The 57,671-nt window shown below is 30.8% G+C and carries 46 protein-coding genes and 5 pseudogenes (2 of these 51 running past the window's edge); 48 read left to right on the forward strand and 3 right to left on the reverse strand.

Going from position 1 to position 57,671, the window contains the following annotated elements; translation table 11 throughout:
* The 8 genes and pseudogenes from mobQ (PEPCATONIAE_RS05890) to PEPCATONIAE_RS05925 all read left to right on the forward strand — a co-directional run.
* Positions 1–485: the final stretch of a MobQ family relaxase gene (mobQ, locus tag PEPCATONIAE_RS05890; RefSeq protein WP_037612770.1), read on the forward strand. Its footprint begins 1,150 nt before the window's first position; the window shows 485 of its 1,635 coding nt (coding positions 1,151–1,635); its start codon lies off the left edge, out of view; it ends in the stop codon at positions 483–485.
* A 313-nt stretch (positions 486–798) separates the two neighbouring features.
* The gene (locus PEPCATONIAE_RS05895) at positions 799–1,824 is read left to right on the forward strand and encodes a PDDEXK nuclease domain-containing protein (protein ID WP_025271819.1); all 1,026 of its coding nucleotides are present in this window, start codon (positions 799–801) and stop codon (positions 1,822–1,824) included.
* 84 nt (positions 1,825–1,908) lie between these two features.
* On the forward strand, positions 1,909–2,673 hold the full coding sequence (locus PEPCATONIAE_RS05900) for a replisome organizer (protein WP_138160181.1): 765 nt from the start codon (positions 1,909–1,911) through the stop codon (positions 2,671–2,673).
* Positions 2,674–2,801: 128 nt separating this feature from the next.
* The gene (locus PEPCATONIAE_RS05905; RefSeq protein ID WP_116479660.1) at positions 2,802–3,653 is read left to right on the forward strand and encodes an ATP-binding protein; all 852 of its coding nucleotides are present in this window, start codon (positions 2,802–2,804) and stop codon (positions 3,651–3,653) included.
* 61 nt (positions 3,654–3,714) lie between these two features.
* Entirely contained in the window at positions 3,715–3,918 is a 204-nt protein-coding gene (locus tag PEPCATONIAE_RS05910) for a hypothetical protein (protein ID WP_025271816.1), read from the forward strand.
* 3 nt (positions 3,919–3,921) lie between these two features.
* Positions 3,922–5,568, forward strand: a complete 1,647-nt coding sequence (locus PEPCATONIAE_RS05915) for a recombinase family protein (protein WP_138160183.1) — start codon at positions 3,922–3,924, stop codon at positions 5,566–5,568.
* 6 nt (positions 5,569–5,574) lie between these two features.
* Positions 5,575–5,655 (forward strand): Maff2 family mobile element protein, encoded by an 81-nt coding sequence (locus tag PEPCATONIAE_RS05920; protein ID WP_115354505.1) that lies wholly within the window; start codon positions 5,575–5,577, stop codon positions 5,653–5,655.
* 10 nt (positions 5,656–5,665) lie between these two features.
* A pseudogene (locus PEPCATONIAE_RS05925) lies at positions 5,666–5,944 on the forward strand (VirB6/TrbL-like conjugal transfer protein, CD1112 family); the annotation flags it as partial.
* 115 nt (positions 5,945–6,059) lie between these two features.
* On the opposite strand, the gene PEPCATONIAE_RS05930 reads toward PEPCATONIAE_RS05925, so the two are convergent.
* Positions 6,060–6,869: a helix-turn-helix domain-containing protein gene (locus tag PEPCATONIAE_RS05930; protein WP_058259930.1), complete on the reverse strand. Its 810-nt coding sequence runs from the start codon at positions 6,867–6,869 to the stop codon at positions 6,060–6,062.
* A 398-nt stretch (positions 6,870–7,267) separates the two neighbouring features.
* Between PEPCATONIAE_RS05930 and PEPCATONIAE_RS05935 the strand changes: the two genes are divergently transcribed.
* The 23 genes and pseudogenes from PEPCATONIAE_RS05935 to PEPCATONIAE_RS06045 all read left to right on the forward strand — a co-directional run bounded on the left by PEPCATONIAE_RS05935 (position 7,268) and on the right by PEPCATONIAE_RS06045 (position 38,014).
* On the forward strand, positions 7,268–7,504 hold the full coding sequence (locus tag PEPCATONIAE_RS05935) for a helix-turn-helix transcriptional regulator (protein ID WP_082244154.1): 237 nt from the start codon (positions 7,268–7,270) through the stop codon (positions 7,502–7,504).
* Between the two features lie 158 nt (positions 7,505–7,662).
* On the forward strand, positions 7,663–8,091 hold the full coding sequence (locus PEPCATONIAE_RS05940) for a hypothetical protein (RefSeq protein ID WP_058259931.1): 429 nt from the start codon (positions 7,663–7,665) through the stop codon (positions 8,089–8,091).
* A 69-nt stretch (positions 8,092–8,160) separates the two neighbouring features.
* Positions 8,161–10,041, forward strand: a complete 1,881-nt coding sequence (locus PEPCATONIAE_RS05945; RefSeq protein WP_058259932.1) for a hypothetical protein — start codon at positions 8,161–8,163, stop codon at positions 10,039–10,041.
* Positions 10,042–10,060: 19 nt separating this feature from the next.
* Entirely contained in the window at positions 10,061–10,681 is a 621-nt protein-coding gene (locus PEPCATONIAE_RS05950) for an ATP-binding cassette domain-containing protein (protein ID WP_058259933.1), read from the forward strand.
* Positions 10,682–10,809: 128 nt separating this feature from the next.
* Positions 10,810–11,214, forward strand: a complete 405-nt coding sequence (locus tag PEPCATONIAE_RS05955; protein WP_058259934.1) for a hypothetical protein — start codon at positions 10,810–10,812, stop codon at positions 11,212–11,214.
* A gap of 416 nt (positions 11,215–11,630) precedes the next feature.
* Positions 11,631–13,331, forward strand: coding sequence for a MobQ family relaxase (mobQ, locus tag PEPCATONIAE_RS05960; RefSeq protein WP_138160187.1), 1,701 nt, complete (start codon positions 11,631–11,633; stop codon positions 13,329–13,331).
* Between the two features lie 153 nt (positions 13,332–13,484).
* The gene (locus PEPCATONIAE_RS05965) at positions 13,485–14,558 is read left to right on the forward strand and encodes a PDDEXK nuclease domain-containing protein (protein WP_058259936.1); all 1,074 of its coding nucleotides are present in this window, start codon (positions 13,485–13,487) and stop codon (positions 14,556–14,558) included.
* Between the two features lie 456 nt (positions 14,559–15,014).
* Positions 15,015–15,737, forward strand: a complete 723-nt coding sequence (locus tag PEPCATONIAE_RS05970) for a hypothetical protein (RefSeq protein ID WP_058260673.1) — start codon at positions 15,015–15,017, stop codon at positions 15,735–15,737.
* A gap of 132 nt (positions 15,738–15,869) precedes the next feature.
* The gene (locus tag PEPCATONIAE_RS05975; protein WP_082244073.1) at positions 15,870–16,724 is read left to right on the forward strand and encodes an ATP-binding protein; all 855 of its coding nucleotides are present in this window, start codon (positions 15,870–15,872) and stop codon (positions 16,722–16,724) included.
* Positions 16,725–16,783: 59 nt separating this feature from the next.
* On the forward strand, positions 16,784–16,957 hold the full coding sequence (locus PEPCATONIAE_RS05980) for a hypothetical protein (RefSeq protein ID WP_155995276.1): 174 nt from the start codon (positions 16,784–16,786) through the stop codon (positions 16,955–16,957).
* A gap of 14 nt (positions 16,958–16,971) precedes the next feature.
* Positions 16,972–18,978, forward strand: coding sequence for a recombinase family protein (locus PEPCATONIAE_RS05985; protein WP_180339358.1), 2,007 nt, complete (start codon positions 16,972–16,974; stop codon positions 18,976–18,978).
* Positions 18,979–19,072: 94 nt separating this feature from the next.
* Positions 19,073–19,660 (forward strand): annotated as a pseudogene (locus PEPCATONIAE_RS05990) (VirB6/TrbL-like conjugal transfer protein, CD1112 family); the annotation flags it as partial.
* Between the two features lie 9 nt (positions 19,661–19,669).
* Positions 19,670–19,960, forward strand: a complete 291-nt coding sequence (locus tag PEPCATONIAE_RS05995; protein WP_138160189.1) for a hypothetical protein — start codon at positions 19,670–19,672, stop codon at positions 19,958–19,960.
* A 1-nt stretch (position 19,961) separates the two neighbouring features.
* The gene (locus PEPCATONIAE_RS06000; RefSeq protein ID WP_138160191.1) at positions 19,962–20,372 is read left to right on the forward strand and encodes a PrgI family protein; all 411 of its coding nucleotides are present in this window, start codon (positions 19,962–19,964) and stop codon (positions 20,370–20,372) included.
* Positions 20,263–22,686: a VirB4-like conjugal transfer ATPase, CD1110 family gene (locus PEPCATONIAE_RS06005; RefSeq protein WP_138160193.1), complete on the forward strand. Its 2,424-nt coding sequence runs from the start codon at positions 20,263–20,265 to the stop codon at positions 22,684–22,686. The genes PEPCATONIAE_RS06000 and PEPCATONIAE_RS06005 overlap by 110 nt, the downstream gene beginning before the upstream one ends.
* Positions 22,687–22,693: 7 nt before the next feature.
* Positions 22,694–25,273: a CD1108 family mobile element protein gene (locus tag PEPCATONIAE_RS06010; RefSeq protein WP_138160195.1), complete on the forward strand. Its 2,580-nt coding sequence runs from the start codon at positions 22,694–22,696 to the stop codon at positions 25,271–25,273.
* Positions 25,274–25,287: 14 nt separating this feature from the next.
* The gene (locus tag PEPCATONIAE_RS06015) at positions 25,288–25,527 is read left to right on the forward strand and encodes a hypothetical protein (protein WP_138160197.1); all 240 of its coding nucleotides are present in this window, start codon (positions 25,288–25,290) and stop codon (positions 25,525–25,527) included.
* Positions 25,514–27,865: a leucine-rich repeat protein gene (locus PEPCATONIAE_RS06020; RefSeq protein ID WP_138160199.1), complete on the forward strand. Its 2,352-nt coding sequence runs from the start codon at positions 25,514–25,516 to the stop codon at positions 27,863–27,865. Before PEPCATONIAE_RS06015 ends, PEPCATONIAE_RS06020 begins: the two co-directional genes overlap by 14 nt.
* Before the next feature lie 14 nt (positions 27,866–27,879).
* Positions 27,880–28,746: a CD1107 family mobile element protein gene (locus tag PEPCATONIAE_RS06025; protein ID WP_138160201.1), complete on the forward strand. Its 867-nt coding sequence runs from the start codon at positions 27,880–27,882 to the stop codon at positions 28,744–28,746.
* Positions 28,747–28,809: 63 nt separating this feature from the next.
* The gene (locus tag PEPCATONIAE_RS06030; protein WP_138160203.1) at positions 28,810–30,531 is read left to right on the forward strand and encodes a DNA topoisomerase 3; all 1,722 of its coding nucleotides are present in this window, start codon (positions 28,810–28,812) and stop codon (positions 30,529–30,531) included.
* Positions 30,524–31,489, forward strand: a complete 966-nt coding sequence (locus PEPCATONIAE_RS06035) for a DNA cytosine methyltransferase (protein ID WP_138160204.1) — start codon at positions 30,524–30,526, stop codon at positions 31,487–31,489. Before PEPCATONIAE_RS06030 ends, PEPCATONIAE_RS06035 begins: the two co-directional genes overlap by 8 nt.
* 2,257 nt (positions 31,490–33,746) lie before the next feature.
* Positions 33,747–37,658: pseudogene (locus tag PEPCATONIAE_RS08780) on the forward strand (Eco57I restriction-modification methylase domain-containing protein); the annotation flags it as partial.
* Positions 37,659–37,804: 146 nt separating this feature from the next.
* Positions 37,805–38,014, forward strand: coding sequence for a helix-turn-helix domain-containing protein (locus PEPCATONIAE_RS06045; RefSeq protein ID WP_023370134.1), 210 nt, complete (start codon positions 37,805–37,807; stop codon positions 38,012–38,014).
* 36 nt (positions 38,015–38,050) lie between these two features.
* Here PEPCATONIAE_RS06045 and PEPCATONIAE_RS06050 read toward each other — a convergent pair whose 3' ends face one another.
* Entirely contained in the window at positions 38,051–38,857 is an 807-nt protein-coding gene (locus PEPCATONIAE_RS06050; RefSeq protein WP_138160206.1) for a helix-turn-helix domain-containing protein, read from the reverse strand.
* A gap of 402 nt (positions 38,858–39,259) precedes the next feature.
* Between PEPCATONIAE_RS06050 and PEPCATONIAE_RS06055 the strand changes: the two genes are divergently transcribed.
* The 17 genes and pseudogenes from PEPCATONIAE_RS06055 to PEPCATONIAE_RS06135 all read left to right on the forward strand — a co-directional run bounded on the left by PEPCATONIAE_RS06055 (position 39,260) and on the right by PEPCATONIAE_RS06135 (position 56,884).
* Entirely contained in the window at positions 39,260–39,490 is a 231-nt protein-coding gene (locus PEPCATONIAE_RS06055; RefSeq protein WP_138160208.1) for a helix-turn-helix transcriptional regulator, read from the forward strand.
* Positions 39,491–39,536: 46 nt separating this feature from the next.
* Positions 39,537–41,534, forward strand: a complete 1,998-nt coding sequence (locus PEPCATONIAE_RS06060; protein WP_138160210.1) for a DUF6619 domain-containing protein — start codon at positions 39,537–39,539, stop codon at positions 41,532–41,534.
* 14 nt (positions 41,535–41,548) lie between these two features.
* Complete coding sequence (locus tag PEPCATONIAE_RS06065; RefSeq protein ID WP_138160212.1) at positions 41,549–42,160, forward strand: ATP-binding cassette domain-containing protein; 612 nt, start codon at positions 41,549–41,551, stop codon at positions 42,158–42,160.
* 90 nt (positions 42,161–42,250) lie between these two features.
* Positions 42,251–42,661 carry a hypothetical protein gene (locus tag PEPCATONIAE_RS06070; RefSeq protein WP_138160214.1) on the forward strand — a complete coding sequence of 137 codons (411 nt, stop codon included), beginning with the start codon at positions 42,251–42,253 and terminating at the stop codon, positions 42,659–42,661.
* 415 nt (positions 42,662–43,076) lie between these two features.
* A pseudogene (gene mobQ, locus PEPCATONIAE_RS08785) lies at positions 43,077–43,899 on the forward strand (MobQ family relaxase); the annotation flags it as partial.
* Between the two features lie 1,021 nt (positions 43,900–44,920).
* Complete coding sequence (locus PEPCATONIAE_RS06080; RefSeq protein ID WP_138160218.1) at positions 44,921–45,919, forward strand: ORF6N domain-containing protein; 999 nt, start codon at positions 44,921–44,923, stop codon at positions 45,917–45,919.
* An 88-nt stretch (positions 45,920–46,007) separates the two neighbouring features.
* A complete protein-coding gene (locus PEPCATONIAE_RS06085; protein ID WP_138160220.1) occupies positions 46,008–46,730 on the forward strand; it encodes a replisome organizer in 723 nt (240 codons plus the stop codon).
* A gap of 120 nt (positions 46,731–46,850) precedes the next feature.
* Entirely contained in the window at positions 46,851–47,696 is an 846-nt protein-coding gene (locus PEPCATONIAE_RS06090; protein WP_138160222.1) for an ATP-binding protein, read from the forward strand.
* 60 nt (positions 47,697–47,756) lie between these two features.
* A complete protein-coding gene (locus PEPCATONIAE_RS06095; protein ID WP_138160224.1) occupies positions 47,757–47,918 on the forward strand; it encodes a recombinase RecR in 162 nt (53 codons plus the stop codon).
* Between the two features lie 78 nt (positions 47,919–47,996).
* Positions 47,997–49,616: a recombinase family protein gene (locus PEPCATONIAE_RS06100; RefSeq protein ID WP_138160226.1), complete on the forward strand. Its 1,620-nt coding sequence runs from the start codon at positions 47,997–47,999 to the stop codon at positions 49,614–49,616.
* A gap of 17 nt (positions 49,617–49,633) precedes the next feature.
* A pseudogene (locus tag PEPCATONIAE_RS06105) lies at positions 49,634–51,109 on the forward strand (helicase-related protein); the annotation flags it as partial.
* A gap of 43 nt (positions 51,110–51,152) precedes the next feature.
* On the forward strand, positions 51,153–51,809 hold the full coding sequence (locus PEPCATONIAE_RS06110) for a hypothetical protein (protein ID WP_023059442.1): 657 nt from the start codon (positions 51,153–51,155) through the stop codon (positions 51,807–51,809).
* A gap of 145 nt (positions 51,810–51,954) precedes the next feature.
* Complete coding sequence (locus PEPCATONIAE_RS06115) at positions 51,955–52,155, forward strand: helix-turn-helix domain-containing protein (RefSeq protein ID WP_035112633.1); 201 nt, start codon at positions 51,955–51,957, stop codon at positions 52,153–52,155.
* Between the two features lie 158 nt (positions 52,156–52,313).
* On the forward strand, positions 52,314–54,125 hold the full coding sequence (locus PEPCATONIAE_RS06120; protein ID WP_035112632.1) for a KAP family P-loop NTPase fold protein: 1,812 nt from the start codon (positions 52,314–52,316) through the stop codon (positions 54,123–54,125).
* A gap of 15 nt (positions 54,126–54,140) precedes the next feature.
* Positions 54,141–54,884, forward strand: a complete 744-nt coding sequence (locus tag PEPCATONIAE_RS06125) for a hypothetical protein (RefSeq protein WP_035112631.1) — start codon at positions 54,141–54,143, stop codon at positions 54,882–54,884.
* Position 54,885: 1 nt separating this feature from the next.
* Complete coding sequence (gene qatC, locus PEPCATONIAE_RS06130) at positions 54,886–56,178, forward strand: Qat anti-phage system QueC-like protein QatC (protein WP_035112630.1); 1,293 nt, start codon at positions 54,886–54,888, stop codon at positions 56,176–56,178.
* Positions 56,165–56,884 (forward strand): TatD family hydrolase, encoded by a 720-nt coding sequence (locus PEPCATONIAE_RS06135; protein ID WP_035112629.1) that lies wholly within the window; start codon positions 56,165–56,167, stop codon positions 56,882–56,884. The genes qatC and PEPCATONIAE_RS06135 overlap by 14 nt, the downstream gene beginning before the upstream one ends.
* A 7-nt stretch (positions 56,885–56,891) precedes the next feature.
* Here PEPCATONIAE_RS06135 and PEPCATONIAE_RS06140 read toward each other — a convergent pair whose 3' ends face one another.
* Positions 56,892–57,671 carry the 3' portion of a relaxase/mobilization nuclease domain-containing protein gene (locus PEPCATONIAE_RS06140; RefSeq protein WP_138160230.1) on the reverse strand. It continues 552 nt past the right edge of the window, so 780 of the gene's 1,332 nt are visible here — the last part of the coding sequence; its start codon lies off the right edge, out of view — the gene reads right to left on this strand; its stop codon occupies positions 56,892–56,894.

The raw sequence follows: 57,671 nt of genomic DNA on the forward strand, positions 1-57,671 counted from the left end.
CACAAAGAATTAAAGACTTAAATCAATGTGTAAGTTGCATAGACTCTATAAAAGAAAACAAAAAAGTCTATCAGGAATATAAGAGCAAAACCATATTCAAAGACAGCTTTTATAATTCTCATAAAAAGGAAATAGATAAGTACCAAAGAGCAAGAAAGACTATAGAAAAATTTACTGGGACTTCAGCCATAAAATTAAATGATTGGCAAAAAGAAATTACAAAACTTGAAAAAGAAATAGAAGTCTTAAACAAAGATAAAATCAAAATTCAAGATGAATTTAAGCAGATAGACCATATCAAATATGCAGTAAAGATTGTCAATGATGAGTATGGCATAGATTTATCCATAGAGATAGACAAAGCAATTAAGAGAGGAGAAAAGCCAAGTGTAATTGCACAATTGAAAAAATTCCAAGAACAACAAGAAAAAAGAGATCAGTATAGACAAAAGGCAAAAGAAAAATATACGGAACAAGAAAGATGAAATCATAAAATAGGACAACCTTTAGTAGGGAGTGAGCAAATCATTTAGTACTACAAACTGACGCACTATTTCGTTGCATAAGGCTGCGTACCCATTTTGTGAACGCAGATATAAAGATGAGTCCCTGTTTCGGGGACACATATAACTAGTGTCGTGTTTCACGATGGCAGCTATATAAGGACTTCATATTTCAGGGTGTATTAACTATAAAGAGTGTCATAAATTACTACTTCCTTTAGCTGTATAATATTGAACACACTCAATATTTATGGTACAATTAGCAATATAGTATGATGAGTTAAGGAGTAAACTTATGAATAATTTAGTTGAAAATCTTCATGCAGATGTTTATGCAAATATAAAAAAACTAATGGATAATGCACGAACTGATGTAGCGAAGCAAGTTAATAATATATTAGTAAAAACTTATTGGGAAATAGGGAGAATTATTGTAGAAGATGAGCAAGGTCATTCAGATAGAGCTGAGTATGGGAAAACTCTACTGAAAGATTTGTCTAAAATGCTGACTAAAGAATTTGGGCGTGGATTTTCGGTTTCTAATCTACAGTTTATGAGGAGATTTTATCAAGAATATGAAATTCAACAGACACTGTCTGTTAAATTGAGTTGGTCGCATTATTGTGAGTTGTTGTCTATTGACGATATGAATAAGCGTAGTTTTTATGAGAAAGAAACGGTCAATGCAAATTGGTCTGTAAGGGAATTAAAAAGACAAATAAATACATCACTATTTGAGAGATTATTGCTATCAAGTGGAGATGAAAATAAAGAAAAAGTATTAGATTTAGCTCTAAAGGGAAACGAAATAGCTACGCCAAGTGATGTAATAAAAGATCCGTATGTATTTGAGTTTTTAGGACTACCTGAAGAAAAGCCAATGATGGAAAGTGATTTAGAAAAAGCACTTGTAACTCATATAGAAAAATTCTTATTGGAACTTGGTAAAGGCTTTATGTATGTTGGCTCACAACAAAGGGTAACACTTGGAAATACCCATTATTATGTTGATATGGTATTTTACAACAAGATACTCAGAAGCTATGTTTTGATTGAATTAAAAACAGGAAAGCTAATGCCAGAAGCAGTAGGACAGCTTAATATGTATCTTAACTACTATAAAGCAGAAGTTAATGACGAAATGGATAATGAACCTATTGGAATTATCCTTTGTGCGAACAAGGATAGCATACAGGCAGAATATGCACTTGGTAGCTTATCTAACCAGATATTTGCTTCTAAGTATACGCTATACATTCCAGACAGAGAACAATTAGAAGAACAGGTAGAAAGAGTAGTAAAAAAGTACAAGAAAAAATAATAGTAAAAATTACAGAAATATTTTAGAGAAGTAAAAGCAAAGGTGCCGATACTTCTCTTTTTATTTGAAGAAAGGTAGGAATAAATGGCAGATAAAAGAATGTTTTCATTGAAGATAGTGGATAGCGATTTATTTTTAGATATGCCACTAAGTAGCCAATGCCTATATTTTCATTTATCAATGAGGGCAGATGATGACGGCTTTGTGGATAATCCAAAGAAGATAATAAAGATCATAGGAGCAAATGACGATGATTTAAAAATCTTAATTACAAAAGGCTTTGTAATTGTCTTTGAAAGAGGAATTATAGTCATTACCCATTGGAAGATAAATAACTATATCCGAAATGATAGACGAAAAGAAACTTTGTATATCAAAGAAAAAGAATTCTTATCAGAAACAGAGAATGGAGCGTATATAAAGCTTGAAAATCTTGGTATGCCAAATGACAACCACTTGTCAACTAAAAGTCAACCAACTGACAACCAAGTGTCCGTCAATTGTCCGCATAGTATAGATAAGGGTAGATTAGATAAGATTAGTATAGATAAGGGGAGAGGAGAACAAGAAAACCAATCAGCCCCCTTTTCTTTTTACGGAGAATATCAAAATGTTCGATTAACTGACGAAGAATACCATAAGCTAAAGGATAAGCTTCAAGGTCATACCGATACCATGATTGAAAAGCTATCAAGGTATCTTAAAAGTAAAGGAACAGATTATAAAGACCACTATGTAACCATTCTTAATTGGTATGAACAGGATAAAGAAAAACTAACACAGAAAAACACTCAAAATGGAAGTTCTAAAACCTACTCAACCAACTATGAAGATAGCGATAGCCTATAAACATCATATAACAAGGTGGAAAGGTGTTTTTAGAGCATTAAAGCTAAAATAGGTATCAGAATACACCAAAGATAAAAAAACCTTAAAACGCATTTCACTAATTAACAGGGAAAAGGAGAATTAAAGTTATGAATAACAAAGAAAATCAAAATATGGTAACTACAAAAATACGAGGTACAGATTTTACCTACAACAAAGATACTCAGCATGAAAAGGACGGACATATCTATTGCAAGGCTTGTAATGAAATAATAGATGGCAAAGTAATTCAGATGTTGGATAAGCCTATGATTATCAGAACAACTTGTAAATGTGATAGAGATAGACAGGAACGAGAAAAACAAAGAGAAAAGCAAATAGAACAGGATAGGTTAAGACAAAACTGCTTTATATCCAAAAATCAAAAAGCATATACCTTTGAAAATGCTGATGAAGATACCGATAAAGAAATCATCAAAAAAGCTAAAAACTATGTAAAGCATTTTGAAGAAATGAGAAAGGACAATGTAGGCTTGCTTTTATATGGAAATGTAGGAAGTGGTAAGACCTATATAGCTTGTGCTATTTCCAATGCCATAATCACAGAGTATTCTTATACAGTTAAGATGAGAAATTTCGCACAGATACTAAATGACTTACAAAAAGGTGGCTTTAACCTTGATAGAAACGAATATATTGAGCAAATAACAAATCCAACCTTACTAATTCTTGATGATTTTGGGATAGAGAGAAATACAGAATATGCCTTAGAGCAAATCTACAATGTGATAAATGCAAGATACCTAAAGGCAAGACCGACCATTATAACTACAAACCTTAATTTTAAGGATATAGAGAAAGAACAGGAAGATATAATGCTTGGGAGGATTTATTCAAGGATAATAGAGATGTGTTTACCCCTTAGAGTTATAGGAGTGGACAGAAGAAAAATACAAAGTAAAGAAAAGCTGAAGAAAGCACAAAACTTAATAGATGAGTAGAGGCGATTAGAAAAGTAAAAAATTCTAATCGCTTTTTTAATTGCAAGGAAAGGAGCAATCGATGAAAAAAGAAAAGACAAAATATATTGTAAAACGAAACTATACAACACAAAGAACAGGAGCAGAAGCGTTTATCAAGCTGATTAAAAAAGACAACAACATTGAATATACACAATATAATATTGATAAAGATAAGAAAGTGTGCTATACTAAAGACAGTTTTAGAGAGGGTTGTGTCATTCCTAAAAATCCAAAGGAGGAATAGGAAATGATACAAACAAATTCAAATCACTTTTTATATCGGACTGCAATTTATTGCAGACTGTCTAAAGATGATGAGCAGAAAGGAGAGAGTGCTAGCATACAAAACCAAAGGGATATGCTTGAACATTATGTCAAGGCAAGAGGTTGGAATATAGCTGATGTATATGTCGATGACGGATACACAGGCTTAAATACGAACCGCCCCTCATTTCAAAGACTGATAAAAGATGTTGAGGAAAGAAAAATTGATATAGTCATTACTAAAGACTTATCAAGACTTGGAAGAAACTATCTTCAGACAGGATATTATACCGAGAATTTCTTTCCAAAAAACGGAGTGAGATATATCGCAGTCAATGACGGAGTGGATACCTTACAGGACAATAATGAGATAGTACCCTTTAAGAATGTACTAAATGAGTTTTATTCAAGAGATGTTTCAAAGAAGATGAAATCGGCATATCTTACAAGAGCAAGACAAGGTAAATTTACAGGCTGCCTTGCACCATTCGGATATATGAAAAATCCTGATGATACTTACTCTCTTATGGTAGATGAAGAAACTTCGTGGATAGTGGAAAAGATTTATGACCTTGCTATCAGTGGATATGGAGTACAGGCAATAAGGCGAATACTCTTTGATGAAAAAATTCCTACACCTACTTGGTGGAACAGGAAAAAGGGACTTAGAAATGTTTTTACCAAATTAGAAAAAACCGTAAAAGACGGCGAGTATTGGTGGGATTGTACAACAATCAAGGAGATAATTGAAAATCCTGTTTATCTTGGACACACGGCAAGTCAGAAAGCAAACTATCAATTCAAAATCGGTTGGCTATCAGACAAACCAAAAGATGATTGGATAGTTGTAGAAAATACCCACGAACCTATCGTTTCAGAAGATACCTACAAAATGGCAAATGAAAAGATAGAAAGTAGGAAGCGACCTTTTAAGACAGGAGAAGAAAGTATCTTCGCAGGACTTGTCAAATGCCCTGATTGTGGGAAAGCCTTAAATCTTGGAAGAAACAACTCAAAGAAAAAAGAGAAAATACTCACTTGTAACACTTATCGCAGATACGGAAAAAACTTGTGTACTCAGCATAGGATATACTTTGATACTCTTTATGAAATCGTACTTGCAGATATTAGAAAGAATGCAGACTTCGCTTTAAAAGATGAAAAGGAAGTCTTAAAGGCTCTTGAAAAATCAAGAGATACAGAAAATGAAGAAGAACAAATCTATATCGCAAAGAAGATTGAAGAAGATAGTAAAAGAGTGGCAGAGCTTGGTAACAAGATTGAGAAACTCTATGATGATTGGATAAATAAGAAAATCAGCGAGAGCAATTTCCAAAGAATACTTGAAAAATCTCAAGATGAGCAAGAGCTTTTAACAAAGCGAATTGAGGAAATGGAAAGAAAAGTTGTTACAAGTAGAGTAGATGAAAATGGTGTCTATAAATGGATAGAACTCATCAAGAAACACAAGAATATTAAGAAGCTGGACAAAGAAACCTTAAATGAACTCATCTCAAAAATCTATGTTCACGAAAAGGAAGTAGTGGACGGAGAAATCACCCAAATAATAGAAATACATTACAATTTCATAGGAAATACAGACAGCTTACAGGTCAGCTACAATCTCTAATTAGCCATAAAGCAGCTTATGGCTGGTGGGGGAATTGTACTAATCGGTATTAAATTAATTCCACTACTTGCAAATGCTTTAAATTAGGAGAAAGTCTATGTTTGGTATCTTTGACAAGCTAACTGAATTTTTTAAGGATATGCTACTCGGAGGTATCAAAGCAAATCTTGAGTCCATGTTCTTAGATATAAATGACAAGGTAGGAGTTATTGCAACTGATGTTGGGAAGACACCAATGGGTTGGAATGGAGAAGTATATAACTTCATAAAAAACATTAATGATAATGTGATTGTTCCAATAGCAGGTCTTATCATAACAGCAGTTTTATGTATTGAGCTCATAAATATGGTTATGCAAAAGAATAATATGCACGATGTTGTATTCTATAAGAGAAGTTATTCCAATATAGAATAACCTCAAATATAAAATACAAATTATCAAGCCTATTTACGATTGTTACAACCAAATAAATGAATTAGAAATATTGGAACTACTTTTTTCTTTTCCTAAAGTTAATACCTGAGTTTTTAATGATAGGAGATTTCTTGAATAGTCTCCTTAAAAATTCCTTTTCATCTTCAGATAACCTTTTATACTTTAGTTGAAAGGAATTACAGAAAATTTCAATGAACTTGTCTATATTGTTCCCTGAAGAAACCATGATTTGACGAATTTTTTGCAATGATAAAGTATCATCATCTTCAGGAATACTATCAATATCCTGTTCATGTTTTTTACGAATATCTTTTAGAATAGTATCCCATGTTTTATGAGTAATATGACAAAAGAAATCTTCTTCACCCACTTGAGCAGCCGATAGAGTCCTTAAAGTATGGTCACTATCAATATTGGGATGTTGACTAATGATTTCAGCCCTGACAGTTTCAAGAGAAGAATTTAAGTCATTAAATCGCTTAGTAGCAACACCATCAACAAAAATTTCCGTATTAGCCATAAGCTCCCTAAACTTATCATGTGTAGCAATTTCACAAAGTAAACGATTATTTATAGAACTACTTAGCAATAAATCAATCATATTATCACTCAAGTGTAGATTAGTTAAATCTGTATTTGGGTGATTTTTATTTTCCGTAAGGCAAAGCAAATAGTCGGTAGAAACATTATAAAACTGTGCAAGTGTAACTAAATTACCATGATTGATTTCTTTATAGTCATCATTTTCATAGTTACCTAAAGCAGATTTTGAAATACCTGTTAGCTTAGCTAATTCCTCTAAATTCAAATTATGAGCAACTCTTAAATCTTTTAAGCGTTCCTGTAAGGTTATTTTACACTTCATGACAGATAACCTCCTTAATACAAAATATTCTTAATAAATATTATATCATACTAAGTCCACAATCGTGGAAAAATGGGAGCGAAAACGGATATTCCAAGATTTAGGACATACGGGAAGAATAGCAAAAATACAATATCATACAGACATAAAGAAAATTGTTCTTTTACAATTGAATGAGCGGTCTGTAAGGATATGTATCTATGGGGAAGTAGGCGATGACTTTATATGTAGTAGAAAAGAGCCCGTCAAGTAGAACGAAACGTCGCTGTGAGATTCAGGGGCAGGAACTATATCAGGTGTAACCGACAAAAATTAGAATCAGATAACAAAAACTATTGACAAATAAAAATAATTATGGTGTCATTGTCTTAACCAAAAAGAAAGGTTTAAAAACAAGAGTGAAAAATAGGATTAAGGAGTTGAGAAAACCATTGGGTTTATCTCAACATAGATTAGGAAAAAGGTCAGGAGTAACAAGAATAACAATAAATAGGATAGAAACAGAAAATACAGTGCCTACATTAAAGGTGGCAAATGATATTGCAAATACTTTGGGTGTGTGTATATATCAAGTATTTGATTTAGATGGCACAGGACGTTATAAATGTTTAAATTGTAATTGTGATAATAATTAGCAAATTTCATTGCTAATTTATGTTATATCTTAAAATAAAGGGAGGTTTAAGTATGAGTAATTATATGAATCCTCAAAGGTATAGAAACGGAGATTGATTAGTTTTTGAGTTGATTTGGTAATTTGAAAAAAGTTGTATTTAAAATTAGGAGGATTATTATGAAACTTAAAAATAAAATTATCAGCAGTTTATTATTATCGAGTGTTTTAATTACTCCAATTGCGGCGTATGCAGCTAGTGAGAGTCTTGATGGTGGAAGTGGTTCTTGGTATGGTGGAATAGATAATCATGTTTTATATTCCAAAGTATGGGATCATAAAGCGGATGGAAGAAGATATCATGCAACTGTTTGGGTAAAGGATGATAATGGAGACAGAGATGAAGTGACAGGAACAACTAATGGTATTGATGCAGATGGTGAAGTAATAGTTACCAAAAGTGCATCTTATGATCACTTTTTTACTCCTAATAAGGCTGGTTATAAGGATTACGCTGTTATAACAAATCGTAGTATGGATTATAATGAAATGAGTACTGCACCTACTCCTGTTGAACTTGAAGTTGATTTGTGGGATGAGTTACAATAGTATTGAATTGTAATAACATGGGGAGTGAGAATTCTCACTCCCTTATTTTTATTATTGATGGTGATTAGTATGAAAAAATTATTTACATTGACCGGTGTTTTTGCAGGAATATACTTAGTATTTTTATTTATACTTTTTTCAAGTTCTCTGATTTTCCCTAATACTCAGGGACAGTTGTATGACTGTACGTTAGAAAAAACAATTACTGCAAAAGAATTAAGTGACATATCGAACAAATATAAAATTACAACATTTACAACTGAATATAAAAACACTAGTTTTTTTGAAAAAGACATAACCTTTAATTTTTTTAATAATTCAGATGTCAACAATATTAGATATGGATTGCAAAAAAAAATAATTAGAGCTAATAAAATCCTGTACGAAGAAAATTCAAATGAGGAACTAAAAATACAAAGATTTTGGGCTATAAATAATAATGAAGCTAATTTTAAATTATTTTCTGAAGATTTAAAAGAATATGTTTTACAAAAAGAGGAATTTGAAAGTCATAGAATGAATTTCTCGATTGTTTTTGCGGAAAAAAATATAGAGTTTTTTATATGTGTAATAATGTTTTTGATTTTTTGCGTAAGCATATATTATATATTGCGAAGCAAAGAAATTGCCATATTGAAATTAAATGGATATAATATTTTTGTTATCTCCATGAAGATTTTAGCAAAAGCAGTGCAACAGATTACGATAGGGTATACCATAATAGGATTGGCTTTTATTGTTTATTTAAATTTGCTTGACGGTACTCTGATTGGTGATTTTTTAAGACTTTATATGTATATATTTATATGCTTATTTGTGGCAATGTTAGTTATATGCATAATCGGTGCGGTCTTTATTAAAATATTAAAAATAATACCTGCCTTAAAAAACAATAAAAACAATAAAATTCTTATTATTTTAGTAGTGGCGTTTAAGGTGGCTATAACGGGTATATTTATATTTTCTGCTACTCACTTATGTAATGACTATTTAGACTATAAATTAACCACTGAGGGTTATGAAAGTATAGAAAGTAAAAATTTCAATTATATAAAAACATCAAAAACACCAGACGGAAATCTAATGGAAAATATATTGATTGCTATGGAAAAGAGCAACTTAGAAGATATTTATGATTATTCTAATCCAAGCTATAGTTTAAATGGACATGAGGTATTTAATAACATTAAAAAAAGAGAAGAGATGATTACGAATCCACCTGTGATTAGAATGTCTCATAATATGCTAAAATATGTAAAGATATATTCAGAGGATAATTCTGTTATTGATGTAAACTCTTTTGATAATAGAAAAACAATCATATTACTACCTAATAACTTGAGAAATAGAGCAAACGAAATACTAAAAAAATACGATGATATATCAAATTCAAAAGTTATATATATAAAAGACAAACAAGAACATTTTAATTTTTTAAGACCTAACGAAAAAGTTTATAATGCTATTTATTTATTGAAACCTATAGAAAGAAGTATTTATTTTAATAATGGTAGAGTTGTTTTTGGTAAAGAATCAACAGTTAAAATGGAAAAATATTTACTGAAAATAGGTGCAGATAAAGGAACGGTACAACTTATTAACTTGGAGTCTGAACACAAAAAAATGTTAGATTATATGCAGTTAAAGTTGATAGATAATATTCAGTTGTTTTTTATAAATACATTATCGTTTTTCTTAGCAATTATTGCAGTTGGTATTGTTTACTGCGAGTTTAGAAAAAAAGAGATTGCGATAATGAAAGTATCATCACAAAAACCGCTTAGGGTAATTTCTGTATTATGTAGTGTAAATGTAGCAATTACAACGGTAATAAGTTTGATTTTGAATCCGTTATTATGCACTGTTTGTGGATTGGAAATTGTAATATATATTCTAATCGTTTATTTATATTATTCGAGAAAAGCTGTAAGCGTTTTGAAAGGTGAATAATTTTCACAAGGAGGATTTTATGATTGAGCTTAAAAAAGTATCCAAATCATATGGAGATAAAGTATTATTTAATAATTTTAATTGCAATGTTAAAAAAGGAGAGTTTGTAGGTATTAAAGGTTGCTCAGGTAGTGGTAAATCAACTCTTTTAAATATAATAGGCTTGTTAGAAAACTGTGATAGTGGAGATATTATAATAGATGGTGATAAAGTAGATTATAAAGATAAAAAAAAGGTAAAAAAATTATTAAAAACACATATGGGTTATCTATTTCAAAATTTTGCGTTAATAGATGACTTTACAGTTTTGGAGAATTTATCAATAGGAATTAGTGGTAATAAGAACGAAAAAATCAATAAGATAAAAAAAGTTCTTGGGGATCTAAATTTAGATGTTGATTTAAATAAGAAAATATTCAAACTTTCTGGAGGTGAGCAACAGAGAATTGCAATAGCAAGACTTATATTACAAAATAAGTCTATAATATTAGCGGATGAACCAACTGCATCGGTTGATCCACAGAACAGGGATATAATTTTAGATATATTAAAAAAATTAAATAAAGAAGGAAAAACGATTATTTTAGTTTCACATGATGACTATGTGATAGAACATACAGATAGAGTTATATTCTTATAAATTATATTATAAAAGGACTATGGTAAAATACTTTAGTCCTTTTATAATATTTTAGATTTAGTAACTCGGATTGGAGAGTAAAACTTCCAACCTGAGTTGATTGAAAAATAGAAACGGAGAAAATAAATATGAAAGAATTAGAAAATGTAATGATTAAATTAGAAAAAGTTACAAAGAAAAAAGAGCAGATGGACAATCAAATTAAGCTATTGAAACAGAAAGAAAAGAAGCTTAAAAGAAGTGCAGAAACAAAAAGAAAAGTAAGGAAAGGTGGAGTGTTTGAAGCCTTTGAAAGAGAAATTACAGGTATGCAGGAAGAAACAAATAATGATTTGATCTATGACTTTTTAGACTATATCCTATCAGATAATAGGAATAGAGAAAAACTAAAGGAACTTACAGAAATTTATCTTAGAGACAGAGAAATTCCTGTAGAAGAAATTGAAAATCTTGATGATGAAAATGATAGCTTAGATAATCTAAAAGACGAAAACTTAGATGAAGATTTGGAAGCTGGCTTTTTAGAAAGTTAAGATTAAAAAATAAAGAATAGATAGGTGGCTTTTATGAAAACTAAATGTAAAAATTGATGTAGCAAAGTGGAGAGATTTTTAACACTTTGCTTTTTTATTGATTTTTAATCAAGAAAAAACAAAGTTCACAGGGGTTAAGGGGGAGTAGCCCACTTGAACAAATAAAAATGCTTTAGCGTTTTTGTTTCCTTAGCGGAGCGAATAGCTTTCTACAAGAACGCAAATCACCGAATGTAGTCGGTGTATCTTTGCGCCCTTTGAAAAAGGGAGTAAAGATACTTACTACCATAAAGATTATAAAATATTGAAATTTAATATAGGATAAAGATAAGCAGATAGAAAAATTACTAAAGAAAATCTATCTGCTTTTCTTATGTTGAAGAATAAAAAATAAAAAATGAAAGGAGCGAAAAATAATGGAGATAAAAAGTCTGCATACTCGTGTAGACATAGTATCAAGATCAAAGGGAGCAAGTGTAATAGCAAAAGCAGCATATAATGCAAGGGATAAATTAAAAGATGAATACTATGGAAAAACCCATGACTATTCAAAAAAAGAAGATCTTGTATTTTCAAAAATATTTCTACCAGAACATATACCAAAAGAATTTTCCAACAGAGAGTACCTGTGGAATAGTGTTGAAAAAATAGAGAAAAATAAAAACTCTCAACTTGCAAGAAATCTACTCTTTACAATTCCAAGAGAATTAAATGAACAGGAGAGAATAAAACTTATCAGTGAATTTATTGAAGAAAACTTTACCTCTAAAGGTATGATAGCAGATTGTAATATTCATAATCCTATGGCAAGCGATAATGAAGAACAGCCACACGCCCATATCCTACTTACCCTTAGAGAAATTGACGAACAAGGAAAATGGAAACCTAAAAGCAGAAAAGAATATATCCTTGATGAAAATGGAGAAAAGATAAAGCTAAAAAGCGGTAACTACAAAGCAAGAAAAGTAAACTTAAATGATTGGAATGAACCTGACAAAGCAAAAGAATGGAGAGAAAACTTTTCAAAGAAAGCAAATGAGTATTTAGAAAAAAATAATATAGATAAAAGAATTGATCCACGCACTTTTGAAGAACAAGGTAGAGAAGAACTGCCACAAGTTCATTTAGGGACAGCAAGCTATCAAATGGAGAAAAAAGGTATACAGACAGAAAGAGGAAATCATAACAGAAAAATCATAGCCTTAAATAAAGAGTTCAAAAAATTAAAAGAAGAAATTGCAGAAATAAGCAGTTGGATTTTAAGTTTGATAAATATGGTAAAAGGACTGTTGAAAGGATTTTCTAAAGAAAAACAAGAAGAATATAACCTAACTCCAGACCTTTTTGATGTTTATTCCTATCTTGAAACCTACTATAAAATTCAAAAGGAACTTTCTAAAAATCTAAGTTATGACAGTAGAATGAGAAAAGAACATTTTGACTCTAAAAAATATGTTAATGCCCTATCCTATATGAGCAGCAATAACCTAAAGACAATCATAGATATACAGTGTAAAAAAGATGAAGTATTGACAAAGCTAAAAGAAAATAAGGAAAGCATAGCCGACTGTAATAAGCAAATTAAGAACATAGAAACTATAATCAAACAGGCTAAAATAATGAGAGAACATAAAACTGTCTATGATAGATACAAAGGAGCTGGTAATTCTATCTTCAGTAAAATAGCAGGAACAAGTAAAGAAGAATATTACAATTCCCATAAAGAAGAAATTGATAAATATATTAGAGCAAAATCTATTCTAAAAAAATTAAGTGGAAGTGAAAAGATAGAAACAAAGAAATGGGAGAAAGAAAAAAGAGAGTTGCAGACAGATATAAATCATCTCACTTTTAACCAAAAATTTATAAAAGAGGAAATTACTCAAATAAACCATATCAAATATGTAGTAGGAGAAGTAAATAAAGACTTTGGAATAGTTATAAATATTGAGATAGAAATAGCCTATAAAAAAGCTATTGCAAGAGGAGAAAAACCAAGTGTAAAAATGGCATTAGAAGAATTTCAAAGGCAGATTAAAAAAGAGGATAGGCAAAAAGCATGGGCAAAGAAGTATTACAAGAATAAAGACCATATTCATAAGGAAACTGAAAGATAGAAAAGAGCCTTTATTTTTGGTATAATTATGTCAATTAAAATAAAACTTTGATGATAAAATGAGCTTATTTGCTATAAGCTGTTTATGATAAAAAATTAAAACTCGTACCGCTGGTGCGAGAATTGAGATAAAAAAGCGATTGGAGTTGTAAGAATGGATAAAAAAGATTTAGCTATCATAGGAGATAGTGAATATAAAAAATTACTTTTAGATTTAAAGGAAAAAGTTAGACGCAGTCAATTAAAAGCAGCAGTAAAAGTTAATTATGAGTTACTCGATTTGTATTGGAACTTGGGGAAAGAAATTGTTGAAAAACAAAAGCAATATTCTTGGGGTGATAGTTTTCTAAAATTATTGAGTAGTGATTTAAGAAAAGAATTTCCAGACATGAGAGGATTTTCAGCCGTAAACTTAAAACACATAAGATATTGGTATAACTTTTATAATGATTACCTAATTGGGTTACGAGCTGTAACCCAATTATCGGATATTGAAAGAAGGATAAAAAGTATTCCTTGGGGACATAATCAAAGGATTATGTATAAGTGTAAAGATGTCAAAGAGGCTTTGTTTTATATAGATAAGACTATTGAAAATGGGTGGAGCAGGACGGTTTTGGAACATCAGATTGATGGAGATTTATATAAAAGGGTTGGGAATGCAGTTACTAATTTTGACAATAGATTACCGGCTGTCCAATCTGAATTAGCTAAGCAAACAATAAAAGATCCATACAACTTTGATTTTCTAACAATAAGGGATAAATATGATGAAAGAGAGTTGGAAGAGGCATTAGTAAATCAAATAACTTCTTTTCTTTTGGAACTTGGTACAGGATTTTCTTACATGGGTAGGCAAGTTCATATCAAGGTTGGAGAAAGTGATTTTTATATAGATTTACTTTTCTATCATGTTAAACTACACTCCTATGTTGTAGTAGAATTAAAGACAGAGAAATTTAAGCCGGAATTTGTAGGACAACTCAATTTTTATGTAACAGCTGTAAATAAGAATATGAAATCAAATAGTGATAATCAAACCATAGGAATACTAATTTGCAGAGATAAAGATAATGTAGTCGCTGAATATTCGCTTGAAAATATCTCACAGCCAATAGGAATAAGTAAGTATGAAATTAGCAAACTACTTGAGCAGGAATATAAAAGCAGCTTACCATCTATTGAAGAAATAGAAGAGTCTATAAAAGAATTAGATTCAGAAAAATAAAAAATGAAAATGGCAAATAGTTATTAAATAAATAGCCATATACACTTACAAAGGGCGGTAGAAGTAAAATCTATCGTCTTTTTTATTTGAAGGAAGGACGAAAATATAAGTAAAAACAAAAGATTATTACAGGAATAAGGAAAGATGAAATCCTAAAATAGGACAACATAAAAAACAAAAGCTGATGGAACAAATCGTTCGGTCAGATAAATAAGCTGACGCACTGTTTCAGAGCATAAGGCTGCGTACCCATTTTGAGAACGCAGATAGAAAGATGAGTCCTCGTTTTAGGGACGCATATAGCCTGTGTCATGTTTCATGATGGCAGTTTTATAAGGATGCCCTGTTTTGGGGCGTGCTAACTATAAAGGGTGTCGTAAATCACGACTTCCTTAAAAACTAAGAGGGGGTAACGATTTGTTACACCCTTTTTTAGAAGAAAAGAGAGGAGAAAAAATGGCAGATAAAAGAATGTTTTCACTAAAGATAGTGGATAGTGACTTATTTTTGGATATGCCACTAAGTAGTCAGTGCCTATATTTTCATCTATCAATGAGGGCAGATGATGACGGATTTGTGGATAATCCTAAGAAGATAATAAAAATTATAGGAGCAAATGAAGATGACTTAAAAATCCTAATTACAAAGGGATTTGTAATTGTCTTTGAGAGAGGAATTATAGTCATTACTCATTGGAAGATAAATAACTACATCAGAAATGACAGACGAAAAGAAACTATGTATATTACGGAAAAACAAAGTTTAACACAAACAGAAAACGGAGCATATATAAGGCTTGAAAATCTTGGTATACCAAATGAAAACCAAGTGTCAACCGTTTGTCCGCATAGTATAGGTAAGGGTAGATTAGATAAGGTTAGTATAGATAAGGGGAGCATAGAACAGGCTAGCCCCTTTTCTCTTTACGGAGAATATAAAAATATTCGATTAACTGATGAGGAATACCAAAAGCTAAAGGATAGGCTAAAAGGACATACCGATACGATGATTGAAAAATTATCAAGATATATCAAAGGTTCAGGAAAAGACTACAAAGACCACTATGTAACAATCCTTAATTGGTATGAACAGGACAAAGAGAAACTAACACAGAAAAATATTCAAAATAAAAGTTCTAAAACCTATTCAACCAACTATGAGGACAGCGACAGCCTATAAATATCATATAACAAGGTGGAAAGGTGTTTTTAGAGTATTAAAGCTGAAAGAGGTATCAGAGTATACCCAATATAAAAAATAAGCCTTAAAACGCATTCCACCACTTAAATAAGAACAAGGAGGATGAAAGCTATGAATAACAAAGATACTCAAAATATGATAACTACAAAAATACAAGGTACAGATTTTACCTACAACAAAGAAACTCACTATGAAAAAGACGGACATATCTATTGTAAGACTTGTAATGAAAGAATAGACGGAAAGCCTATTCCAATGTTAGATAAAAAGCTAATGATAATTAGAAATGCTTGTAAATGTGATAGAGATAGAGCAGAGCAAGAAAAATTAAGAGAAAAGCAGATTGAACAGGATAGACTTAGAAAAAACTGCTTTATATCCAAAAATCAAATAGCCTATACCTTTGAAAATGCTGATGAAGATACCGACAAAGAAATCATCAAAAAAACTAAAAACTATGTAAAGCATTTTGAAGAAATGAGAAAGGACAATGTAGGTTTACTCTTATATGGAAATGTAGGAAGTGGTAAGACCTATCTTGCTTGTTCAATAGCAAATGCCATAATCACAGAGTATTCCTATACTGTTAAAATGATAAACTTTGCACAGATACTAAATGATTTACAAAAAGGTGGCTTTAACCTTGATAGAAATGAATATATAGAGCAAATAACAAATCCTACTCTACTAATCCTTGATGATTTTGGAATAGAAAGGAATACAGAATACGCCTTAGAGCAAATCTACAATGTGATAAATGCAAGATACCTAAAGGCAAGACTGACCATTATAACTACAAACCTAAATTTCAAAGACATAGAGAAAGAACAGGAAGATATAATGCTTGGCAGGATTTATTCAAGGATAATAGAAATGTGCTTACCTCTTAGGGTAATAGGACTTGATAGGAGAAAAATACAAAGTAAAGAAAAGCTGAAGAAAGCACAAAACTTAATAGACGAGTAAAGGCGATTGAAAAAGTAGAAATTCTAATCGCTTTTTTTATTTTACAGGAAGGAGAATTTATGAATACCATACAAACAGAAAACACAGACAATAAAAAAACTAAAGTAATTCAAAAAGAAATTGGAAATACAAAATACACTGTAAATATCTTTTGTAAGAAAAATGGAAAAGAGCTGAAAGATAAGATGAAATCAATCATTAAGCAGGAAGTTATAAAAAATAGCGACAATTAATGGTGGAAAAAATTATGAAAAAGGAGTATAATACAAATATCGTAGGTAGGCTTGATAGACAGGAGGAAAATATGTCTATTCAAGCTAACAGAAAAACAGCTCTTTATTGTCGTTTATCAAGAGATGATGAACTTCAAGGAGAAAGCAATTCCATTACAAATCAAAAGAAGATTTTAAGCCAGTTTGCCAAGCAGAGTGGCTTTTTTCAGTGTGAATTTTTCATTGATGACGGCTACTCAGGAACAAATTTTGACAGACCTGAATTTCAAAATATGATAACAAGGGTTGCAAATGGAGAAATAGGAACAGTAATTGTAAAAGACTTGTCCAGATTTGGAAGAAATCATCTTCATGTAGGGATCTATACAACAGAATTTTTTCCGAAGTATAATGTAAGATTTATTGCCATAAATGATAATGTAGATACCTTTACTACCGATATGGAAACAGATATAAGTATTCCAATCAAAAATATTATTAATGAAATCTATGCAGTAGATACCAGTAGAAAAATTAAGGCAGTATATAGGGCAAAGGGACTTGAGGGAAAGCATACAGGAAGCCATGCCATATATGGATATAAAAAAGACCCTGATAACAAGGATAAGTGGATTATTGATGAAGAAGCTGCAAAAGTTGTAAAGAGGATTTACTCTTTAGTTGTAAGTGGACTTGGACCCTATCAGATAGCAGATTTATTATACAAAGAGAAAGTCTATTCTCCATCGTACTATATGGCTATGAATGGCTATGGGAATCGTATCAATAAGGAATTTGACACACCATATCGTTGGTGGGGAACAAGTATTTCGTGTATTGTAAGACGTGAAGAATACTTAGGTCATACTGTAAACTTTAAGACCATCAAGCCAAGCTTTAAGGATAAGAGAAGGTACACCAATAAAAAAGAAAATTGGGCTATTTTTGAAAATACTCATGAAGCGATTATTGACAAAGAAACATGGGAAATTGCCAATTCCCTTTTGAAAACGACAAGAAGGCAGTCGAGAGAGGGAACGGTAAATCCACTAACAGGCAAGCTGTTTTGTGGAGATTGTGGAGAAAAACTATATAATTCAAGAGGGATAAATAGAAAGGGTACAGGACATTACAAAGAAGATGTCAGGTATGATAATTATATATGCTCAACCTATCAGAAACATAGAAATGAATGCTCTGCACATTACATTCGTACAGAAGTTGTTAGAGAGCTTATTTTAGAAGCATTAAAAGATATTAGTAAATACATTGAGGATAATGAGGAAGAATTTAAAAATATCGTTATATCTGCAAGACTTGAAGAAAGAGAGAAAAGTCAAAAGGAAAATATAAAGAAATTAAACGCTGATAAGAATAGATTAGCTGTAATAGATAGGTTATTTGTAAAATTGTATGAGGATAATGCAAGTGGCAGAATAAACGATGAAACCTTTAATAAGATAGCTATCCAGTATACTGATGAACAAAAGATCTTAAATAGTGAAATATTTGAGCTTGAGGAAGTAACAGGAAAGCTACAATCTGTTAGTGATAATACAGAGCAGTTTATTAAGACCATTAAGAACTTTACTGATTTTTCCATACTCACAACCTCAATGATAAATCAATTGATAGATAAAATTGTGATATATCAAAAGGAGAAACTTAAAAGATATAAGTTTACTCAAAGGATAGATATTTACTTTAACTTTATCGGTAAGTTTGAAATAGAAAAGGATGATGAAATAAAGGAAGATACCTATATAGAGGAAAAAGAAGATAAAAAGTATATTCACAAAGACAGCAGATTTTCACCGATAACAGAATATCTGAAAGGGCAAGACAGAGAAATAGAGCTTGATTTTTCAAAGGTGGAAGAACTTATAGGCAGAAAACTTTGCAAATCAGCAAGAACCTATCCAAGCTATTGGTATGCAAGTGAAGATAGACCTATGGGAAATTCTATTTATAATGCAGGATATGATATTGTAAAGTTAGATGTAAAAAAAGAAACAATAAGGCTTATAAACTACGACAAGTAAAATATAGATGAGATTAGAGGTAACTACTAAAAATGGTGGTTACCTCTTTTTTTATTTGTAAATATTTGAAAAACTTTGTTGACAAATATCAACCGATACAGATACTTTTGAGTTTTTCAAATACATTATAAAGATGTTTATAGCAGTCTACCTTGCAAGCCATGCCTTTGAATTTTCAATGGCAGTCTTTGATGTGGCACAAAATCTTGTAAACAAAGCGGCAGGGGTAATCACTACTTCTGCCACTGTTTCAGGAGATCAGATAGTTGCAATGGTTGATGCATTAAAAGAAAAAGAAATAGGTGAGCTTTTAATGATACTAGTTGAAACGAGCCTTGTAAGGATTGCAATTCAAGGAATATCACTAGTTATAACATTAATAGTATATGGGCGTATGTTTGAAATATATGTCTACTCATCAGTATCATCCATACCATTTGCGACTATGGGAAATAAAGAATGGGGTCAGATTGGAACAAATTATATCAAGGGACTTTTTGCCTTGGGACTACAAGGTTTGTTTTTGATGGTATGTTTAGGTATCTACACCGTTTTAATAAGAACGGTACAGATTACAGATATTCACGCAAGCTTGTTTAGTATATTAGGATATGCTCTACTACTTGGACTTATGATGTTTAAGAGTGGAACAGTTGCAAAAAGTATTATGAATACGCACTAGGAGGAATAAATGTTAAAAAAGAAAAATTGTGCTTTATTAGGACTTGGAATTTTATTGGGAGGAACTTATGAAATTTTAAAAGAGAAAAAAAGAAATGAAGAGATTAGAAACTTAAAGAGGAGAATAAATATACTCGGAAGATGTCACAATGAATTTGTTATGTATCAAGGAGCATACAATGACAGAAATGAAGAAAAACAAGAAGAATTAGAAGAAAGAATTAGCTACCTAGAAGAAGAAACAATATCTAATTATGACCATATACTTGAACTTTCCAAAGAAGAAGTAGAGGGAGATTAAAATGGCATATGTACCAATACCAAAAGATTTGGACAAGATTAAAACAAAGGTTGCCTTTAACTTAACTAAAAGACAACTTATAGGTTTTTCTGTGGCAGGACTAATTGGCATACCGACTTATTTATTTATGAAAAAATATCTACCTAATGATGTTTCAATCATTGTAATGCTAATAGTAACTCTGCCAATCTTTTTTATAACCTTATATGAAAAAGATACCTTAACTTTTGAAAAATATTTTAAATTTTTCTATCTTCATAAGTTTTATCAACCAACTAAGAGAATAAGAAAGGAGGCATACCTTGAAGCAAAGAAAAAAGCAAATCAGCGACTTAAATCTAAGGGAAAAACAATTAAAAAAAGACAGAAAGGAAGTAAGAAGGTTAAAAACAAAGAAAGATCCAACAAATAGTCTTCTAAGTGTACTTTTAAAGAAAGAGAAAAAGAGATTTACTGTTGAGGATACAATTCCATATATAAGAATGTTACCAGAGGGCATTTGCCAGTTAGATGAAAAAAATTATTCAAAGACAATTTCATTTCAAGATATAAATTACCAGTTGGCATTGGAAGAAGATAGAGATTTAATCTTTAACCAATTTGCCAACTTTTTAAATTCTTTTGATCCAAGTGTCCACATTGAACTTTCGTATGCAAATCAATTAGGAAGAAATAAAGACCTACAAGATGCAATTAAAATTGCTGATAAGGGAGACTTCTATGACGATGTAAGAAAAGAGTTCAGGGAGATGTTAAAGCTTCAACTTGCAAAGGGAAATAACGGACTTAAAAAGATGAAGTATATAACCTTTACAATAGAAGCCGATAATCTAGAGCAAGCAAGAGCAAAGTTAAATAGACTTGAAGTAGATATTTTATCCAACTTTAAATCTATGGGAGTAAGAGCTGAGAGCCTTGATGGCGAAGAAAGACTAAGACTTGTTCACGATATGTTAAATCCAGACAAAAACTTTGATTTTTCATATAAGGATTTGAAGAAGAAAGAGTCTACAAAATCACATATAACTCCCAATATTTTTAATTTTGCACCAGCAAATAATTTTAAATTTGGGAAATTCATTGGGGCAGTAAGCCATTTTCAAATACTAGCAAGTGAGCTATCAGACAGAATGCTATCTGAGTTTTTAGATATTGATGACAATATTTATGTAGCTTTTCATATAGATGTAGTTGAACAAGCAGAAGCTATTAAACTCATTAAGAGAAAGAACACAGACCTAGACAGAATGAAAATTGAAGAACAAAAGAAAGCAGTTCGTGCTGGATATGATATGGATATTATTCCTTCAGATATAAATACTTTCGGAGCTGATGTTAAGTCCATGTTATCTGACTTACAAAATAGAGATGAAAGGCTCTTTGTAGTTACCATAGTAATGATGAATTTTGCAAGGACTAATCAAAAATTAGAAAACACCATTGCTCAAATATCATCAATTGCAAACAGACATAATTGTCAGGTAAAAAGATTATCTCATCAGCAAGAACAAGGACTTGTTTCTGTCTTACCTTTAGGAGTTAATCAAGTCGAAATTAAAAGATTTTTAACTTCATCATCAACGGCAGTATTTATGCCTTTTACAACAGAAGAGCTATTTATTGATTCGGCAAATTCTTTGTACTATGGCTTAAATGCCCTTAGCCAAAACTTGATTATGGCAGATAGGAAGAAACTAAAGAACCCTAACGGATTAATATTAGGAACACCAGGTTCTGGTAAATCTTTCTCAGCAAAAAGAGAGATGGCAAATGCAATTCTTGTCACAGATGATGATGTAATTATTTGTGATCCTGAGGGCGAGTATTCAAACCTTGTAAAACAATTTAATGGAGAAGTTATTAAAGTTTCAGCAAAGTCAAAGGACTATCTAAATCCACTAGATATAAATATGAACTATGGAGATGGGGACGCACCTTTAAAAGACAAGGCAAATTTCATAATGTCTATGCTTGAACTTGTAGTAGGAGGATCTGGTCTTACTGCTGCAGAAAAATCTGTTATAGATAGGTGCTTACCAAAGATATACCAAAAATATTTTGAAGATCCAAAACCAGAAAATATGCCAATATTAGGAGATTTATACGATATGCTCCTATCTCAAGAAGAGGGAGTTGGAAGAAAACTAGCAACAGAAATGGAAATTTATGTTAAGGGAAGTCTTAATGTCTTTAATAATAGGTCAAATGTTGACTTAAATAGGCAACTGCTCTGTTTTGATATAAAAGAGCTAGGAACACAACTTAAAAAAATAGGTATGCTTGTAATTCAAGACCAGGTTTGGAACAAGGTTTCCCTAAATAGAGGAAGCAAATCTACCAGATACTATATAGATGAGTTCCACCTTTTATTAAAAGACCCACAAACTGCTTCATATTCAGTAGAAATCTGGAAAAGATTTAGAAAATGGGGAGGTATTCCAACAGGCATAACTCAAAACGTAAAAGACCTTTTAACAAGTCAGGAAATTGAAAATATCTTTGATAATACAGACTTTGTTCTAATGTTAAATCAAGCATCTGGAGATAGAGATATACTTGCTAAGAAATTAAAAATATCGCCTTATCAGCTAAACTATATTACTAATTCAAACGCTGGTGAGGGACTATTATTCTTTGGAAATACTATTGTTCCATTTATAGATAAATTCCCTAAAGACACCATGCTATATAAGCTGATGACAACAAAACCAGAAGAAGCTAAGTAGGTGTGATATGGATAAAAAACTAAAAAAAGATTTTCAAAAGAAGATTATACGAAATAGGGACGCTCCTGAAAAGAATATAGATAGTAAACTTGTTCATTCAGATGATTATACCAATAAGATTATTAAGACTAAGGATAGGTTTGGAGATAAAATAGCTGAAAAGGAATCTAAACTAATTCATGAGAATATATTATCTAAAGAGCAAAAACAAGATAAACTAAAAGATTTTCAGAAGTCTAAAAACAAGGAAAGAATTAGAAAAGAAGTTTTAGATAATAAGAATAAGGCTGAAGAAATAAAACAAGCTAATTTTGAAATAAAGACAGATGAAAGCTTTAAACTTGATGAAGACTTAGATGTAGACTTCAAAAAGGTGAATTTTGATAGTAAAAACAGTAGAAATATTAATTCTAATAAACTAACAACAGATGATATTTCAGCTAAGGCTCAGCCAATAAGCAATAAGAAGGCATCAAGTAAAAGACAAGTTCTTAAAAATTATGAGGATAAACTTATCCATAGCAAGGATAAATTCCAAGACAAAATCAACGAGAAAGAGTCTAAGCGAATCCACACAAGTGAAGATAAACCTATTGAAACAAAGAAAAGTAAGAGAATATATAGAAAAGATAAGCTTGTTAAAGATGAAGTAAGTAAGGACGAGAGTAATGCTAATATCGATAAAAAGCAAAAGCAGAAGCTTTATCAAGAAAAGAAGTTTAGAGATAAGAAAAAATTTTCTAAAGAAATAGATAAAGAAAATAAGCTAAGCGAAGTTGATACAGATAAGACTTTTGATAATTCGAAGGTTAAAGACAATTATCAAGAATTTATAAAAGATGAAAAGGAAACAAGCCTTAAACCGTCAGAACAAAAGAAAGTTAATAAAAAGAAGACTTACTATAAGAGAAAAAATTATGAAAGTGATAAATTCACTCGAAAGAAAATTGATGACTTAAAAAAAGAAGCTAAGAAAGTTACAACTAAAGATTCTAAGAAAGCACAAGATGTTAAAGATTTTATCTCAGATAAAAAAATTGGAGATCTTGAAAAGTCTAAAAGCAAGCTAAAGGATAATATCTTAAAGAATAAAACTAAAGGAAGCCTATCTTCTGGGGTTTTATTATCTGGAGCTAAGTCATCAGAGTTAGTGAGAGATTATCTAAGTTCAGGATCTGACAATACTGGTGTAGAATCTGGAGAAAAGGCCGCTAATGTAAGCTCTAAACTTCAGCATGGAATAAGGAAGTATAAGCTAGACAAAAAGAAAAAGTCCTTAAAAAAGCTATCTAAACTTGATAAGAAAATAAGAAATAGAAAAAGCAAGTTGGAGTTTAAAAGTGGCTTGGAAGATTTAAAAAAGTCAGACGCCTATATAAAGAAAAATAGATTTAAGAAGTTTTATCAGAGAAAACAAATGAAAAGCATGATAGCTAAAAAGCACGAAACAAGACTTGTGGATAGAGTTAAAAAAGCTATTTTAAGTTTAGGTAAGGCTTCTAAAGAGCTAATCGTAAGAAAAAGTAAGATGGTTCTATTTCTAGTAATAGGACTAGGTCTTATGCTATCAATCATGATTGGTGGTGGAAGTGTTGGCATGAGTGGATTAAGCAACTCTGTTAACTCAGTAATGACAACAACATACCTATCACAAGATACAGTTCTAAGTGAAGTTAATCAAGAGTTTTCATCAATGGAATATGACCTACAATCACAAATCGAAAGCGTAAAAACGAGTCATCCTGGATATGACGAATATATCATAAACAAAGAAGGAGAAATTGGTCATAATACCCATGAACTTTTATCCTATATAACTTCAAGATGTGGAGAAGTAAAATCAGCATCTGAAGTAAAAGGAATTTTAAAAGAGCTTTTCGATAAGATGTATAAGCTTGACTTTAAGGAAGAAATTGAAATTAGAACAAGAACAGTAGCAAGAACTAGATATGATAGTCGAGGCAATCCTTATACTAGCTATGAAAAAGAAGAGTACGAATATAAAAAGTTAATTGTAACTTTAAAGAAAAAAGAAATGGATGAAGTTGTTAGGGAAATATTTAAAGATTATCCAGACAATGTAGTTCATTATGAAGCTCTTCTTGAAGCTAATGGGAATATGGGAGATGTTTTTGGATCAGGTAATGGCGACTTAGGAGAAATAGTAGACAATCCAAACTTTGGAAATCCTGGTCTTGCTTTTGATTCTGAAACTACCAAAGCCTTATTTAATGAAGCAGAAAAACATATAGGTAAAAGATATGTGTTTGGAGCAAGTGGACCATCTAACTTTGACTGCTCAGGTTTTGTATGTTGGTCATTTACAAAGTCTGGTGTAAAGAGTATGCCAAGAACAACTGCATGGAGAATATACAAAGACTATTGTAATCCAGTAAGTCCAAGTGAAGCTCAACCTGGAGATATTATATTTTTCCACTCAACATATAACAGTGGAACACCAATATCTCACGTAGGAATATACGCAGGTAACGGAATGATGATTCACGCAGGAGATCCAATTCAATACACATCAATAAATTCAAAATATTGGAAATCACACTTTTATGGATTTGGAAGACCAAGATAGAAGGGAGATATTATGTGAACAGAAAGCTTGTAAGTATTAGGAACAAAAAGAAAAAAATAGAAGAGAAGTTAAAAGATTTAAATGCAAAATACAAGGAAATTTGCGACGAAGAAATACAAGTTGAAAATGAAGAAATAATTGTAACTCTTAGGAGGAACAATATTAGCTTGGAAGAATTAATGGAGAAAATTAATGAAAGAAAAAGAGAAGAAAAATTAAAAGAAAAGGAGAACATTCATAATGAAGAAATTTAATACGAACAGACTAAGAGCCTTTTTTATGGCTCTTTTATTAGTTTTGACATCAACTGTGCATACAAGTGCATTTGCAAAGTCTGATGTTACTTGGACGGAAGATGATTTTATGTATTCCTCTGAGGGAAATATAATTGCCTTTAGTGATAAGGGTTTAGAAAAGAAAGAAAGGACAAATATTCTAGTATTTCCTGAAGGAACCAAGTCTATAAATGGAAATTACTCTTTAAATCATTCAAACGATGAATTTAGATATAAAAGAGAATTTGGACGTGGCAAACATTGGGATAAAGTAATTATTCCTGATTCAGTTAAGCATTTAGGTTATGCTGCCTTTTACGAAGCAAGTATAGATGAGGTAAAACTATCAAATAGTTTAACTTACCTTGGAGGCTTAGCATTCTTCAACTGTGGACTTAAAGAAGTAGCTTTACCTGATACTTTGGTAAATATTGAACATAATGCTTTTGAAAGAAATAATCTTCAAGAAATAACTATACCGAAGTTTGTGAAGACAATTGAACAATATGCTTTTTCAAGAAATAAATTGCACACTATAAAAGTTTTAGGCAATCCAAATATTAACAGTAAGGGAGTATTCCACAATCAAGAAGTTGAATATAGACCAAAACAAAATCCATTTTACGAAAATCATTTTGGTTTCAGAGGAAATCAAGGATTCAAATCTATTCCTAATGGGTTAAGGTATGAAAATGGAGAGTTTGTCTTTGATAAGAAAGTAGATAGTGTAGAACTTGAATTCGATTATAACAATGATATGTATCAAGGAAAGATGACTATTTTCAATCCAAACAAATATTCCATCGATACTCAAACTGATTTGACAGGACAAGATATTGATGGAAAGGACAATAAGATTGATGATTTAACTAAAAACATTAAGGACTTAGAAAATCAGATCAAAGACTTAAATGATAAGAAAAAAGAAGACCAATCAAAGATAGATGAATTAAAGGAAAAGTTAGAATCTTGCAAAGATAATGGAGAGAAACTAAAACAAGAAAAGGATAAGCTAGAAGAAGAGATTAGAGATAAAGATAATAAGATTGCTCAATTGAATAAAGAAATTGAGAATCTTAAAAATTCTAATAATGATGAACTAATAGCAGAAATTACTCAGCTTAAAGATGAATTAAAAAGATTACAAGATGAAAATACAAAACTAAAAGAAGATTATTCATCTACAAAATGGGAGTTAGAAGCTGAGAAAGAAAAGACCGACAAAAACGAAAATAAAATCAAAGAAATGCAAGAAAAGCTTGAGTCTTTAGAAGGGGAACTTGCAAAGAAGACTAAAGAAATTGATGATAAAGATAATAGAATTAAGGACTTAGAAAAAGCCCTTGATGAAAAAGATAATAAGATAAAAGACCTTGAGTCTAAAAGGAAAGAGACAGAAAATTCTAAGTCAGAATGCTGTAAGAAAATTGAAGAGGTTCAAAAGGCTATTGATAGTTTAAAAGAATCTTCTGAAAATACAAAAAAAGAATTAGAAGAGAAAATTAAAGAACTAGAAGAAAAACAAAAAGCTTCTGAAGAAGAAATTAAAAAGTTAAAAGAAGAATTAGATAAGAAAATTGAAGAAGCAAAGAAGTTAATCGAGGAAGCAAATAAAAAAGCAAAAGAAGAACTTGAAAAACAAGCTAAAGATGAAAAAGATAAAAATCTAAATCAAGACTTATCTAAGAAATTAGATGAACTTCTAAAACTCCAAAAAGAAAACAAAGAGAAGAAAGAAGATAAGAAATCTCAAGATAAGAAGTGGGACGAAATTTTGAAAGCTGATGATAAGAACATCCTAAATCAATTTGATCTTAACAAGATGAAAAAGCAAGAGGAACAACAAGGTAAAAAACAAGTTAAAGATGAAAAAGAATTTGCAGTTTTCCAAGTAGACAAAAACTTTTATAACATTATCAATAAAGATGGTAAGACAACAGTCTATATGGATGTAAAAACTTATGTAGACCAAGGAAGAACTATGATTCCAGTAAGATATATTGCTTATACTCTAGGTTTTAATGTTGAGTATGACAACTCTACTCGTGAAGCCATTTTCTCAAACAAAGAGAATAATATCTTAGCTAAAAAGACATTAAGACTAAATATTGATACTGGTGTTATGAAAGATTCAGATGGAAAGGTCTACAATTCAGATGTTAAGCCAGTGATTATAAATGGAAGAATTCATGCTTCAATTTCAAATATTGCTAAAGCTTTTGGAGCAAGTCATGGAGATATTAAAGATGGCAAAAACCAAACAATAGAATGGGACAATGCTAGAAAAGCAGTCTATGTATTTAAAAATGTAAAATAAGAAAGGATAGAAAAATGAATAAGAGCATTAAACGAGGAGTAGCCATAGCGTTACTCCTTTTTACATTTACAGTACCAGCAACTACATTTGCAATGACAAATGAAGGGCAAATAGAAAGTCAAAACGAATCAATCTATGAACCACAAAAAGAAGAATTTGAGAAAATGTTGAAAGATGATGTTTTTGCACCATCAAAAGAAGAAATTCCTTATCAAGATGTTCCAAGAATACCAGGAAATACAAGTGAAGCAACCAAGCCTTCAAATAATCCTCCAAAGAAAACACCACTTGTAAAAGGTGGTAATACAAAGGCAGTAAATAGTCTAGCAACACAGGAAAATAAGGCAAGAGGTTCAGTAATTGAAAATGTAGATAGGAATGGAAAAGATATTACACCAAGTGGAGATACAGAAAAAGATAAAGAAAATCCAGTAGATGTAAGACAATTTTTAACATTTCAAACTAAAAGTGGAAAAACGATGCACCTAATAGTGGATCACTCATCAAATCAAGATAATGTAAGATTATTAACAGAAGTAGGAGAGCAAGACCTACTTAATATGATTGAATCAGAAGATAAAAATACTATAAAGGTTGAAGAGCCTAAGAAAGAAGAAGTAAAAAAAGAAGAACCTACTGTTGTTCCAGTAAAAGAAGAAAAGAAAAGCGGAATAGGTTCATTTCTAATTGTTGCACTTGTAATTGGAGGAGTTGTAGGAGCAGGATACTATTTTAAGGTAGTTAAAGCAAAAGAAGATAAAATGTTGGAAGACTTTGAAGAAGATGATGAGGATTATATTAGTGAGTCAGAAGATGAGTCTGACAATGAAGAAAGTCATGAAGAATCTTTAGATGAAGACGATGAAGATGAACTATTATAATAATTTTTAAAAGCTTGAGCGAGAGAGAAATCTTTCGCTCTTTTTTTATTTATGGAGGTATTAATGAAGTTAGTAATAGCAGAAAAGCCAAGTGTAGCAGTTACAATTGCAAAAGTAATTGGAGCAAGAACAAGAAAAAACGGATATTATGAGGGAGGTGGCTACATTGTTTCATGGTGTGTTGGTCATTTAATTCAAATGGCAAGTCCCGATAAGATAGACGAAAAATGGAAGAAATGGTCAATGGACACTCTTCCTATAATCCCAGAAGAATATATTTATGAAGTATCTAAAAGCACTAAGAAACAATATGGAGTTTTAAAGAAACTTTTAAACGATAAGAACATCGACACAGTTATAAATGCTTGTGATGCTGGACGAGAGGGAGAACTTATCTTTAGGCTTGTATATAATCAAGCTAAATGTAAGAAGAAGATTCAAAGACTTTGGATATCTTCAATGGAAAACAAAGCTATTGAAGATGGATTTAGAAATCTTAAAGATGGAGAAAACTTTGAAGACTTATATAGATCAGCAAGTGCAAGAGCCATTGCAGATTGGCTGGTAGGAATGAATCTAAGTAGGCTTTATTCTTGCATTTACAAGGAAACATATTCAGTTGGTAGAGTACAAACACCAACCCTATATTTAATAGCTAAAAGGGATAGTGAAATAAACCTATTTAAGAAGCAAAAATATTATACAGTTGACTTATCTTATGGAGGATTGAAGCTTGTATCAGATAGGATTGATAGAATTGAAGTTGCAGAGCAACTTTTAAACTTGCTAGAAGATGAAATAGTTATTACAGAGGTAGAAGATAAAGAAATAATTACAAAACCAGATAAGCCTTATGATCTCACTACCTTACAAAGAGAAGCAAATAAATATTTTGGATATTCAGCAAATGACACTTTAAATCTGGCACAAGCTTTGTATGAAAAAAAGCTAATCACATACCCAAGAACAGACAGCAGGTATTTAACCGATGATATGGTTAATACTATAAAAGAATTATTAGAAGGACTTGAAGAAGACTTTAAGGTTAATGAATCAAACTTTAAGTCTATTTTTAATTCATCTAAGGTTACAGACCACTATGCGATTATTCCTACTATATCGGGCATTGAAAAAGCTAAAGATTTATCTGATAAAGAAAGCAAAATCTATAAACTAATTAAGGATAAATTACTTGCTTCATGTTCGGATAACTTAAAGGAATCTAGCAGAAAAATCAAATATGAATATGATAAATTTAACTTCAATGCAAGTGGCAAGACTATAATCGATGAAGGTTATACAAAGTATCTAAAGAGCTATGGAAAAGAAAAACAAGAAAATGAATTACCAGATATAAAGACTGGAGATAAAATTAAGCTAACTTCTAAAAATATATCAGAGAAATTTACCAAAGCTCCAAGTCATTATAACGAAGATACACTTTTAAAGGCTATGGAGAATGCAGGAGTAGAATCCTTGGATAAAGACATAGAAGTGGAAAGAAAAGGCTTAGGAACACCAGCTACAAGAGCAGGAATTATTGAAAATCTTATCCATAAGGATCTCATAAGAAGAGAAAAGAAAAATTTACTTGTAACAGAAAAAGGCAATAGACTTGTATCGATTGTAGAGGATAAGTTTAAGTCGGCAGAAACGACATCTGAATGGGAAATGAAACTTGCAAAGATTAGCTCTGGCGAGGTAGATAAAGAAGACTTTTTAAGAGAAATAGAAGATAGTATAAGGGAACTTGTAGATAGGTACAAGAATAATCTAAATGAATAAGGTAAAAATATTAGAGCTTTTCGGTGGCATAGGTGCTATTAGAAAGGCTTTTATTAATTTAAAGATACCTTATGAAGTAGTTGATTATGTAGAAATAGATAAGGCTTGTGTTAAATCATACAACGCACTTTATGAAGAGAGTTATAAGCCAAAATCAGTAGTAGGATATAAAGCTCCTGATGAAAAGATTAACTTAGTTATGCATGGTAGTCCTTGCCAAGACTTTTCAAGAATAGGAAAAAAGCAGGGAGGAGTAAAGAATTCAGGAACTAGATCAAGCTTACTATTTGAAACAATTAGAATAATAAAAGAAATGAAAGATAAACCTAAATGGATAATTTGGGAGAATGTAAAGGGAGTCCTTGATAGAAATATGAGGGACTCCTTTTTTATTTATCTAAAAGAGCTAGAAAACCTTGGATATGAAAGTAAGTATGAAATATTAGATGCAATGGACTTTGGGATACCTCAAAAAAGGGAGAGGATATTTGTTGTTTCATGTCTTGGAACAAATAACTTTTATTTTAATAAATTAGAGAGGAAAGAAACAAGACCACTAAGTGAATTTTTAGAAAAGGATGTAAATGAACTTTATACAATGACCCAACCTTATATGCTGAAATTTTTAAATAAAAGCATAGATAACAGTTTTAGAGGGCGACTTAAAGTGATTAAAGATTTTTCTTATACTATTTCTACAAAACAGATGAGAGTACCTAATTCTGGAATAATAGATATTGGAAATGGTCAGTATAGGTATTTAACAGAAAGAGAATGTTTAAGACTCATGGGTTTTGATGACAGTGATATTAACAAACTAGAAGAAGTGCATCCAAGAAGAAAAAATTGCACCTCAAGTAAACTATATAAGCAGGCCGGCAATTCTATTGTAGTGGATGTGTTAATGGCTATTATAAAAGAAATTCATAGAATGGAGGTAGGAAATGCAAGTAAATGATTTTAAGAATATACAAGAAGCAATAAAGTATGAAGTTTTGCAAGATGAAAATGAATATTTAAAACTCTTAAAAGTTATAGGCAATAATCAGAAATATGATTTTTCCAGCCAACTAAGTATATATAACAAAGAACCTGAAGCTAGAGCTTGTGCGACATTTGATATGTGGAAGAAATATTTCGGCAGAGTTGTTATGAGAGGTCAAAAGGGTATTCCAATTTTAGTTGGAAGTGATATAAACAAAAAAGTTTCATATATTTTTGATATTAGTCAGACCACATCAATGGATAGGAATATTAATGAGGTTAGCTTATGGCAGTTTGATCACGAAAACCATAACGAGGCTTTAAAAGAAATAATAAATAATTCTTCATTTGAAGCGAGTGATTCACTTAATGAAAATATATTTTCTTTAAGTCGAATTTATGGAGATGAATATATTAACTTGGCTCTTGCTGATTTGAGAATAGATATAGAGGATAGACTTAGCTTTGAAAAGTTTATGAGAGACTCAATATCCTATGCGGTAGCTAATAGGTTTAATACAGTCTATCCTATGGATATGGAAAATTTAAAAAATAATTTTTCTAGGATAAATACAATTTCTTTAGAGCAGATAGGTATTGTAATATCAAGGGTTAGTGAAGATATTATAGATAGCACAATAGAAAAATCTAAGGAAATGGATCGTGCTAGGCTGCTGACAGAAAGGGTCGCTGCCGACTATAATAGAGATATAGAAAATATAAATGAGGATAGAGGAGGTCAAGATGATTTATATAGACGATATGATAGGTCAAGAAGTAGAGATGGACGAGTTTTCACAGATGGAAGCGACAGAAGAAATAGCAATGAAGATCGAAGAGAAAACCTTGGATATGATGGAGAAGGATCTGGAATTTATGGAGAGATTTCCGAATCCGACATACGCAGTTCTAAGACTGTCTTACCTGGTAGGGAGCGAGGATATGGAGAACTGGAAGAAGCTTCAGGAAATGTACGAGGAGAAAACACTTTTGAACCATCTGAAGGAAATTCAGAATCAGGCAGTGGACTTTATCAAGAGAGAAAAAGTCAAAATGATGAAAGCACAAGGATTGACAGAGAAGATGATGAGAGAGAATCCAGAGGAATACCAAGGACATATGAACAACTTGATGGCAACAGTGAAGAAAATGGCAATCAAGGAATACGTGGAAGCTTAGAAAATGAAATAAGCCAAGAAAAGGAAGCTGATGAAGCTTCTTTTTTTGATGACAAAAACGCTGAAAATAGAAAAGATTATTGGATTGTAGAATTTAATGAAAACCACGAATTAGTTCCCGATTATAGTGGGCAGATAGTAACCAAAGAATTAATTAATCTCCTAAGACAAAAGGATATTGATGTTAAAGACCATAATCAAAATCTTGGAGAAAATGAATTTGGAGAAATTACAGATGATTATATCGGATATTTCAAATTCTATTTTGACCACTATGTAGACGGAGAAGTTGTCGAGCATTACAGGATTGACCTTGGTGATGGTGAAGAAGTAAATGAGCGTGAATTTTCATATTTAGAAGAGCAAGTTGCACTAAGTGAGGAAAACTCTTTACAAGAAGAAGTTAAGGAAAAGATAGAGCCTAAATTTAAAATAGGCGATCAGGTTAGATATAAAGATAAGGACTTCACCATTACAGATTTTGATGAACTAAGTGGAGGACTTAAAACTGTCACTATCAGAGATAATATGGAATATATGGGAGGTATGATTAGGGGTTCGGAAGTAATTCCATATAGAAACGATTCATACCTTGAAGAAATCTTTGAAAATCTAAGTCAAACATCAGAAAAACTAGCAGTAAAAGTTGGTAAGGAATTTATTTTAGAAGATGAGAATATCTTTGATGGAATTAACTTAATTGAAATAGGAACTAAAGTAGAAGTTAATGGAGAAGAAATTCCCTTATATAAGGGTGAAACATTTGAAGAAAGTAGAAAGATTGATGAGCTTTTAGATAGTGGAAATTATGAGATACACAAATTATCTGAATATGAAAAACAAATTGAAAGACAAGTAGAGCAAGAAAGCTTTATTGACAAGTTCAATCCTGAAATTGATCAAATGATGGATAGGTACAATGTGCCTAGGGAAGCAGCCGAAAACTTATTGAGGGGTAAAGAAGATTTAAAAAATCTAGGCTATGAACCTAATAAGGAAAGACTAAGTTTTGCTAGAAATTATGACTTGAAAAATCATATCTACTCAGAATACCTAACACCATCAGAAAGGCTAGATAAAAATATAAAAGCTATTAAAATGCTCAAAAGACTTGAAAATGAAAACAGGAGTCCAAGAGAGTATGAACAAGCCTATCTTGCTGATTATCTGGGTTGGGGTGGTCTTGCCGATGTCTTTGATGAAGAAAAAGGAGGACAATGGCTTGAAGCAAGAAATATTTTAAAAGAAAATCTAACAAATGAAGAGTATTTGAATGCTAAAGAGTCTACCTTAACATCGTTTTATACACCTAGAGAGGTAATGGATGGAATATATAAGACTCTAACAGATATGGGATTTAAGACTGGAAATATCCTTGAACCATCTGCAGGAGTTGGTAACTTCATAGGTAATATGCCAAGTGAAATAAGAGGCTCTAATGTCTATGGAGTAGAAAAAGATAGTCTAAGCGGAAGAATAGCAAGAGAGCTTTATCCTGAAGCTAATATTCAAATTAAAGGCTTTGAAGAAACAAACTTCTCAAATAACTTTTTCGATTTAGTTATAGGAAATGTTCCCTTTGGAGATTTTAAAGTTAACGATCGTGAATATAACAGAAATAATTTTCTGATTCACGATTATTTTTTTGCAAAGTCAATAGATAAGGTAAGAAATGGAGGAATTATTGCCTTCATAACTTCATCTGGAACTATGGATAAAAAAGATGAATCTGTTAGAAAATATATTAATGCAAGATGTGAGTTTTTAGGAGCTATGAGGCTTCCTAATACAACATTTAAAGGACTTGCTGGTACAGAAGTTACTTCGGATATTATTTTTTTAAAGAAGAGAGATTCAGTTATAGAAAGAGATGATGATTGGATATACCTAGCAACTGATAAAAAGGGTTTGACTTACAACAAATATTTTGTAGATAATCCTCAAATGGTATTAGGGGATATGAAAGAAGTATCTGGTAGATTTGGAAATACTATTACTTGTGATGAAAAAGAAGATGAAAAGTTAAAAGATTTAATGGATCTTGCAAGTAAGGAAATATCTTCAAACTCAAAATATGAAGAAGTCGAGCTATTGGAAGATGAAGAATTAAGTCTTCCAGCAACAGATGATGTTAAGAATTTTTCCTATACCATCATTGATGAAGAAGTCTACCTAAGAGAAAACTCAGTCTTAATTAAGCAGAATATGTCAGATAAAAATAAAGAAAAGATAAAAGATTATCTTGATGTAATGAATGCTTTGAAAGATGTAATAGAAAAGCAAAAGGATGATTTTTCTGACGAGGAAATAAAAGAGTCACAAGCAAAGTTAAATGAAGTCTATGATAACTTTTCAAAGAAACATGGCTTTATTAACTCCTTATCAAATACTAGAGCCTTAAAGGAAGACTCAAACTTTCCTTTGGTATCATCAATAGAAATACTTGATGATGAGGATAATTTCAAAGCTAAGAGTGATATATTTTCAAAAAGAACAATAACAAAGGCAAAGGTAGTAGACCATGTAGATACTTCCCTTGAAGCTTTAGTTTTATCAGTTTCACAAAAGGGATATGTAGACTTTGAATATATGGAATCTATCACTAATAAAGATAGGGACACCTTAATTGGTGAACTTGAAGGCGAGATATTTTTAGACATTAAGGATACAGACCTAATAAATAACAGAATGCCCTTTGAAAACTTTAACAATGACGATCCATTTCATTTTTTATATGTATCTGCTGACGAGTATTTAAGTGGAAATATTAGAGAAAAAATTGGCTATCTCAATTCATATATCGGAGAAATTGAAAATGTAATAGATTTAGCACCTTCTGAAAAGAAAGACACGTTATTAAATGAGTTAGGCAAGCTCAAATATCAAAGAGAAAAATTACAAGAAGTTATGCCTGAAGAACTAACTGCTTCTGACATAAATGTAAGGTTAGGAGCAACTTGGATACCTCAAAAAGATATAGAAGACTTTACTTTTAACCTTTTAAAAACACCAGGTTATGATAGGTGGAATATAAATGTTAGGTTCTCGCCACACACAAGTGAATGGAACATTGAAGGTAAAAGTGTTGACTCAACTAATGACCTTGCTAACATGACTTATGGTACAAGTAGAGTTAATGCCTATAAGCTAATTGAAAATGCTCTTAATCTAAAAGATACGAAGGTATTTGACCAAGTAATAAATGATGATGGTTCTAAGACTTCTGTATTGAATAAAAAAGAAACTATGCTTGCAAGTCAAAAGCAAGAACTGATTAAAGAAGAATTTAAGAATTGGATATTTGAAGATCCTGATAGAAGATATAGATTAGAAAAGATTTATAATGAAAAATTTAATTCAATTAGAAATAGAGAATTTGATGGTTCTAACTTAACTTTTGATGGAATGAATACTGAAATCAGACTACGAGAACACCAGAAAAATGCCATAGCAAGGACTCTTTATGGTGGAAATACACTACTTGCCCATGTAGTAGGAGCAGGAAAAACTTTTGAAATGGTAGCTTCTGCTATGGAATCTAAAAAGTTAGGACTTGCAAGTAAGTCATTATTTGTAGTTCCTAACCATCTAACTACTCAAATTGGTAGGGAGTTTATGCAATTATATCCGTCAGCGAACATTATGGTGGCCGATAAAAAAGACTTTCAACCTAAAAATAGGAAAAGATTTATTGGTAGGATTGCAACAGGAGAATATGATGCAGTCATCATAGGACACTCTCAATTCGAAAAAATACCAATGTCTAAGGAATACCAGGTAAGGCATATACAAGACCAAATAGATGATATAGTTTCCTTTATTGACGAGAATAAAAGAAATAGAGGGGAAAATTTCACTGTAAAACAACTGGAAAAGACAAAGAAGAAACTCTTGGTAAGACTGGAAAAACTAAATGATGACTTTAAAAAGGATGATGTAATAACCTTTGAAGAACTAGGAGTAGATAAGTTATTTATAGACGAAGCTCATAATTACAAAAACCTATTCTTGCATACAAAGATGAGAAATGTTGCGGGTATCGGTCAGAGTGAAGCCTTTAAGTCTTCGGATATGTATATGAAATGTAGGTATATGGATGAAATGACAGATGGCAAGGGAGTTGTATTTGCTACTGGTACACCAATATCAAATTCAATGACAGAGCTTTATACAATGCAAAGATACCTTCAATATGACGATTTAAAGGCAAGAGGATTAGAACATTTTGATGCCTGGGCTTCTACTTTTGGAGAAACAGAAAACACCTTTGAATTATCTCCAGAAGGAACTGGATATAGGCAAAAGACAAGATTTTCAAAGTTTTATAACTTGCCAGAACTTATGAGCATGTTTAAAGAAGTAGCAGATATAAAAACCTCAGATATGTTAAATTTGCCAGTACCAGAAGCAAACTTTGAAGTTATTAAAACAAAACCTACTGAGGAACAAAAAGAAATATTAGAATCTATTTCAGAAAGAGCTGACGCAGTTAGAAATAACCAAGTCGAGCCAACAGAAGATAATATGCTAAAGATTACAAATGATGGTAAAAAACTTGCCCTTGACCAAAGATTAATAAACCCACTACTTCCAGATGATCCTAATTCAAAGGTAAATGTATGCGTTAAAAACATCTTTTCGATCTGGGATAAGACAAAAGAAAATTCATCGACCCAATTAGTATTTTCAGATATGTCTACACCAAAAGGAGATGGAGAATTTAATATCTATGATGATATTAGAAATAAGCTAGTGAATATGGGAATACCTAAAGAAGAAATAGCCTTTATTCATGAAGCGGATACAGACAAACAAAAAGATGAACTGTTCTCTAAGGTTAGAAGAGGAGAAGTAAGAGTATTATTAGGCTCTACTCAAAAAATGGGAGCAGGTACAAATGTACAAAATAAACTTATAGCCTTACATGATTTAGACGTCCCTTGGAGACCGTCTGATGTTGGACAGTCCGAAGTGGTACGGCGAAAAGCATTGAAAACAGGACTATCTCAAAAAATACTAATGCGAACATAACTAATAAGTTGATATAGAGGATTTTTACAGTGGTTTGTGTTATAATAATAAATATAAAACTACTGTAAAGGAGGTAACCTATGGCTCTTAGCTATAAACCCTTATGGCACTTATTAGTTGAAAAAAAGATGAATAAAGAGGACTTAAAAAGAGCTGCCAATATAACAAGTAATATAGTTTCAAGAATGAGCAAGGATACTTATGTAAATCTTGATTCTTTAGAAAAAATATGTTTAGCGTTAGACTGTACCCTCAATGATGTAGTTGAAATCGTAAAGGATACAGAATAACAACTATAAAATCACTTAATTATATATTAGGTGGTTTTATTTTTTTCGCCTAAAGTTAATACCGGAGTTTTTAATGATAGGAGATTTTTTGAATAATTTTCTTAATAACTCCTTTTCATCTTCAGATAACCTTTTATATTTTAGCTGAAAGGAATTACAGAAAATCTCAATGAATTTGTCCATGTTATTTCCGGAAGAAATCATAATCTGACGAATTTTCTGTAATGATAAGGCGGTATCATCTTCAGGAATACTGTCAATATCCTGTTCATGATTTTTACGAATATCTTTTATAATACTATCCCATGTTTTATGGGTAACATGACAAAAGAAATCTTCTTCGCTTACTTGAGAAGCCGATAGAGTTCTCAAAGTATGGTCATTAGATACATTGGGATTTTGGTTTATTATTTCAGTCCTTACAGTTTCAAGAGATGAATTTAAGTCATTAAATCGTTTAGTAGCAACACCATCAACAAAAATCTCCGTATCAGCTATAAGCTCCTTAAACTTATCATGTGTAGCAATTTCACAAAGTAAACGGTTATTGATAGAACCACTTAGCAATAAATCAATCATATCATCACTCAAGTGTAGATTAGTTAAATCTGTATTTGGGTGATTTTTATTTTCCGTAAGACAAAGTAAGTAATCAGTAGATACATTGTAAAATTGTGCAAGTGTAACTAAATTACCATGATTGATTTCTTTATAATCATCATTCTCATAGTTACCTAAAGCAGATTTTGAAATACCTGTTAGTTTAGCAAGCTCTTCTAAATTTAGATTATGTGCAACTCTTAAATCTTTTAAGCGTTCCTGTAAGGTTATTTTACACTTCATAACAGATAACCTCCTTGATACAAAATATTCTCATAAATATTATATCACACCATTTCCACAATCGTGGAAAAGTGGGAACAAAAAAGAATATTCCAAGATTTAGGACATACAGGAATAGGGACAAAAATGCAATATCATACAGACATAAAGAAAATTGTTCTTTGACAATTGAATGATCGGTCTGTAAGGATATGTATCTATGGAGAAGTAGGCGATGACTTTCTAAGTATCAGAAAAGAGCCTGCCAAGTAGAACAAAACGTCGCTGTGAGATTCAGGGGCAGGAACTATATCAGGTGTAACCGACAAAAAAAGGTAGAAGCGGCTAACGAAAACTGTTGAGAAATGAGAAATATTATAGTAAACTTATATTAACCAAAAGACAAAAGAAAAGGGGTAAACTTTGGATAATAGAATTGAAGAATATAGGAAACCGTTGGGGTTATCTCAACATAGATTAGGTAAAAAAATAGGAATATCAAGAGTGAGTATAAATAAAATAGAAACTGGAAAAACTGTACCTACTCTAAAGATAGCGAATGATATAGCGAATGCCTTAGGAGTTTGTATATATAAGATTTTTGATTTAGATGGTACTGGTAGGTATAAATGTTCATCTTGCGACTGTAGTTAAAAACACTAGTTAGAATAGTGATTTAAATATACAAAGGGGTGAAAATATGAAGAATATAATTCGGGTTTGTGGTGTAGTAATGTCAGTAGTTTTGCTATTGCTGACATGTAAATTATTGGAAGCAAATCAGCAATATGAGCCATTTAATTCGGAATCAATTATAGAACTAAATACCATTGATACAACGACAAAAAAAGATATATTGATAGAAGAACTGAATGATATTGTGGATAGTAATAATGGAGGGATGTACAAGGAAGTAGCAGGAACAGAAAATATTAGTAAAGAAAGAAACATTGTTTGGTTTGGTAGTAAAAAACCAAGTTCACATAATATCGTTTTAAATAATGACACTATTCAATGGTTATCAAATAATTTGTCAGGAAAGCTGATTCACAGTAACAATATGGGGGATACTCCATTATCAGGTGAATATGCTATAACAGACAATTTAAAGACTGACTTGGATGTGTGGGCGAAAAATAATGATATAAATATAAATTATTTTAAGGGTTCAAGCACTCTTAAAAGGATATATATGAGTCTCTTAGGCAATCCAATTGGAAATACATTGATGGCGATGTACATATTAACTCTTATGGTTTTCATTTCATACTTTTTGGTAAAAGCAAAAGAGCGAAGTATCAAATTGTTATCGGGAGTTAGTAAGCAGGGGATTTTCACATCTGATATAGAATATCTATCTAAAAATATGTTTATCGGATATTTGTGTGGGATTTTCTTTATGTCGCTATATTATTTATTGACAAAGAATTTTCAAAATTTGTTATTGATATTAAAGATGTCGTTAGTAAGCGTATTGGCATCGTTTGTTGTTATTTTGCTTTTGAGTATGATATTATCTGTGGTTGTTATTCCTAATGTTAAATACATTGCAAACAGAGAAATACCAATTAAAAAATTTGAATGCATGACAACGATATTAAAACTAGTAGCGATTGTATTTGCAGTATCTGTTTTAGCAAATACTGTTTTGTCTGCAACTGTAGCACAAAGAATGTCGAAGGAATATTCCTCTTGGGCAAATATTAAAAACACTTTTAGATTGTCATTTTCAACATTAGATGATTTATATGAGGATAAAAATTTAGAAGATGTAAAAAATTTTATTTCAGAAATGCAAAAAGAAAATAGCATGAGTATATCTCTTGTTGTGGATAAAAGTGTAGAAATGACTGACGAATTAAAAGAGGCTGGATTTGATCATTTTGTTATTGTGGATAAATCATGGCTTGATTTTGTTGGAGTAGGTGTAAATGAAGAAAAAACAAATGGAAAGTTGGTAACCTATGCTTTTGAAAGTATGAGTCCCTCACTCAAGAAATTTGCTTTAGAACAAATGCCGTTATTGATAAACGAAGATGTAGTAAAAACGGAAAAACTAAAATACTATAAATTTATAGGAAGAAAAATGGGAGCTTTAGCACCTAACACTGGCGATATGGATGCTTTAATGTCCTTAAAAAATCCTTTAGTGGTTGTTATAGACAATCCTGCCAAAGAATTAAAGGTTCAGGGATTCGTAATTCCAACATTGTCAAGTGGCAATATAATATTTTCAGATAAGGCTGTGTTAGATAATAGCTTGAAAAATAACATTATGAAAAAATATATAATTTCAGTGGATAATATAGCTGATTTAGCTTTAAAAATTGCCCAAGATTTTAAGGAGCAATTTTGGAGTTATATTATGGCTAGTGTTACTCTGTTAGCAACTATAGTTTTTGCAGGATTGTTAAATGCAAAATTATGGGCGTATAAAAATAAGAGAAGAATATACATTATGATGACCAACGGAATCAAATGTGGAGATATTTTTAGAGAAAGTAAGAAGAAAGATATATGTATATTTGCAATTGGGATTTGTATAGCTGGATTTTTATCATATTTTGTACAAAATATGAGTATAAGTATTATTGGAAGTGTTGTTGCCGTTATTTTGATACTTTATATTATAGGAATTAGTTTAAGCTATGGCTTTTTTGCAAAAAAAGAATTCAATAATGCGATTTATAGAATTTAGATGGAGGTAATGTAATGATTAGAGCTGAGAAACTATGCCTAAGGATAAAAGAAAAAACGATATTTGAAAATATGAGTTTTTATATAGAAAAACCACAAATGGTAGCTATAACAGGAGTTTCAGGAAGTGGAAAAACTTCACTACTAAATTGTATGGGGTTAATAAAGGATGTAAGTTCAGGAAAAATCTATATAAATAATAAAGATTGTACTTGTTTACAGGAAAAAGATAAAATTTCATTTTGGGAAAACACAGCTACATTTATATTTCAAGATTATGGGATTATTGATGAAGAAAGTGTTCTTTATAACATTACATTCTCGAATAAGAAGTCTAATCAAAATAAAGCTAAGGCTTATTTAGAGAAAGTGGGGTTGAAAGAAAAGGCTAACAATATTGCATCTACTTTATCAGGAGGAGAAAAGCAAAGATTGGGAATTGCAAGAGCATTGTATAAAAAAGCCAAAATAATTTTTGCTGATGAACCAACTGCGTCCTTAGATGAAAAGAATAGAAACATTATAATAAACCTCCTAAGAGAATGCGTGAATAATGGTATATTAGTGGTAGTTGCAACTCATGATGATAGATTATCTCAATCTTGTGATAAGATAATTTCGATGTAAATTGCTTGGATATAAAAAGTTTAAAGGCTATTTATCTATTAAAGATATTTAGCCTTTTGTATTTTATAAAATTTGAAAGGAGAATTAAAAATGAAAGAATTAGAAAAAGTAATGGAACAATTAGAAAAGGAAAATACTAAAATTGAAAAGGCACAAAACAGAAAGAAACTTCTTACTCAGAAGCAAAGCAAATTAAAAAGAAAAGCTGAGACGCAAAGAAAAATTCAAAAGGGCGGAGTGTTTGAAGCCTTTGAAAGAGAAATTACAGGTAGACAAGAAGATACAAATAACGATTTAATCTATGCCTTTTTAGATTATGTCCTATCAGATAACAGGAATAGAGAAAAGTTAAAGGAACTTACAGAAATTCATCTTAGAGCTAAAGAGATTGATGTAGAAGAAATTAAAAATCCTGATGATAAAAATGACAGCATAGACAGTCAGAAAGTAGAAAAGCCAGATGAAGATATGGAAGATGATTTTTTAGAAAGTGAAGATTAAAAATAAAGATTAGATAGGTGGCTTTTATGAAAACTAAATATGAGAATTGATGTAGCAAAGTGGAGAGTAATTTTAACACTTTGCTTTTTTGTTGATTTGGTAAATCTACAAAAAACGAAGTCCACAGGGGTTTAAGGGGGAGTAGCCCCCTTGAATAAATAAAAATGCTTTAGCGTTTTTGTTTCCTTAGCGGAGCGATAGGCTTTCTGCAAGAACGCAAAGCATCGTAGTCAAACGGTGTATCTTTGCGCCCTTTGAAAAAGGGAGCGAAGATACACATCATCATAAGGATACTAAAATATGAAAATTAAATACCAGATAAAGATTAGCAGATAGAAAAATACTAAAGAAAAATCTATCTGCTTTTCTTATGCCTAAAAATATAAAAATAAAAAATTGAAAGGAGCGAAAAAGAATGGAAATCAAGAGCCTACATACCCATGTAGATATAGTTTCAAGGTCAAAAGGGCATAGCGTGATTGCAAAGGCTGCATATAATGCAAGAGATAAATTAAGAGATGAATACTATGTAAAAGTCCATGATTACTCTAAAAAAGATGACCTTGTTTTTTCAAAAATATTCTTGCCGGAACATATCCCAAAAGAGTTTTCCGATAGAGAATACCTATGGAATAGTGTTGAAAAAATAGAGAAAAGTAAAAACTCACAGCTTGCAAGAAATTTACTCTTTGCACTTCCAAGAGAATTAAATGAACAGGACAGAATAAAACTTATCAGTGAATTTATTGAAGAAAACTTTACCTCTAAAGGTATGATAGCAGATTGTAATATTCATAATCCTATGGCAAGCGATAATGAAGAACAACCCCATGCCCATATCCTACTTACTCTTAGAGAAATTGACGAACAAGGAAAATGGAAACCTAAAAGCAGAAAAGAATATATCCTTGATGAAAATGGAGAAAAGATAAAGCTAAAAAGTGGAAACTATAAATCAAGAAAAGTAAATCTAAATGATTGGAACGAACCTGACAAAGCAAAAGAATGGAGAGAGAATTTTTCAAAGAAAGCAAATGAGTATTTAGAAAAAAATAACATAGATAAAAGAATAGATCCACGCACCTTTGAAGAACAAGGAAGAGAAGAACTACCACAAATTCATTTAGGGACAGCAAGTTTCCAAATGGAGAAAAAAGGTATACAGACAGAAAGAGGAAATCATAATAGAAAAATCATAGCCTTAAATAAAGAGTTCAAAAAATTAAAAGAAGAAATTGCAGAAATAGGAAATTGGATTTTAAGTTTGGTAAATATGGTAAAGGGACTGTTGAAAGGATTTTCTAAAGAAAAACAGGAAGAATATAATCTAACTCCAAACCTCTTTAATGTCTATTCCTATCTTGAAACCTACTATAAAATTCAAAAGGAACTTTCTAAAAATCTAAGTTATGACAGTAGAATGAGAAAAGAACATTTTGACTCTAAGAAATATGTCAAAGCCCTATCCTATATGAGTAGCAATAATCTAAAGACAATCATAGATATCCAGTTTAAAAAAGATGAAGTATTGACAAAGCTAAAAGAAAATAAGGAAAGAGTAGCGGATTGTAACAAGCAAATTAAAAATATAAAAACTTTAATCAAACAGGCTAAAATAATGAGAGAACATAAAACTGTCTATGATAGATACAAAGGAGCTGATAATTCTATCTTCAGTAAAATAGCAGGAGCAAGCAAAGAAGAATATTACAATTCCCATAAAGAAGAAATTGATAAATATATTAGAGCAAAATCTATTCTAAAAAAATTAAGTGGAAGTGAAAAGATAGAAACAAAAAAATGGGAGAAAGAAAAAAGAGAGTTACAGACTGATATAAATCATCTCACTTTTAACCAAAAATTTATAAAAGAGGAAATCTCTCAAATAAACCATATCAAATATGCAGTAGGTGAAGTAAATAAAGACTTTGGAATAGATATAAACATTGAGATAGAAATAGCCTATAAAAAAGCTATTGTAAGGGGAGAAAAGCCAAGCGTAAAAATGGCATTAGAAGAATTTCAAAGACAGATTAAAAGAGAGGATAGGCAAAAAGCATGGGCAAAGGAGCATTACAAAAAGAAAGACCATATTCATAAGGAAACTGAGAGATAGAAAAGAGCCTGTATTTTTTGTATAATTATATCAATTAGACTTTGAAAAGATGATGGAGAATTGCTTACAAGCTGTAAGCTAAATGAAAGAAAGAGAAAATGGCTACAAGTTGTAGCCTGAAAAATATATTGGAGGTGCATTTTGTGGAAGAGCAAAATAAAGAGATAGTAATTGTAGATGATAAAACTATAAAAGAAAAAATCTATCTTATTCGTGGACAGAGAGTTATGCTTGACACTGATTTAGCAGAAATATACGGTTACAGCACAAGAGCGTTTAATCAACAGGTAAGAAATAACATAGAAAAATTTGACGATGATTTTATGTTTAGATTAGATAAAATTGAGTTGGAAGATTTGCGATCAAATTTTTTGACCGCAAATGTTAGTCCTAAAAGTAGAGCATTGCCTTATGTGTTTACAGAACAAGGTATTTATATGCTTATGACTGTGCTGAAAGGTGAACTTGCTATAACACAATCAAAAGCACTTATTAGAACATTTAAGCAGATGAAAGACTTCATAGTTGAAAACCAAGATTTTATCGGCTCAAAGGAATTGGTTCAAATAGCAATTCAAACAAATAAAAATACAAATGATATTGCAAGGATGGATAGCAAGATTAACACGTTAGCTACTAAAGAAGATTTGAAAAAAGTAATGGACAATTTTATAGACCCAGAAACATATAAACATTTCCTTTTGATGAACGGAGATAAGATAGAAGCTGATGTTGCCCATACGAAAATATATAAATCAGCAAAGAAAAGTATTTATGTTATAGATAACTATATAGGGCTTAAAACACTTGAACTTTTAAGAGCTGCAAGAGATAAAACTCAAATTATAGTCTTTAGTGATAATGTTAAAAATAAGGATATGCTTACAAAAAATATTTTAGATGATTTTAGAAAAGATTATCCTAATATAGACCTGAAGCTAAAGATAGCCGGTAAAAAGTATCACGATAGATACATTGCCATAGACTATGGAACAGAAAATGAAGCCTTTTATCTTTGCGGAGCTTCATCAAAGGATGCAGGGAATAAGGTATCAAGCATTACCAAGATAGAAGAATCTTCTAAAGATATGTACCATGATATGTTTAGTAAGATGTTAAATAATAAAGACTTAAAAACTTAATATATAATTATGAAAAAATTATAGCAATATGCAAGGCGGTAGAAGTAGAAATCTATCGTCTTTTTTTATTGAAGAAAGGTAGAAACAAATGGCAGATAAAAGAATGTTTTCACTAAAGATAGTGGATAGCGATTTATTTTTGGATATGCCACTAAGTAGTCAATGCCTATATTTTCATTTATCAATGAGGGCAGATGATGACGGTTTTGTGGATAATCCAAAGAAGATAATAAAAATCATAGGGGCAAATGATGATGACTTAAAAATCCTAATTACAAAAGGTTTTGTAATTGTCTTTGAAAGAGGAATTATAGTCATTACTCATTGGAAGATAAATAACTTTATCAGAAAAGACAGATATAAGCCGACTATGTATATAGAGCAAAAACAACAGCTTTATCAAACAGAAAATGGAGCATATATTTCAGAAGAAAAAGCTGGTTGTCATCTGGTTAACCAAAGGTTGTCAAGTGGTCAACCCAGTATAGATAAGGGTAGATTAGATAAGGTTAGTATAGATAAGGGGAGAATAGAGCAGGTTGCCCCAATTTCTCTTTATGGAGAATATAAAAATATTCGCTTAACCGATGAAGAATATCAAAACCTAAAAGATAGACTGCAAGGTCATACTGAAATAATGATTGAAAAACTGTCAAGGTATATCAAAAGTAAAGGCACAGACTATCAAGACCATTATGTAACAATCCTTAATTGGTATGAGCAGGATAAAGAAAAACTATCACAGATAAATAATAAAAATGGAAGTAACAGAATCTATTCAACCAACTATGAGGACAGCGACAGCCTATAAATATCATACAACAAGGTGGAAAGGTGTTTTTAGAGCGTTAAGGCTTAAAAAGGTATCAGAATATAGCTAAAACCTTAAAACGCATTTTACAAGCTAATACAGAAAAGGAGAAATAAGATTATGAATGATAGAGAAAATATTATTACTATAAAAATTCAAGGTACGGATTTTACCTACAACAAAGAAACTCACTATGAAAAAGACGGACATATCTATTGTAAGACTTGTAATGAAAGAATAGACGGAAAGCCAATTCCAATGTTAGATAAGCCTATGATTATTAGAACAGCTTGTAAATGTGTTAGAGATAGACAGGAACAAGAAAAACAAAGAGAAAAACTGTTAAAACAAGATAGGTTAAGACAAAACTGCTTTATATCCAAAAATCAAATAGCCTATACTTTTGAAAATGTTGATGAAGATACCGACAAGGACATCATCAAGAAAGCTAAAAACTATGTAAAGCATTTTGAAGAAATGAGAAAGGACAATGTAGGCTTGCTTTTATATGGAAATGTAGGAAGTGGTAAGACATATATAGCGTGTAGCATTGCCAATGCCATAATTACAGAATATTCCTATACGGTTAAGATGAGAAACTTTGCACAGATACTAAACGACTTACAAAAAGGTGGCTTTAACCTTGATAGAAATGAGTATATTGAGCAGATAACAAGCTCTACCCTCTTAATACTTGATGATTTTGGGATAGAAAGAAATACAGAGTATGCCTTAGAGCAGATTTACAATGTAATCAATGCAAGATACTTAAAAGCAAGACCGACCATTATAACGACAAACCTTAACTTTAAGGATATAGAAAAAGAACAGGAAGATATAATGCTTGGCAGGATTTATTCAAGGATAATAGAGATGTGTTTACCTCTTAGGGTAACGGGACTTGATAGAAGAAAAATACAAAGCAAAGAAAAGCTGAAGAAAGCACAAAACTTAATAGATGAGTAGAGGCGGTTAGAGAGTAAAAAATCTAATCGCTTTTTATTTTACAGGAAAGGACGTATGTAGATGAATAATGAAAAAAAGAAGAAAAACAAGAAAATAAAATTTGAAATTAAAAGAGTATATGTAGGGAAAAAGCCCATTGAAGAAGTGTTTGAGGGAGTAATTGAGCATATAGCTATGAAAAATTTAGAAAATACGAAAGAGGATAAACGAACGCAAGCGTGATGAATAGTTGAATATACAGGAGTGTTTTGATATAATAATCATATTGAGATAGTCCTGTTAAAAGAAAGGAGCGTAAAATTGAACAGGACTAAAAAATATATTGCAGCTTTGTATTGCAGATTGTCAAAAGATGATGGTAGTACAAATGAAAGCATGAGTATATACTCACAAAAAGCAATGCTAAAACAGTATGCAGAACAAAATAATATAGCTGTATATGATTATTATGTTGATGATGGCTATTCAGGGACAAACTTTGAAAGACCGGCATTCAAAAAGATGATAAGCGATATAGAAAACGGAAAAATAAATTGTGTTATCACAAAAGATTTATCAAGACTTGGAAGAAACTATCTTGAAAGTGGTGCATATATTGAAATGTATTTCCCACAAAAAAATGTAAGGTATATCGCAATCACTGACGGGATAGATACCTTAAATTCCTATGAGTTTGATATAATGCCATTTAAGAATATCTTAAATGAAATGTATGCCAAAGATACTTCAAAGAAAGTAAAAAGTGCCTTGAAAAGTAGAATGAAAGAGGGAACATATATTGGCTCAAAAGCCCCATTCGGCTTTAAGAAAGATCCTGATGACAAGCATAGGTTAATTATAGATGAAAGGGTAAAACCCATCATAGAGCTTGTCTATGAGCTTTGTTTAGAGGGGAAAGGTACACAACTAATAAGTCAGGAAATGATGAAAAGGAAAATACCAAGACCAAGCTCCTTTTTAGAAAATGCAGATAAGCTGTATGGACTGACAGAAGAAAATAAGTACAAATGGACACATAGAATGGTTCTTAGCATTTTAAGAGACCCTGTCTATTGTGGAAATATGGAAAGAAACAAAAGACCTACTCTTTCATTCAAGAATAGAAAAAGGCTATATGTCCCCAAAGAAGATAGAATTGTTGTAAAAGATACTCATGAGGGCATTGTAAGTGAGGAAGTATGGACACAAGTACAGAATATGCTTGATAAAAGAAAGAATACAAATAAAAGCAGTATAACCTATGATAATATCTTCAAAGGTTTAGTTAAATGCCCTGATTGTAATTATGCCTTGACGCCAAAGACAGATTATAGACTGAATAAAAAAGATACAATAGATTTTGTGCATTTCTCCTGTTCAGGCTATAAAAAGTATGGAGTAAAGGCTTGTACATCACACAGGATAAACGCAAGAGATTTATACAATGTTGTACTTGAAGATATACAGTATCATGGGCAAATGGCACTATCAAGCAGAGAAGATTTTGTTATGAAAATTGCTGAGAAGATAGACAAAGATAAGGTTGATGAAAGAAAGGACAAAACAGAAAAGTTAAGTCTTTATAAAAATAAGCTGAAAGATTTGGATAAAGCCTTTGAAAAACTCTATGAAGATAGGCTGAGTGAAAGCATATCAGAGCGTAACTTCAATCTTATGAATGAAAAACTATCAAAGCAGCAAGAAGAACTAATTGAAGAAATAGACTTGCTTGAAGAAGAAATAAAGGCAATAGCAGATACAGAGGAAAACTGTCAGCAGTTTGTAGAGAATATAAGCAAGTTTGCAAAGATAAAAGAGTTAAACCGTTATATTCTTAATCAAGTTATAGACAAGATATATGTGTATGACAAGGAAGAAGTTGATGGAGAAATAAAACAGAAAGTAGAAATACACTATAAATTTATAGGGAAATTAGATTGACCACTTAGGACAGTTCAACTGACCTAGAGCAAAGAAGTGGTAGAATTGTTCGTCAGGGCAATGAAAATGATAAGGTAAATATCTTTAGATATGTAACCGAGAATACATTTGACGCCTATTTATGGCAGACAATAGAGAATAAGCAGAAATTCATTTCTCAAATTATGACTTCAAAAACTCCAGTAAGAGTTGCAGAAGATGTTGATGAAGCAAGTCTATCTTATTCAGAAATTAAGGCTTTAGCTACTGGCAATCCTCTAATTAAAGAAAAAATGGATTTAGATAACGAAGTTACAAAACTAAAAATGCTGGAAGCAAACTATAAGTCTAATAAATACAAGCTTGAAGATAAGGTAAATAAAATTTATCCTCAAAGTATTTTAAAAACTGAAATGGAAATAAAAGCAGTTAAAGAAGATATTGCAAGTGTAGAGAAATTAGGAGAAGGAGATAACAAATTCACTTCAATTAGTCTTGGAGCAAATAAAATTTTAGATAAGAAAGAAGCAGGAGAGAAGCTACTAGAAGAAATAAAGAAGGTAAAGATAAATGATAGCAAAGTTATTGGTAAATATAGAAATTTAGACTTACAAGTTTCATATAACTTTATGACTAATACTCACACCTTTAAACTCCTAGGAAAAGCAGAATATTTTGGAGAGTTTTCAAACTCTACTGATGGCAATATAACAAGGCTTGATAATGCAATTGAAAAAATGCCTTCAAGACTTGAAAGGTTAAATCAAAACCTTGAAAACTATAAAGAATCTTTAGAAAATGCTAAAGTAGAATTAACTAAACCATTTGAAAAAGCAGATGAGTTAAGGGATAAGACGCTAAGACTAGCTGAAATTAATAAACTTTTAGATATGGGAGAAGTGGAAGAATTAGAAAACCAATCACCACTATTAGAAGATTTAAAGAGGGCGATAGTTGATTATTCTAACTACGAGTTTTCAGAATCCAATAGCTATGAAGATTTTGACAAACTATACCCCGATTTAAGCCATATAGGACTTGCCTATACAGAAACACCTGATGGTAAGCATTCGATTCAATATGAGGTAAATTTGGAAGAAAAAACATGGACTCAGTATGTAGATAATGTAGCTATTAGAACAGAATCTTTTGTAGAGGAAGATATATCTAACTCACAAGCTCTTAAAGATATGACCGAGGCTATAAAGATGTCTAGTTTTGATGATCTGGTATCAGTAGATGAAGAAGATTTAAAACAAGCTTTAGGCTTAGCAATAGATGATGATGGAAACTTCTATGATCCACTAGCAAAAGATCTTGATAATGACGGAATACCAGATAGGTATGACAATGATTTTAAAGATAGTGATTACTTTGAATCAACTTATGATGTAGAGGATAATCTTCATGCAAGGGAAGAGAAACCATCGATATTAGGACAAATATCAAAATTCAAATCAGAAGAAGAAAGAGATAAAAATCAAGAAAAAAGTGAAAAAGGACAAGAACGATAAAGGAGGGCGTAAGGCTCTCCTTATTTAGTACAAGGAGGAATTTATGGAATACAAAGATATTAGAGAAAATTTAGAAGAAATGATGAATGATAACTACAAGGATTTTATAAAAGCACTTGTGAGCATAGAAAAAGGTGTCAATGATGAAAAGGCACTTGAAGAAGTCTATGTTTTATATATGAACAATGACACAACAGGTCTACTAAGTGATGATTTTGATTATATGATTGATGATATGAAAGAACAAGGTAAGATTGTTGAAAATACCAATGAACTTGAAGAAAAAGACGACCTCATAAATCTCGTGGGTAATATATCTGGCAAAGTAGAAAACCTTGAAAGAGAAAATGCAAATGGAGAAAAGTTCAAAGTAAGTAACTTTTCTCTTGTTTCAAAAGATGACGATGGAAATAAGGTATATACAAATTGTTCAGCCTATGGAGATAAGACAAAAGATTTAAAGGACTTAAAACAAGGAGATTTTGTTAAAATCTTCGGACAAGTAAAAACCAGTATTGACAACAACGGAAAGGAACATAAAAATATTCGTATTTTGTCTTCTAAGCTATTAAAAGCAAAAGAACAAGTAAAGAGTCAAGACAAGGATAAAAAGTCCATAATAGGGCAAATAAAAAGCTTTAAGACAAACGATAAAACTAAATCTAATAAGAAAAATCATAGCAAAGGCACAGAAAGATAAATATCGGCAGTCTTCGGACTGCCTTTATTTTTTTGTTCAATTTAACGCAGTAAATCATATAATTGAAAGGAATCTGTGTTATATGCTATAATTAGGTAGTTAATCTATACCTTTAGAAAGGTAAAATATAGTATTGGAGAATGATATGGGATTTTCATATAACAAATTATGGAAGTTATTAATAGATAAAAATATGAAAAAAACAGACTTACAATGTGCAATAGCAACAACTCCCAAGACAATAGCCAAGATGGGAAGAGATGAAAATGTAAGTTTGGAAACATTAGGAAAGATTTGTGAGTATTTTCAATGTGATATTGGGGATATTATTGAATATAAAAAATAGAGTTGAGGCAAATAGTAAATAAGATTCTTACTTATATTTGTTATTTTCATCAACGGTATTTGGAAAATCTATTGATTTTAAAAAGCTGGAAGAAGAACAAACTAATTGTAAAATTTAAATAACTTTTTATCAAAAAAAGTTTGGAGGTTAAAAATATAATGTGGAAAGATAGTGAATCAAAAATTGACTATATAGATTTTGAATATATAGCAGATCTAGTAAATTATATAATTTTAGAAGATAGTTTACTACCAGCAAGTATTGGGGTGTATGGAGATTGGGGCAGTGGAAAATCAAGCATTATGTCAATAAGCCAAAAAAGGTTGCAAGATGAAGATGATAAGGCTTTGATTGTTAATTTCAACGCATGGTTGTTTGAGGGTTACGATGATATTAAAACAACAATTATTAACTATCTTTTAGACTCAATAGAAGAAAAGAAAAAGTTGGGAAATACAGCAAAAGAAATCTTGCAAGGATTGAGGAAAAGTTTGTTAAATATAAACTTAATACCAGTCATATCAAAAGGTTTTTTTGCTGCACTGTCTACATTTAGTACCAATCCCTCTGCAAGTAAATCAGAATTAATCCTTGGTCAGTCTGAGAATATAAAAGAGTTTATTAACACGGTTAAAGATAATTATATTGAAGCGACATCTGATGAGAAAATTAGAAATGAAATATCAATGTTCAGAGAAAAGTTTGGAGAGTTAATTGATACAACAGACATTACCCGTGTAGCAATTTATATAGATGAAATTGATAGATGTTCCACTGATACGATTTTAGAGCTTTTTGAGGCGATGAGACTATTTATGTTTTCTGGTAAAGTAGCTTTTATATATGGAGCAGATGAAAGGCAAATTGCTTATGCAATAAAGCAAAAATACTCGGAAGATATATCGGATAATGGTTCAAAAATAGATATTGGTAAAGAATATTTAGAAAAAATCATTCAATATCCTGTGCGTATTCCTAGAATGAATGTTGCTGAAACAGAGATTTATATAACATTATTATTAAGCGAGAATATAGTAGATGAAGATGAGTTTTCATCATTAAAAATGGATTTAATCAAACAATATAGAGAAAAATTATCAAGGGTATCTTTACCAGAAGAAAGCAAAGACAATGAACTTATAGTTAAAAATTTTACATTAGCAAAAAGGATAGCAGAACTTTTAAATTCGGGATTAAATGGTAATCCTAGACAGTTTAAAAGATTTTTAAATGAATTTGAATTAAGAAAAAGAACTGCTGAATTAAAAAACATTGAGATTGATGATCAAGTTTTAGTTAAGGTAATGGTCCTTCAATATGTAAAACCATCGATATTTACAGATTTTATTCAGCTACAACAAGAGAACAAATTAGATGAGATTTTGAGCTATTACCAAGAGATTGAGAATGAAAAAGAATCTGATGAAGATCAAAATATTAAATCTAAAGCAAACAATCTAAAAAAAGAGAAAAAGATAGATAAAAAATGGAAAGATGAATGGTTTGAGCAATGGGTTAGAATAGAGCCCAATCTTATAGATCATGATCTCAAACCTTATTTCTACTTATCACGTAATAAAGGGTTAGACTCAATTACATTCGGAAAAGCATTATCTAACGATGCTATTCAAGTTATTAGAGCTTATTTATCAGGGAATGACATTGCTAAATTAAACGCTGAGGAAAATATTAATAATCTTTCTTCTGTCGAACTTAACTTAATAGTTGAGCAACTTTCTGAAGAGTTTATTAAACAGCCTGAAGATAAGAGGTTAGGCGTATTTAAAGGTTTAATCGATTTAAGCACTAAAAGAAATGAGTGTGCAGATTTTGTAGTAAGAAAAATATCTGAGTTGCCTATAAATTATATGACTAAACCAATGAAGATGTACGCTAATAATCTAATAGATTTAGAAATACCAGCAAGTAGCGAAATGAGCAAAGTTGTTAATAGTTGGAATGATAAATAAAGATGGAGGTATGTATTGGGTACATCAAGTTCTTTTAAAGGTAAAAAAGGAAATGCATTATTACCAAATGACTTTTTACAAGAAGATAACAATAACGATGATAAAGACAATAAAAAAGATTTAGATAAACCGAATTGGACATCAGCCAAAACATCCATGAGTAAATATATTTCTTCTGGTGGGAACATTGGAAGTTCGAAGAAAGTTGTCAGTAATTATATTGGGGCAAATGGTGGAGCTAAAGCTTTCTCATCAAGGCAAGGGATAAGTTCCGCAGGGAATAATTTTTCTAATTTATTGAGTAGTATAACAAAAAATGGATTTACTACTACGATTGCTTCATTAGGAAATCAATTTATAAATAAATCCACGGTAGAGTCTATATCGCTTTTGGCAAATTATGTAGTAGAAAATTCTATATCAAAAGATGATATAGCTATAAGGAGTGCTACAGTAAACACTTTGGAAGAAATGAACTTATTGTTAGGTGACAAAGATTCTTTAACTGAAATTGAATCAAAATACTTACTTCAGTATTTTACTAGGGAATTAATTTGGCAATTAATGTTAGTTGATTACGGATATTCATTTGAAAAAAAGGGAAGCAATATTCAAGAAGCTATTAGGATTGAAAGAGATATTAAGGAATATATTCAAGCTTGCGTTGAGGTGGGATTTAATTCATATAAAGATAATTATTTCACTGAAGATTCATTTAATAAGATTTTAACTTCTTGCTTAGAGATTATGGAGGAATAAAATGAGAATATATTGTACAAATGAATCAATTGATAATATTCCTGAAGGATTTGATGAAAAACTAGATATAACAAATAAAAAAGATATTGGCTTTAATTTCTGGGATAATTACATTAAGTTAGAGAAAGAATTTTCAAAATTAGCCATTGATTTATTATATTTATCGATTTTTGTTTTTGTAGCTGATCGAATAGTAAAAAGAGATACTCAAAATGATGGTTGGACTAGGACTATCAAACTAAATATTCCCGTATCTGACATTGATTTTTGGAACTCTCAAAAAGTATTAGTAACTGATATGTTGAATTTTTTAAGTGGTGACAATTGGACTTTTGAATTTAGACCTAAAACTGTGTATCAAGAGCAAATATACTATTCATCTAAAAAGTATAAAGAGTTGAATAAGAGGAGCTATGACAAAATTTGTATGTTTTCAGGTGGTTTAGACTCTTTTATAGGAGCAATAGACTTGCTTGAAGATTCAACCTCTTCAATATTACTAGTTAGTCATTATGGCGGAGGAAAAGGAACTAAAAGCTATCAAGATGATATTTTTAAAGCTGTAAAGAATAAATATAAGTTAGATGATAGAGATCAGGTGCAATCATATGTTGTTGCTAAGAATGGTAAAGAAGATACAACTAGAACAAGATCTTTTATGTTTTTTTCGCATGCAATTGTTTATGCCTCAGCTTTTGGTAGAAAAACTCAGCTATATATCCCTGAAAATGGTTATATCTCTTTAAATGTTCCTTTATCTGGATCAAGGTTTGGGAGCAGCAGTACAAGAACTACACATCCATACTACATGAAAAAATTACAAACTTTAATAAATAATATGAATTTAGATATTAGAATCATTAATCCATATCAATTCAAAACTAAAGGTGAAATGATGAAAGAGTGTAAAAATAGTAGCTTCCTAAAAGAGCAGTATGTTAATACTATGTCTTGCTCACACCCAGATAATGGTAGATTTAAAAAAGAAAAAACATCAAAACACTGTGGAGATTGCATCCCTTGCATAGTTAGAAAAGCAGCTATAATATCAGCTTATGGGAAAGATGAAACGGAGTATAGACATAAAAACCTAGAAAAATCTGAAGCTGGAATCTTAAACAGAAATGCTTTTTTACAAATGCTTGAAAAGCATAATCCCAAAAAAGCGGTATTTGAGATACAGAAATCTGGTCCATTAACAGATAACTTATTTGAGTTTGCAGACGTTTATAATAGGAGTATAGAAGAATTAAATAAAATATTTAATGAGGTAGATATGAATGAAGTTGATTGATTTTCATTGCCATCCAGATTTATATAATGACAATTTTAAAATGTTAAACAATGGTAATAAAATAGTTTTTATGACAAATTTACCAGTTTTGTTTGAAAGATACTATCCAAAATATAAAGATTCTAAAAATAATTTTTTAGCTTTAGGCTATCATCCAGAATTGATTGAAGAGTACCCTAATTATTTTGAAAAATTTAAACAAAATTTGTATAAGACAAGGTTCGTAGGGGAAATAGGTCTAGATAATTCTGAAAGAAATAAAGAATCTTTTGAAAAACAACTAAGAATATTTCGAGAAATAATGGATGAGTGTAATAAAAGTGATGGTAAGATTATATCAATTCACTCAAGAAAAGCTGAAAGTTCTATATTTGAAGAATTAATTAATAACAATAATATATACATTCTACATTGGTACACAGGAACTCTTAAAAGACTCCTAGATGGTATGATGAAAAATCAAAACATATATATATCTGTCAATTTAGATATGACAACAACAAAAAAAGGTGCTGATTTAATTCACAGTGTACCTATAGATAGAATTGTTTTAGAAACAGATGCTCCTTTTACAAAAGAAAGTAAAAAAAGATATGATTATAAAATATTAGAAGATACTATTGCTCAAATAGCAAAAATAAAAAAATGTAATTTAGAAGATGTTACTATTCAAATCCAAGCTAATTCAAAGAAGATATTAGGATAGGAAGTAGTTACCTCTCTACTTCCTTCCCATAATAATTTTCATAGTTTTTTCTATACTGAACAAGGTCAGAAAATTGTTCTTTATTCAAAGAATACTCTTGCATAAGGGTGTTCTTTTTTTCTTGCAATTTATCGAGCTTTGATAGTATTTCTTTTGTCTTTGGTAGTTTTTTATAGTTTTCTAAGATCTCTTTAGCGGCTATTTTATAGACGGAAAGTTCGCTATAATACTCCTCTGCAAATTGCTTATCTTCAGGATTTTTCTTGTAGTATTTATATATTTCACGATACTTATTTATAGTATTAATATTTTCCATATCTTGGGATAAACTCTTCATTTCAGTTTCAATTTTCTTTATTTTATCTAATAAGCCTTGTCTATCATCAGCAGATTTTTTGATCAGGTCATCGAGTTGAGTAATTGAATTAATTCCCTGTTCTCTTAATTTAATTATTGAATCAGCCATTGTTTTGATATTATGTTTTCTTGCCCAGATTTCGTAACCTTTAGAGGATTGAGCTTTTTTATTAGTAGATATATCAATAACATTTCCTACACGTTTTTTAATAGTATTAGCTTTGTTTTTAATAGCTAAATCTATTCTTTCTTTGATTTTTTCTTCGGTATAATCTTCTCCGATAGTTTTAGCTCTTGTAAATCTTTGCTTATCTTTATGACGAAAAGCAATGTGTTTACCAAACTTAATTTCATAATCAAGGGATTTCATATTTTCTAAAAATTCTTCCCACGAGTTAGACTTATTAATCATTCTATCTATATCAAATTG

The organism is Peptoniphilus catoniae (assembly GCF_901447155.2).
GTDB classification, from domain to species: Bacteria; Bacillota; Clostridia; order Tissierellales; family Peptoniphilaceae; genus Peptoniphilus_E; species Peptoniphilus_E catoniae.

Coding starts and splice junctions, on each gene's coding strand:
- PEPCATONIAE_RS05895 (WP_025271819.1), top strand. CDS start 799: ATGAATAATTTAGTTGAAAATCTTCATGCAGATGTTTATGCAAATATA.
- PEPCATONIAE_RS05900 (WP_138160181.1), top strand. CDS start 1,909: ATGGCAGATAAAAGAATGTTTTCATTGAAGATAGTGGATAGCGATTTA.
- PEPCATONIAE_RS05905 (WP_116479660.1), top strand. CDS start 2,802: ATGAATAACAAAGAAAATCAAAATATGGTAACTACAAAAATACGAGGT.
- PEPCATONIAE_RS05910 (WP_025271816.1), top strand. CDS start 3,715: ATGAAAAAAGAAAAGACAAAATATATTGTAAAACGAAACTATACAACA.
- PEPCATONIAE_RS05915 (WP_138160183.1), top strand. CDS start 3,922: ATGATACAAACAAATTCAAATCACTTTTTATATCGGACTGCAATTTAT.
- PEPCATONIAE_RS05930 (WP_058259930.1), bottom strand. CDS start 6,869: ATGAAGTGTAAAATAACCTTACAGGAACGCTTAAAAGATTTAAGAGTT.
- PEPCATONIAE_RS05940 (WP_058259931.1), top strand. CDS start 7,663: ATGAAACTTAAAAATAAAATTATCAGCAGTTTATTATTATCGAGTGTT.
- PEPCATONIAE_RS05945 (WP_058259932.1), top strand. CDS start 8,161: ATGAAAAAATTATTTACATTGACCGGTGTTTTTGCAGGAATATACTTA.
- PEPCATONIAE_RS05950 (WP_058259933.1), top strand. CDS start 10,061: ATGATTGAGCTTAAAAAAGTATCCAAATCATATGGAGATAAAGTATTA.
- PEPCATONIAE_RS05955 (WP_058259934.1), top strand. CDS start 10,810: ATGAAAGAATTAGAAAATGTAATGATTAAATTAGAAAAAGTTACAAAG.
- mobQ (WP_138160187.1), top strand. CDS start 11,631: ATGGAGATAAAAAGTCTGCATACTCGTGTAGACATAGTATCAAGATCA.
- PEPCATONIAE_RS05965 (WP_058259936.1), top strand. CDS start 13,485: ATGGATAAAAAAGATTTAGCTATCATAGGAGATAGTGAATATAAAAAA.
- PEPCATONIAE_RS05970 (WP_058260673.1), top strand. CDS start 15,015: ATGGCAGATAAAAGAATGTTTTCACTAAAGATAGTGGATAGTGACTTA.
- PEPCATONIAE_RS05975 (WP_082244073.1), top strand. CDS start 15,870: ATGAATAACAAAGATACTCAAAATATGATAACTACAAAAATACAAGGT.
- PEPCATONIAE_RS05980 (WP_155995276.1), top strand. CDS start 16,784: ATGAATACCATACAAACAGAAAACACAGACAATAAAAAAACTAAAGTA.
- PEPCATONIAE_RS05985 (WP_180339358.1), top strand. CDS start 16,972: ATGAAAAAGGAGTATAATACAAATATCGTAGGTAGGCTTGATAGACAG.
- PEPCATONIAE_RS05995 (WP_138160189.1), top strand. CDS start 19,670: ATGTTAAAAAAGAAAAATTGTGCTTTATTAGGACTTGGAATTTTATTG.
- PEPCATONIAE_RS06000 (WP_138160191.1), top strand. CDS start 19,962: ATGGCATATGTACCAATACCAAAAGATTTGGACAAGATTAAAACAAAG.
- PEPCATONIAE_RS06010 (WP_138160195.1), top strand. CDS start 22,694: ATGGATAAAAAACTAAAAAAAGATTTTCAAAAGAAGATTATACGAAAT.
- PEPCATONIAE_RS06020 (WP_138160199.1), top strand. CDS start 25,514: ATGAAGAAATTTAATACGAACAGACTAAGAGCCTTTTTTATGGCTCTT.
- PEPCATONIAE_RS06025 (WP_138160201.1), top strand. CDS start 27,880: ATGAATAAGAGCATTAAACGAGGAGTAGCCATAGCGTTACTCCTTTTT.
- PEPCATONIAE_RS06030 (WP_138160203.1), top strand. CDS start 28,810: ATGAAGTTAGTAATAGCAGAAAAGCCAAGTGTAGCAGTTACAATTGCA.
- PEPCATONIAE_RS06035 (WP_138160204.1), top strand. CDS start 30,524: ATGAATAAGGTAAAAATATTAGAGCTTTTCGGTGGCATAGGTGCTATT.
- PEPCATONIAE_RS06045 (WP_023370134.1), top strand. CDS start 37,805: ATGGCTCTTAGCTATAAACCCTTATGGCACTTATTAGTTGAAAAAAAG.
- PEPCATONIAE_RS06050 (WP_138160206.1), bottom strand. CDS start 38,857: ATGAAGTGTAAAATAACCTTACAGGAACGCTTAAAAGATTTAAGAGTT.
- PEPCATONIAE_RS06060 (WP_138160210.1), top strand. CDS start 39,537: ATGAAGAATATAATTCGGGTTTGTGGTGTAGTAATGTCAGTAGTTTTG.
- PEPCATONIAE_RS06065 (WP_138160212.1), top strand. CDS start 41,549: ATGATTAGAGCTGAGAAACTATGCCTAAGGATAAAAGAAAAAACGATA.
- PEPCATONIAE_RS06070 (WP_138160214.1), top strand. CDS start 42,251: ATGAAAGAATTAGAAAAAGTAATGGAACAATTAGAAAAGGAAAATACT.
- PEPCATONIAE_RS06085 (WP_138160220.1), top strand. CDS start 46,008: ATGGCAGATAAAAGAATGTTTTCACTAAAGATAGTGGATAGCGATTTA.
- PEPCATONIAE_RS06090 (WP_138160222.1), top strand. CDS start 46,851: ATGAATGATAGAGAAAATATTATTACTATAAAAATTCAAGGTACGGAT.
- PEPCATONIAE_RS06095 (WP_138160224.1), top strand. CDS start 47,757: ATGAATAATGAAAAAAAGAAGAAAAACAAGAAAATAAAATTTGAAATT.
- PEPCATONIAE_RS06110 (WP_023059442.1), top strand. CDS start 51,153: ATGGAATACAAAGATATTAGAGAAAATTTAGAAGAAATGATGAATGAT.
- PEPCATONIAE_RS06115 (WP_035112633.1), top strand. CDS start 51,955: ATGGGATTTTCATATAACAAATTATGGAAGTTATTAATAGATAAAAAT.
- PEPCATONIAE_RS06120 (WP_035112632.1), top strand. CDS start 52,314: ATGTGGAAAGATAGTGAATCAAAAATTGACTATATAGATTTTGAATAT.
- qatC (WP_035112630.1), top strand. CDS start 54,886: ATGAGAATATATTGTACAAATGAATCAATTGATAATATTCCTGAAGGA.
- PEPCATONIAE_RS06135 (WP_035112629.1), top strand. CDS start 56,165: ATGAAGTTGATTGATTTTCATTGCCATCCAGATTTATATAATGACAAT.